Genomic DNA, 57,671 nt, shown 5'->3' with positions numbered 1-57,671 from the left:
GCTTTCGGACTCTTCCTTGGCGGCTTCACCGACGTCACTACCGGCTATGGATTTGCAGCCATTTGGATTGTAAGTTTAGGCATTGGCTTCGGTTCGGTTTCGCACTTCCGGCAGCGATGGACGCGGCGCTTGGGGTCCTTTCAGCTGAGCGAAGCGGTGTTGGTTCTGCCTTAATTATGACTTTACGGCAAGTAGGCGGGACCATCGGTGTAGCCTTTCTTGGTTCATTATTGAATTCCGAGTACCATAAGCATTTGAATGTGAGCGGTTTGACTGACCAAGCAGCGGCTGCGGTTCAAGATAATGTTTCTTCTGGAGTAGCTGTAGCTCATCAAATGAACTCCACATCGCTGCTAGCCTCTGTTCAACATGCTTTCGTCGGCGGTTTGGACGTGATGCTATGGGTATGCTGCGGCATCGCTGTGCTTGGCATCCTCCTTTCTCTTATTTTCCTACCTAAACGAGGATCAATTAGCGTGACGACTCCATTAGAACAATAAAAGAAACGTCTATTGAAGTCTGTCGAGGATGGGCGATCGAAAGGCATACGAGTAAGGTTCGGGGTTCGGGGTTTGGGGTTTGGGGTTTGGGGTTCGGGGTTTGGGGTTCGGGGTTCGGGGTTCGGGGTTCGGGGTTTGGGGTTCGGGGTTCGGGGTTCGGGGTTCGGGGTTCGGGGTTCGGGGTTCGGGGTTCGGGGTTCGGGGTTCGGGGTTCGGGGTTCGCACTACTCGCTACTCGCACGGTGATGGTGGATTTAGATGGGATACGTGCTCGCACTAATTTCAATTTAATGGAAAATATACAGCTATTCATGCGAAATTCCCTCTAATACTCGATATAACTGTAAAATATGCAGGTAAAACAGCCTCTATTTCTCAGAATCGTTAATATCGGTAGATTTAACTACAGGTTTTCCATCTATTCTATGTTTGGTCAACAAAACCCCAAATATAACTGTAGAAATTCCATTTATTCACTTTGAACACAGGTGATTTCACAAGTCCGCCCCTAAATTCCACTAGAACCCTGCAGCAACCTGACTTAAGCTGGACTTGCAAGTAGGAGATTAATAGTCAAATCATATAAAAAAACGGATGCGCGCCCCTTCGGCGCCATCCGTTTTTTCACTACTTCTAGTAGTTGTTTCTTCTCTTGGACAACTCTCTCATATTCAAGCCCGACACGACGATTCCGCCAAAGCGGAATACATAACCAAGCAAAGGAATGAGACTTAAGAAGGCCAATGCGATGTTGATGATCGTTTTCAGCGTAGTGCCATTGCCCGTGAGGATGGCAAACACCAAATTCACGACCACCAATGGAATGACCCAAGCGCATGACCATGCATACACGAATGGGATTAACCCAAGTAAATACCCTACAGCAATAGCTATTTCGGATAACAGCTGCAGCAGGTTAAGCAAACGAATTGTATCTGAGCGCATAAATTCTCCTCCACTTCCCATAAGCATCAATTTGTTTTATTGTAGCATATTGGAAAGTCAGCGTCGTTAGCCTTTTGTCGAGATTCGTCTACGACTCGCGACCTAGATCTTATGCCCAATCGATTCGCCGCTCTCCGCAGAGGCGGCAATCTCAGGATGTCCAGCCTGCAACTGGTACATCTGGTAGTACCGCCCGAGGAGCCCCATGAGCTCCTCATGCGTGCCGCGCTCGACGATCTCGCCGTGGTCGAGCACAAGAATCAAGTCGGCGCTGCGAATCGTCGACAGCCTATGGGCAATGATGAAGGTGGTCCGCCCCTTCGCAAGTACTTCGAGCGCGGCCTGAATGATGGCCTCGGTCTCCGTGTCGATGGATGCCGTCGCCTCATCGAGGATCAAGATCGCCGGGTCGAACGCCAGCGCCCGGGCGAATGAAATCAGCTGCCGCTGCCCAGCAGACAGCGTGCTGCCCTTCTCGATGACAGGCTCATCGAGGCCGTGCGGCAGCGCACCAAGCATATCCGCTGCGCCAACCTCGCGCAGCGCCGCTTCCACCCGTTCCCGGGTGATGGACGGATCGTCCAAGGAAACATTGGACGCAATGGTCCCCGTGAACAGGAACGGATCCTGCAGCACGATGCCCATGTGCTGACGAAGCTGCTGCTTAGACAGCTCGCGAATATCGCGGCCATCCACCGTGATGCGGCCTTCATTGACCTCATAGAAGCGGAAGAGGAGGTTGAGGATTGAGCTTTTGCCTGAACCGGTATGCCCAACTAAGGCAACCGTCTGCCCTTGTTTAGCCTCGAAAGAGATGTCTTTCAGCACATCCTCCCCTTCTTTGTAGGCGAAGCGAACGTGCTCGAAGCTCACGTGCCCTTTGTAGCGGTCAGCTTTTTCAGCGACAACATCGATGCCTTGTTCATCCAAAAGCTCAAACACGCGATCCGCCGATACCAAAGCACGCTCCAAATTAGGCAGCTGATTCACGATACCTACCATCGGATGGAACATCCGGTTGAGGTAATCGACGAAGGCGTAGAGCACGCCAACGGTAATCACCGCATTGAGCGAACTGCCGCCCACATACCAGATCAATCCGAAGAAGAACAAGTTCCGCACCACGTTCATCAAGTTATGAGAGGTTAAGGAGTTCAAACTGAGCAGCTTATTTTGATAGTGCGTATACTCTTCATTCAAAGCCTCAAATTCATCGGTCGTTTCCTTTTGCCTGCGAAAAGCTCGAATGATCGTCATCCCTTGGATGGCCTCATTAATCATCCCGTTGATGCTGCTAATCCGCTCACGTATTTCATGATTAATCGTCGACGCATACTTGCGGTAAACTATAATCCAAGCAATCAGCAGCGGGATAACCGGCAGTGTGAAGAGTGCCAGACGAACATCCAGAATAAAGATGGCCGCGATAATGCCGAGAATATAGATGGTACCTGTAAAAAAGTTCGCCAACACCTGCACATACAGATCTCGGACAGACTCTGTGTCGTTCGTGATGCGTGAAACGATTTTGCCTGCGGGCTGATTATCAAAATAGTTGATAGGCAATCGCTGGATTTGCGCGAACACATCCCTGCGCATACGCTGAATGATGCGATTCGCTGCCGCTTGCAGCAAGTATCTCTGCCCGTAGGTGAAGCCTGCTCCCACGAAAATCAAGATCACATAGAATCCCGCCAGCTTCATTAACTCTGCAAATTGCGGTTGATAAAAATTATACAGCTCCTGCACACTCAGCTTCTGCACAGCATACTCCGCCTGCTCTGTGCCCTGTGTAACCTGCAGCTTTCCATCATCCGTCAGCTTGCGCACGCCATCCCAAGGGAGGGCTTGATCCAGCCATACGAACTTACTCCCTACTTGTAGGATACGAACCTCTTTGCCCTTCGGCTCGCCCTCTGCGAAGTTATCACTCCGCTTATAAAACGTCTGCTCAAAAGCAACAGCTTTCTCGCCCTTTGTCGCCGACTGCGTCTCAAACCATGGCTTCTCGATGCCGAGAATGTGGGTGTCGATCATGTGCTTCGCTATGAAAGGACCCGCCAGCTCGGTCGCGACAGCCAAGGATAGAAATACTAAGGCGATGAGCAAGGTTTGCTTGAATTTAGCCGCGTATTGGAACAACCGTTTTCCGGTTTGTTTCGTTGATTTTGTTTGTTGCGTTTGTTGCATTTGTGTCATCAGGAGTCTCACCTACTTTTCTGTTTTCTCGTATTGTTGGGGGCTCGCTTTGCCCCCATCATCTATTCCATCCCAACCGTCTGCTCCTCGAGCTGTTGTCGGTCATATTGTTCTTTATACCAGCCACCGAGCGCCAGAAGCTGCTCGTGTGTGCCTTCTTCGATGATATAGCCCTCATCGAGCACGACAATCCAATCGGCATGCTGCACGGCGGAGAGTCGGTGTGTGGTAATTAGGGTTGTTTTGCCTGCGCGTTCGGTGCGAATGCCGCTAATGATCTCGGCCTCTGTCTTCGCATCGACCGCTGAGAGTGCGTCGTCGAGCAGGAGAATCTCCGGATCGACGTACAACGCCCGCGCAATGGATACGCGCTGTTTCTGACCACCCGATAAGGCGACGCCTTTCTCCCCGACGAGTGTCTGCAGACCTTCCGGAAGGAACTCGACGTCCTTGCGGAAAGCGGCCAGATCAAGCGCACGCATTAACTCTGCTTCGGTGCCTTGCCCCTTGCCGAACATGATATTTTCGCGGACGCTTTTGGAGAAGAGAATCGGCTCCTGCGGGACATATCCGATCCAACCATGCAGCGTGTCGATCGCGATCTGCTCAATTGGCGTATCCGTGATCGTGATCGCGCCTTGACCGATAGGATACTCGCGAAGCAGCTGCTTCAACAGCGTTGTTTTGCCGCTGCCTGTTCGGCCGACGATTCCGAGCGTCTGTCCGCGCTCCAAGCGGAACGTCATGCCAACCAAATTATCAATGGATGAGGACGGGTAACGGAAGGTTACTTTGTCAAAATGGATAAAATCAGGCTTCAGCTGAGTCACAGCGTTCGGCACTTCTTTGACATCTGGCTTGTAGCCAAGTGTCTCGTTCACACGATCTAAGGATGCATTCCCGCGCTGCATAATGTTCATCAGCTCACCAATCGCAAACATCGGCCAGATCAGCATACCTAGGAAGGTATTGAAGGACACTAGCTCTCCGAGCGTCAGCTCACTATGGAACACGAGATATCCTCCGTAACAAAGTCCGATCAGGTAGGAAATACCGACCAGGATTTTGACCGTTGGTTCAAATAGAGCGTCAATAACGGCTACGGCGATATTTTTACGATAAACATCATCTGTCATCGTCGCGAAATTGTGTTCACTCGCCTTCTCCTGCACGAATGCCCGGATGACCCGAACGCCTGCGATGGTTTCCAGGACACGGTCATTCATTTGACCGAAAGCATCCTGTGCGAGGATGAATCTTTCATGGATACGGCCGCCAAAAATCGTAATCGCAACGGCCATAATCGGCAGCGGTAAAATCGAGGCAAGCGTCAGCTTCCAGCTAATGAAGAAGCCCATCATGCTCAGAATCGTTAACATAAACAGTGTCGAATCGACGAAGGTTAGAATCCCAAACCCTGCGGTTGTCGATACCGACTGCAGATCGTTCGTCGCTCTAGCCATCAGATCGCCCGTACGATTGCGCTCATAAAAGGTAGGCGTCATCCGCAGCAGCTGCCGCATGAATCGGGAGCGCAACACACGTTCAAGTACGAATGCACCGCCGAACAGCTGATACAGCCAAACGTAAGACAGCCCATAGCTGACGACGATGAGCGCGCCCCAAAAGGCGAGTAATTGCGCCAATTTGGCTCCCGATAAAGTACCCATGTGTATACCATCAATCGCGTAACCAATCAGCTTCGGCGGTAAAACATCAATGATGCCCACAATGATCAACAGCCCAATCGCGAGGCTGTAGCGTTTCCAGTTCATTTTGAAAAACCATGCTAATTTCTTTAATACCGTAAACATACGATCTTGTCACTCCTCTCAAATGGCGCATAGACACCTAAAGACGCAAAAAGACATACCGCGCAGCGATATGCCTTCTATAGAAACAGAAAAGCGCTCGTTACGAACTTCGTAACCCGCGCTTCACAACTTAACGTATGGGAAGGGGTGCTAACAGCCGAACATGCGTATGCAGTCGCTCGGGCTAACCAGCGGGTTACCATCTATGAAATTAGGTTGGACGTGTGTCCGTTTATGATGTGCGTTAAATACAATAACCTTGTTATCCATAGTGAACCCCCCTATTTCGTTTGATGAGCCTAGCACGTTAGGTGCCTGTTAACTTTTCCAAAAGCTGTCTATTCGATCCTTACAGGGTGATCTTACCATCCCTCTTCTGAGCGTGTCAATCGGAGAAAAAGATTAAAATGCAACTCTCCCAGCCCGACATTTCCGATGTCTATACTCGTGATGAGAAGGCTTTCAAATGTCACACATGTTTCAAATTCACCCGGCATATGGATAGAGTAGGAGTTCATCGCGCCTCAAAGGAGTGAATGCACATGGTCGATCAAGTGTTTGCATTAATGGGATGGATTGTGGGATTCGGAACGATCATAGGCGGCGTCATTGCGGCTACAGCTAGGTTTGTCTCGAAGGACTCAACCGCGTATGACATGATCTTTTTGTGGGACAACCGGTATACCTTGGAGGAGCTGGAGCTGGAGCTGAAATAAAAAAACGAACGCCGTCCATAAGAGACGGCGTTCTTATTTAGCTATAGCAATTCTTGCGACGCTCTCAGCACATCCCGCTTCTCAAATTCGGCAATCACCTTGAATTGGTCACCGTCAATGTCAATCGTGAGCCTGCCGCCTTGCAGTTCAACAATGCTCTTGGCGATGGCGAGGCCGAGGCCAGAGCCTTCCGTTCCGCGAGACTGATCACCGCGTTTGAATCGTTCGAACAACTCCTCTACGCCATAATTAAGCTCGTGGAGCGAGATATTCTGAATGATGAGGATGACTTGCTCTATATTTTCCGTCAACGTGACGTATACCCGTGTTCCCGGCAAGGCATATTTCAAGGCGTTGCCGATGAGATTCTCGAAGACGCGCCACGTTTTTTTGCCGTCCAGCAGCGCATACATATGCGGGCTTTGCACGTTTACGCGGAATGTCAGCGTGGAGGCCTCGATTTTGTCGCTGAACTCCGCCAAGGCCTGTGTCAGTAAGGCAGAGACGTCGACTTTTTCCCAATTCAGCTCTGTTGCTCCGCTTGCCATCTTCGACGCCTCGAAGAGATCTTCGATGAGCACTTTGAGTCGCTGCGTTTTCCGATCGAGCACCTCGAGATAGTGGGTGGATTGTTCAGCGGACAAGCCCTCCTTTTTAAGCAAATCCACATAATTGATAATGGAGGTTAACGGTGTTTTCAAATCATGGGAAACATTCGTAATCAGCTCTGTTTTGAGACGATCACTGACGCGTTGTTTCTCAAGCGAAAGCTGCAAGCCGTACTTCAAATTGTTAATGTTCATCGCCATGCGGGAGAGCTGTCCTCTGCCTTTGGCAGGGAGGGTCACATCAAAGTTGCCTTGCGACATTTGTTCCACGCCTTTGATAATGGCGCGAAGCTGCTTGATCTTTCGCATCATATAAGGCAGTACCACGAGTAGGAACATGATGTACCAGATGAAGGTAAAGACGATAACAGCCTCTTCTCCGCTAGAAGCAACTATGCACACGGGCAAGAAGCCCATGATCCCGATAATGGCCATAAAAACTAACAACTTGAAGCGTAAGCCTCGCTGTTCCAGCGTATCTTTCAGGGTTTGCCAGAATGATGCGGTTAAGCTGCTTCTCCATTCCATGGCGAGATGTTCAGGATATCTAAGAAGTGCGACTGCACCACGAAGGCCATTATATACAATAACAAGTAATGCGGAAGCAATGAGGACAATGCTTATCTGATATAAGCTTACATAGGTCGGAGACCAGTAATACAGCTCAGCCTCGAAGAGGATACCGACCAGTGCAGCAGCTGCAATAAAAATTGTCCATGCCCGCACATCGATCGGCAAGCGTTCCCTTACCACTGTTTGCATATCGATCAGAGAAGGGTTATCTCCCTGATGTTTTCTTGCCAAGTAGGTTAGCCCGATTGTGAGAACCGCAAGTGCTACTAGCCAGTAAACCGTTGCTGTTGCTTGCTGCTTTTGAGACTCGTAAGAGAGATAATCCGCTTGAATAATGCCAGAGCCTTGAGTTGGGTTTAAAATGTAGTACGTAGCTTTGACTTGATCAACATTCATTTGGTACGCAAATCGATTCGGTTCATCTATTTTCGGTAACGATAATGTATACATGAATGCTTGCTGATCGATCTTTTTTTGGAGAGCTTCAGACGATATATTGCTATAAGTTTCGCCTGTTTTTAAGTTTTTCACGACGTAGTAAAGCGATTTGACACGGTTATCCAGATTTGTCTTGGCTGTCATGAACTGCTTTTGCTTAGCCGTAATTGCTGCCTTCAGATTTTGTTGAAAAGTTGCCTCTTTCTCTTTATTCAACTCCGCAATCTTCGTATCTCTTTCTGCTTCCAGTCGATCTACTTCTGTATTGTCTTGACGGTTGCGTGCCGTATCGATGCGTGGGCTATACTTCTGTTCGAGATTGTTAATACGATCTTGAACAGTTCGTTCCGCGTCACGCTTCACATTATAGTAATCATTATTTCCGATCTGTTCTTCCGGCGTTTTCTCACTAAAATGCGGAGCCTCCAGATGATATAATTGAATATTCTCATAGACGGAATTTATTTCCCTCTCGAATGCCCCGCTTTTGAAATAAGCGTCCTCACCGAAATACACGCTGTTCTTATAGGCATTTGTTGCCGCAAATAAGGTCAATGTCCACATGATATAAACACCAACCAGCAGCACCAGCGAGAGTGATCTACTTCTCCATTTTATAGCCAACACCCCACACCACCTTCAAATATTTAGGATCCTTCGGATTAATTTCGATTTTCTCGCGAATTCTTCGTACATGCACAGCCACGGTATTCTCCGCGTTAAAGGCGGGATCTTTCCACACCTTTTCATAAATATCATCAATGGAAAAAACGCGTCCCTTATTCATCATCAACAGTTCCAAAATTTTGAATTCTGTCGGGGTCATACGCACGTCCTCACCATCGACTGTGACTTCCTTAGTGACTGGATTGAGTACGAGGCCGCGGACGCTTAATTCCTCATTTGCCGTCTTTTCCGTTCCAAATGGCCCAAGTGTTGTGTAGCGCCTTAGCTGAGACTTCACTCTTGCGATCAACTCCAGCGGATTGAAAGGCTTCGTTAAATAATCGTCAGCTCCCACATTCAGGCCCATGATTTTGTCCATATCCTCTGTTTTGGCGGAAAGCATCAGGATCGGGACATTACAGTTCTCTCTAATCTTGAATGTCGCCTGAATACCGTCCATCTTCGGCATCATGATATCGAGGATGATCAGATGGAATTCCTTTTCTTCCAGCAAAAGCAGTGCTTCCAGACCGTTGTTCGCCTTGCTGACTTCCATGCCTTCGCCCCTCAAATAAATCTCAATCGCTTCCTGAATGTCGATATCGTCATCGACGACCAGCACTTGGTATTTCGTCACGTCCACGCATCCTTTTTTCTTCATCTCACTTCAACCCACCGTACTAGCCTAATAATAATAGATACTATTTACAAAATAGTTACCATAATTCTTACGAAATTATGAAGACAAGTCTGACAAGTTGTTCGTCTCTTTAGTGTAGCACGGAAGTGTCCCTTTCATCATGAGGTCTGTTTACAAGCTGAAAGCGATGGAAAACGCAAAAAAGCCGTTTCCACTGTAGTTATGAACTACGGGATACGGTCTTTTCGATCTCCACTGGGACTCAGGTGTTACTGGGTTTATTCCAAACTCGTCAGCCGCGCCTTATCCTCTTCCAAGGATTCAATAGCTTGCTGTACCGCGGGGCTATCCGATTGGTCAAATGCCTGATCTACCGCATTTTTCGCCTTAGAAAGGGCATTTTGAGCTTCTTCCGTCGTTTGAGCTGTCGGGTGAGACAGGGCATGATTTACGGCTTGGTGAACATTGTCGACGGAATTTTGTGCAGATGAGATCGGATTTTGTGATTGTAAACTTGAATCAACTTTAGTCATATTGTGCTCAATACCTCCTCATTAGGATATGTATTACCTTTGCTAGGATGAGGTATATGAAGCCATTTTATTCGCGAACTTAACCGCTATCAACTGTTAATGCTCTAGAAATATGCATGTGAAACATGCCTTGGGCCACCATCAAATAAAAAGGGATATCCAGCAGCTGAACACCGCGGACATCCCTTTTTATTATTATTTCGCTGGTGCAGATGACGTCTGAGCACCCTGACCGCTTGGTTGCTGCTGACCTTGACCTTGTCCTTGTCCCTGTCCTTGGCCGCCTTGACGCTGGCCTCCTTGCTGCTGACCTTGTCCGCCTTGGCCATTCTGGCCTGGACCTCCTTGCATACCAGGCGCACCGCCGCCAGGTCCACCCTGCATCATGCCAGGGCCTCCTTGCATGTCGCGGTGTACCATTTTACCGCCAAGATGACCCGTGTAACTAACGAGCAGCACCGCGACAAGGGAAGCAACGAGAAAGATCGGGTTGCGTCCTAGTTCGAGCTTTTTCCAAATAAGCAAACCTACGCGCACGACTGCTAGTACAATGGCAACGATCATCGTTAGTCTTGCATAAAATTCATGGGAGCTGAGCGTCGTATTCCGCATCATCATCTCAGGCCCGGTTAAAACGCTGGCAATCGCACCAAGCGCACCAACGACAAGACAAAGCATACCTGCTGAGTGCCATTCCTTCTTTTTAAAAATAAGGGCCACAACATCAAAAACAAAGCTAAAAATTAATAACGCAATCGGAACGTGAGTGAATATAAAATGTAGATTTTTCATTATGTAGTCCATGCTATTCGCTCCTTTATATATCGGAAAATAGATTACACTACAAAGCGTAGTGTAAAAGGTTGGAATTGTCAATTCTTTTTCTGACAAGCCCTCTTCCGAACAAATCCAGAGGCTAAAAATTGAAAAAAAGAAGGACTTATTGGTTAGATAAGCCCCATCACAAGTATAAAAATTAGTGCAGAAATCGCTATCCGAATCAACGGCCAGCGCAAGGAAACTTCCCTCTCGGGATCCAAAATATGCTGAATACGCACATTCATCGAAGTCTCAGCAAAGGAAGCATGTGAGAGTGGAAACCGCGGTTTCGCGGTTTGTTTAAGCATCTTCAGCAGCGCACTACCTAGGTCTGTCGCTTGCTCCATCCGTTCGATGGCGTACTTATCCGCGCGGAGCTCGATCATCATCGGATATTTGTGCGCAATCCATGCAAAAATAGGGATATACCGCATCGACTTCGAGATTAGCGCCAGCAAGAATATCGCCGCAGGATCCCTGTGCTGCACATGGCATTTCTCATGCTCAATCACGGCACGAAGCTCACCCAGATCCAGCATGTCCATCAATCCTGTTGAAACGAGTATACGCGGCTTCCATAACCCAATGGTCATGGCTAGTGGTGCTTTGTAGCGGACGATTTGGAGCTGTTGCACCGATAACCCGAAAGTCTCCGCATGGGCTGCGGAAAGAGCCTCATCATGATATTTCTTCACGAGCTTATTCGCCTTGACTACATCATGGCTGTGCTTCACAGTAAACCAAACCATCGTCCCCATCGTATAGAGAATCAATAGATTAACTATGGTCATAGGCACGTGCCCTGGCAGATGCAGATAGTGAAGGAGAATCATGCACAAATCAAATAGATTGCGAGAGGGTCGTATGTGAAACATATGCCCTAGGAGGAAGGCAATCATTTGCCATAGAATCGAGCCTCCAGCCACTAGCGCAGCCGCGTACAGCCATTTGAATCGCGATTCCTTCATCGTTATCGATCCCTTTTCAGAAGTAGAATATGCTGCTCCAACTGGTCAAGTAGCTCCGGGTCCACTTTATCGAGCGCATCAACCATATGGGTTACTGCCAACGAGCCGAATTGTTCAATGAGGTCGTACGTCAACTCTTTGGATTGTGTGTCCATGAACTCTTCAATCGTGACAACGGGCTTATAGTGAAACGACCTGACAACAGAACGCTTTTCTAAAATCTTTTTGTCCACGAGGCGGTTCATTACCGTCATCACTGTATTAAAATTAATCGCTTTGTCTTCGTCCAGCTTCTGTTGGACATCTTTGATGGTCATTTCCGAGGAGCTGGTCCAGAGAATTTCCATAATTTTGGATTCTAATGGACCAAAAAAGCGGTTAAGTCCGCTTTCCTTCAATTTAAAGTTTTGCATTTTCACGTTTGGCCACACTCCTTACACTATAGATTGTAGTGTGATCATAGTGTTGAAGTCAAGATGCACCGTGTTGGATGAGGAAACCTTTTGACATCTGGGAAAAAAGACGATATAATACTTACATAAAGTTAGTTGTTAACTATAAGTTAGTTAAGGAGTGATTCAGATGAGCTTTCACATCTATTCGGCAAATGAACAAGGCGTAGGCGCATTCGATGGAGGCAAATTCGTTGAACAACGGGCCATCAGCTTCCCTGGCGAAAAGACAGCGGTAGATCGCGTCGGACCTTTATTCTACTGGGCGTGGGGCAAAGCATCCGATGTATCGGAAATCGGCATGCACCCGCACAAAGCGTTCGAAATCGTCACGTACGTGATCGACGGACTTGTCGAGCACCGCGATTCTCTCGGTTCCTTGGAAACCGTGACGAACGGCGGCGCGCAAGTGATTCAAGCGGGTTCCGGTGTCTATCACTCTGAGGCCTTCCGCAGAGCGGGCAGCGAGGCGATGCAGATTTGGTTCGAGCCGCATTTGAGCGAGACTGTGAAAAAGCCGGCTGCCTACCATCAATACGAGCATGAACTTTTTCCCGTTAGCCAAACTGCTGGTGTAACCGTGAAAAAAGTGATCGGCGGAGGTGCTCCCATCCAATTGGATACAGATGTGCGGATGTATGATTGGGAGATTGAGCCTGGCGCGGCGTTCAGCTATGATTTGGAGCTTGGACGCAGGACGGCGTTCCTCGTGATTCGCGGGGAAGGCGTGGGGAACGTTGGGGGACGAGGGCAAGGGCAGGTGCAAGGACAAGGACAAGAGCTAGACCAAGAGCAAGAGCGGAAGACCCTTTCCCACAAGGATTTTGTGGTAGCGCAGGCGGTCGGTGAAGGCGAAGCTCTCCACCTAGTGGCGGATAGTGAGCAAGGTCTGCGAATCATTGCCATTGACGTACCGGAAGACCCAGGCTATGCCCTGTATCGGAAGTAAGTAGTTCTCAATACACCTCTCCATCTCTAGAGATGGAGAGGTTTTGTATTTTTGGGGGGGAGTTTCACTTCGCAACAAACATCCACTCTCCTTCTCCTCGTATTCGCTTCATTCCTATAACTCCATCATATCCGCTAGTAAGTGCTTTATTTCACTAGTTCATCACGACCGCCAACATGCTTCAAACCATCTACACTGGCACACCTCCAACACTTACTTCATACCATTAACACCCGCACATTCTAGCCACATCCCCACGTCCTTCAACATTACTTTCTTCCACCAACATCCAACGTCCTCCAAAATAGCTTCATTCAACCAACAGCCCACGTCCTCCAACATAACTTCATTCAACCTTGACCAACACAACCGCCAACTAGTTAGCACTCTCAACCCGAATAACTGGATTTCCTCCAGCTATTTTGTGCCTTTTCTCCTCTTTTTCAGAAATAACTGGAAAACATGCAGCTAATCTCACTCCTATCCGCCCGAAATGCCCAGATCCGCGAAATTAGCTGTACTTTCTCCATCTAACCTCGCGAACCAGTGAAATGTGGCTAAATTACATGGATTTTTTCCAGCTATTTGTAGGATCTGCCTTCCTTTTTTGGAAGAAACCAAATTGACACTTTCATCGCGCATCTTGTATGATCAAAGGAATTATTATGATAACGATAATCATTCTTATATTTGGAGCGTGCTAACGATGCCCATCGAAACAAACGTCGATTTTTCGCTAGTTGAGATGTACTTTCATATTTCACCAAAAGGAATGGAAGACCCCCTCCTGCACATTCCCGCACGGCAGCTCTTAGAAGGACCCGTGATGCTTGACATCCTGCAGCAAGGTCAAACGTTGCTCCGCGGCAAAGGGTTGGACATCTCTGCTTCGTACTTGGGACTCACGCTGTTCAATCTGGTGGCTACGATCCACCTGTTTCTTGCTCAGTACAATCAATGGTTGGATTTGGATTTGGATCATCTCGCGCTTGAAGTCGAGAATCATGGCGACCATGCACATGTCGGATACAAAATTGTAAACGTACAATGGAAGGAAGTTCCGACAGAAGATCGTGACCTATTCATTGAGTTGGAGATGCGCAAGCTGTTCTCAACCCTCATCACGCCAATGATTACGGTCATCGCGGAGCAAGCGAAAGTAAATCAGGCCATGATCTGGAATCAATTCGCTGCACGCATGACATTCGTACGTGACTATGTGTTGGAAAATGACCCACGCCCCCACGTCCGCGAACAATTCTCTGCTGATTATGAGGTGTTGACGAAACAGTTGACGGCGGATGTTTTTGGCCGCAAAGTAAATCCGTTCGTTCATGAGCCGAAGTACATAGATAGCCCTTACCAAGAAGGCAAAAAAATTCTGATGCGCTCCTCCTGCTGCATGTACTATCGCCGCGAGGAAGGAACAAAGTGCTTCAATTGCCCGATCCTCAAGGATTCACAGCGCGAGGAAATGTTCATTGAGATCAAGAGCAAACAGGCCAGTACGGCTACCGCTGGATAAGACGAATGCTTAAAGCCCTTGAGGATTTCCCTCAGGGGCTTTGGTTTGTTTAGCTAGTTGGTTGGAAGAGGTTCGGGGGTTGGGGTTGGGGTTGGGGTTGGGGTTGGGGTTGGGGTTGGGGTTGGGGTTGGGGTTGGGGTTGGGGTTGGGGTTGGGGTTGGGGTTGGGGTTGGGGTTGGGGTTGGGGTTGGGGTTGAAGCCGGAGTCGCATTCAAGGTCGGGGTCGGGGTCGGGGTCTCGGTCTCGGTCGGGGCTCTGGTTGGGGAGGCTGTCAAAAATGCAAATAGGCAGTTTTGACATAGGTTTCCCTTCATTTTTTGGGAATTGATGCAAATAGGCATCTTTTTAGTGTGATTTGAGGAGATTTCCTTCAAATTCATTAGAAAGGTTGCCTATTTGCACGCATTTGCTATTTTGGAGGATAAATGAAGAGAAAAGGTTGCCTATTTGCATTTTTCAAAGAATAATCCCCCTATAAATCCGGTATTAAACTGTTGGTCTTGGGGTTGATGTTGATGTTGGTTTTGGTGCTAGGGTTGGTGTTGGTGTTGGTGTTGGTGTTGGTGTTGGTGTTGGTGTTGGTGTTGGTGTTGGTGTTGGTGTTGGTCTTAGGCCGTTAGGGTTACCATCGCATTGAGTTATTACTGATGATATACAAGCTAATAAGAGTGGTATTCGCGTAAAGTAGCATAGAGTAATCAACAGAAAAAGCAGCGGATTTCCGCTGCTTTTTCCCTATTTCCCACCCGCACCGTTCACAAAGGTAAACGAAGCGAACGCCTTGTTCAGCCGCGCGACATTCGCATCCGTGCTCACCGCAGCATCTATCCGAAGTGTCACCGTATAGGTAACTTGCTTGCGATTAAACACATACACCGTTTCCCCATACGGAATGTGCGCTTTTGAATAGCTCACCGTGTACTTCTTCGCCTTCACATCACCAAAAAGCGTTACATCCTCTGACGAGTACGTATAATCACTATCATTGGTGTGACTTACCTTGTGCTCCTCTTCGGCTTCCTTTAAGATCTCAGTGTATGCCTTCTTGCTGTCTGCCTCTACACGTAAGTAACCTCCTGTGAAAGTAAAGGACTTCGTCGCCTGATCGTTACCATCGTAGGAACGGTTCGTTGTCCAATTTTCCGGGATACGTAAGGTATAATTGAACTTTTCGTTCTTGTACAGCGATGTACGATTCGGATCAGCAAGTTCATCTAAATCCTGAATGAAACCAAGCTCCCCATCCATCGCTTCTTTATCCACGGAGATCGACGCCACCACGTTATCCCAGATCTCCTTCAGCTCATCACCTTGATCTTCTCGCGGATAAGTCATTTGTACTTCATATTTGTACTTGTCTTTGATGAAAAAGAGCGAACTTCCCGCAACCCACTCGTCTCCTAAAGAGCTCGCAAAACTTACTTTCCATGCTGGCACACCGTCTACGGTAACCTCTACTGGCTTGTCTACACGGCGATAATCTGCCTTGTATTGCGCTTCAAACTCTTTAATTTCCCGATCAACCCAATCCGAGAGTGTATCACCTGAAGACGCCGAGGTCACTTGAACATGAATCGATTGCGAATAATCCTCATTGTAAAAGGAGTTGCTTCCACGATGATCCTGCTCCCAATCCGCAGGCAAATCAATCGACAGCCCATACTCACTCGTGTATGTCACATCATCGGAATTAAATACAGAAATATCCTTCAGAGAGTTATCTGCCGTATTAAAAGCAAGCTTAAAGCTGTCTAACAGGTCATTATAGCTGTTTTGTTTGGAACGATTCGTGTATTGTTCTTTGGTTACGTAGAGCTTCACCGTATACAAACGACCACCGTGCAGGTAGCCACGCGTCTGGATATAGCCATCTTCACCGGAACGGCTCACGATTTTGGCATAGGGATTTTCTGCTCGCTTCACGTATTGACGCTCCAGAATCGTCGCACTATCTCCATAACCGGAATATTCACTGCTATCCTCACCTGCGATTTTGTTCAAAAGGGCTGCCGGTGACAGCTCATCACTTTGGTCGCTATCTACGTGAATAGTAAGCGCGAATTCGCCCTTCGCATCTACGAAACTTGCCGAATCACCGTCGTCTGATTGTTGCCTTTTGACAAGCCCCGCTGGGTACTTCATGGACCAGCCGAAGTGGCTGTCGCCAATCTTTGTTTTACCGCTATCCGCGTCCAAGGAGCTCCCACCATCGGTATCCTCCGTTAACGTCGCTTCTGCGCTATGGAGCTCGCCTAACTTCACCGTTTTGGTCAAGGTCGCGCTTCCCGACTGAAGCTTAATATCCACCGATTGGCCTGGCAAATATTTTTTAATCGCCTCGTTGTAATCCACAAGTGTTTTGACGGAATTAGGGCCAACAGAAACTAAAATTTCATCTTGTTCAATTCCCGCTTCTGCCGCCGGTGAGTCCGCGTCCACGTAGCTCACTCGGAGCCCCGTCGAGCTCGGCAAGCCAACAACGGCTTCCCAGCTTTCTTCCAATTCCAGCCCTGTGTAAGCACGTTTCACTTTGCCATACTGTTCAAAATGCTTCAAAACATATTTCACCGTATCTACAGGAATGGCGAATCCGAGATTTTCAACGCCAATATCAGCGTATTTCATCGTATTAATCCCAATGACTTCGCCCTTCATATTGATCAAAGCGCCCCCACTGTTGCCTGGGTTAATGGCTGCATCTGTTTGAATTAGCTGATACTGCGAGCTCACCGAGCGATCTAGACCACTGACAATCCCCACTGTCACAGAGTTACGTAAAGCGAAGGAAATCGGCGTACCAATCGCCGCTACCGTCTCACCAACTTTGATGTCCGATGAGGACGCGAAAGTGGCTGGCTTGAGGCCAGAAGCGTCAATTTTGACAAGTGCCAAATCGCTCTCCTCATCAATATTCGAGGCATGCCCGCGATAGGTTGTCCCCTCGGAGGTCACGACGACGATGTTTTTCATATTTTTCACCACATGAGCATTCGTAACAATCACACCGTTCGAGGCCACAATAACACCCGTCCCGTGTGCAAGGTTAAAACGGTTTTTCTCTAATGATTTATCCATCTCCGAGGATGGCTTTCCTATAATGGCGACTACGGAAGGCGAAGCTTTCTCGATAACCTGCGGAATCCCTGCGTTAATTTCTGCTGCATAAGCAGGCGAAGACATCGGCTGTACAAACGTCACAAGTACGAAAGCTGCGACCAGCGAAATGCTCCCTTTTTTCATCCAAACTTTCCAATTCCCCATTATGTCGTTCCTCTCTTAACAAAAGTTGGCAATAGCTAGAATCTAGCACAATTCTGGTAGAGAGACAATACAAATATTTCCACAAAAAGGTAACTTTATCGACATTCTACAATGCGCTCTGGATGCGTATACACGGTTAGATGGTCCTTCCGAATGAAGCCAACCACCGTAATGCCAAGATCGTGAGCGAGTCGGAGAGCTAGATCGGTTGGTGCTGATTTCGACAAAAGAAGGCCGACGCCGATTTTCGACGTCTTCAAAACAACCTCGGAAGAGACTCTTCCGCTGAAAGCGAGTACCTTATCCCGAACCGAAATCCGCTCCCGAAGGATGTGTCCGTATATTTTATCAAGCGCGTTATGTCTGCCTATATCTGCTCGGGTAACTCGAAGCTCACTCACCGTGCACAAAGCTGCGTTATGCAGCCCTCCTGTCGCCCGAAATTCCGCCGATTGCTCCTGAAGTTCACTCATTAGATGAAAGCATTGTGGAATCGTCAGACTGAGTTTCGTAGTCACCGTTTTGGCCGTGCGCATATCATTGTGAAAATAAAACTGACGGCTTTTCCCGCAGCACGATCCGATGAATCGCTTGGACACCATCTGACGGCTCAGCTGATGAAGATGGCGCAGCTTCACATGGGCGAAGCCGCGGTCCTCCTCCAGGGTTAGGGATTCAATCTGATCTACAAAACGGATCATCCCCTCAGAAGCAAGAAAACCCGTAACCAAATCCATCGTGTCGCTAGGGGTGTAGACGAGTGTGGCAAACTCCTCTCCATCGAGCAGGATCGTCAGAGGGGCCTCGACAGCAATCGTATCCTCCGCAGGAAGCACCTCCGAACCGTTATAACGGTGAATCGACCATGTTGTGGTCGCAGGCGATGGAAGCTCTACATCATCCACGGCTCATCCCTCCATTTCGGTTTCCAGCTCTAAAATGCGTTTCTCTACATAACGAGTGTCTTTGTGTGCGTGGTACGTTTCTGCCTTTTCAACGATGACGGCCGTGTTATACTCCGGAATGCCCGCGAACGGCTCATATACCCCCTTGGGTATTAGGCTATTACCCTCTGGCCAGTGTACTTCGATGTTTCCCTGCTTAACATCAGCCTGCTTCACTCTGCCATGCATGCTGCCGAAACCATTGTAGACCACGATCGCTTCCCCTTCGTTTAAGGCGAGTCCCTTCGCGTCTTCTTTATGAATGAGCACGTCATAGCGCTCCGCTTCATTGAACGGATCTACGTCGCTGTAGATCATCGAATTGAACTGCTTGCCGCGGCGCGTCGTCACCGCGAAATGCCCCTCCGGCTTACGCAGCTCCGGAAGCTCGATCGGCAGCAGACGACCGCGACCGTCCGGCGTCGGACAGACGCCGTCTTCGCACAGCCACGCGCCGCCGTACTGAAACACATCCCCGCGCTCCCGCAGGTGCTGGATGCCGTCATAGCTCGGCGCGGCCTGCGCGATCTCCGCGCGGATTGCTTCCGCAGTGCCGCAGCCAAGCAACGCTGCGGCTTCGGGCTTCACCCGGCGGGCGAGATCGACGTAGATGTCCCACTCCGCACGAGCTTCGCCGATGCGGGGACCTGCGATCTCGGGCGAGAAGTACACCATCCGCTCCGTCGAGGTGGATGTGCCTCCCCCAGGCTGCTCGTAGCGCGTCATCGCGGGCAGCACCACTACGGCCTCCTGCGCGTCAAGCAGCGTGGAGGTGTTAAGAATGATGTCCTGGTGGACACGGATGTCCATGTTAGTAATGGCTTGTCGGACGAACTCCGGGTCCGGCATCGTCTCGAGGAAGTTGCCTCCGGATGTGTAGAACAACCGGAGCTTGCGCTCCTGCTCCTCCGGCAGGAGCGCGTTCTCGAGGGTGACGCCGACGATGTCACCTTGCCAGCTCGGCAGCTCGAAGCCCCAGAGCTGCTCGATGCGTTTGCGGTCGGCTGCGCTGCTGATCTCGCCGCCCGGCAAGGAGAAGGGATCGGCGCCCATTTCGCCGGATCCCTGCACGCCGCTGTGGCCGCGGATGGGCATCAGCCCGCAGTGCTCGCGGCCCAGAAAGCCCCGCAGGAGGGCGAGATTCGCCACCTGCGAGATGTTGTCCGTGCCGAAGCGGTGCTGTGTGAGCCCCATGCTCCACACGAAAACCGCGCTAGCGGCACGCGCTAGGATCTGCGCGAGCTCGCTGATGCGCTCGCGTGTGAGTCCGGACGACTGCGTGAGCGTCGTCCAGTCCTGCTGCGCCACGTGGGCGCGCAGCTCCTCAATGCCGTTCGTGTGCGCAGCCACGAACGCATGATCAATCGCGGAGCCAGGCTCGCGCGCCTCCATCTCGAACCACACCTTCATGATGCCGTTCATGAAGGCAATATCTCCGCCGATGTTCACTTGGTACACATCGTCGGCCAGCTTGGTGCCAAATAGCGCAGATTCGGCAATCGAAGGGATCCAGTACTGCTCCATCGACGGCTCGTAGTACGGGTTAATGACAATGATCTTCGTCCCTTTGCGTTTGGCCGCATACATATACTTCGTCGAGACCGGCTGATTGTTCGCGGCGACGCTGCCCCAAAACACAAGGACGTCCGTGCCGATCCAGTCCTTGTAATTGCACGTCGACGCGCCCACGCCTACAGAGCGCTTGAGTGCCGTCTTCGACGGTGAATGGCAGATACGCGAGGCGTTGTCGATATTGTTCGTGCCGAGCAATCTCGCCACCTTCGCTGCCACGTAATACGACTCGTTCGTAATCCCTCTCGCCGTTAGGTAGAACGCCATCTGCTTCGGGTTCAACCCGCGCATCTTAGAGGCAATCATCTCTAGCGCTTCATCCCAGCTGGCGCGGCGGAAACGTCGCTCACCTTTCTTGCGGATGAGCGGATACGGAATGCGCCCGAGCTGGCGAAGCTCGGTGGAACTCATGCGGCTGAGCTCGTCAATATCCGCATGGAGCAGGTCCTCGCGGATGGCTGGCATCGTATTCAGCCGCAGGACGTTCAGCCGCGTCGTGCAGATATGCGGACCCGCTAGCGTCTGATCGTAAAGTCCCGACACACCTAGCGCGCAGCCGTCGCACACCCCCTGTGTCAGAATCCTCACCGCATACGGCAGATTATCTCGATTTTGCCACGCAATTTTAGCCGTCTCTCGAATATGCTTCGGCTTGACCTTTCCGAGACCGAACGGTATCTTACTGACCCAGAGTTTAGGATCTGGTTTCGCAGGCAGCTTGATCGGCCCTGTGTGCTTCGTTTTCCCCAAATTGAACGCCTCCCATTGCGTGTATGTATGCCATCACTATATATTCCCATTTAGTTTGCATGTCCTCTTGCCCAGACCATTCCCCACTGCCTCCATAATCAACCGATGCCTCAAATAAATACAAAAGTGCAACCTTTCTCCAACAAATTCAGCTACTTTAGAGAAATAAGTGCAAATCTGCAACTATTTCTGGCATTTCTGACGTTTGTGTCGTATTTCTCGCAAAAAGGTTGCCTATTTGCATCTTTGAACGCCTAGAAAGGCTGGCTGAGCACTTAAAGTTTGAACCGCTTGTAACGACCGCTCCTTGGCTCTTTAGAAGCAAAAAACCACCGCAAAACAACCCAAGCCCCTCTTTACGAGAAGAGTCTCGGATTGTATCACAGTGGTTAGTCTCCGGCAGGTTCGCTACCAAGTGCCAAGCACCTTACTTATGTATATGTAGATGTACGAGCGGTTATTTATCCGTTTCTTGTACCAAACTTCTTTTCCAAATCTTCATCAAAAACGAATACTGACATCCCTATATCCTGCGCAATATCGATATCAACGAATAACTGGATGAACTTCGCGCCAAGCAGCGCTTCCATTTCTACAGGTGGATGATCCTTGTAGATCTCTTTGACCATTTCTGTGCGTGCCGTGCGGAGCATTTGCCTGCCATCGCCCGTCTTCGCCATAAATTTCTCCACCGGGGAGAGGTTTCCCGCCATTTCGCAGATTGCCCAGCTTTTGCAGAAGGTCGTTGTTACGCGCTCCGGCCCCTTGCCCATATGCCTCTTGCGATACGCTTTTACCAAGTTACTGAATTCGGCCTCCATGCGATTCATTGGTCAGCCACCTTTATGTTTACTAGCTTCATCATAGCAAGAAAGCCCTTACCTGACAACATTATAAAGGCCTATCCGTGTGGCTTACCAAAAAAGAGCGATCAAGACATTCGTCTTGTCGCTCCACCGCTCTATTCAGCCGTTCAGCCCGGTGAACTGCTAACATCTCATTCCTTAATTCGAAACTGATGTGCCATCTCCTTAAGTGCTGTCGCCATGTGGTTAAGAGAACTGGAGGATTGCGCAATCTCGTCAATCGTGGCAATTTGTTCTTCGGTTGCAGCGGTAATCGACTCCGAACTTTTGGCCGACTGCCCGGCAATGCGGTCCAGTTCCTGCAAAGAGGCAGTAATTTCTTCGGAACTTGCCGACATTTGCTCCGCCGCCGCCGAAGCCTCTTGAATTTGGCTCACGACCCCTTGAGCTGTTTCCACAATTTTAGCAAAAGCTGTTCCCGTTTGCTCAATCGCCAACATGCCTTGCTGGAATTCGTCGATGCCTTGGACAGTCGAACTGGAAGCGGACGCAATGTCCACCTGCACTTGACTGACAAGCTCGTTGATCTGCTCGGAAGAGTTCTTCGACATTTCCGCCAGCTTTTTCACCTCGGACGCAACAACCGCAAAACCTCGCCCTTGCTCCCCAGCCCGTGCCGCCTCAATAGATGCATTTAGTGACAACAGGCTCGTTTGCGAGGCGATATCCGACATCATGGTGACAATGCCGCTAATTTCCTGGGAGCGAACATTCAGCGTCTCCATCACCTTGGAGATATTATTGACCGCTTCCTCCACGGACTGCATTTTGGAAATGGACTGCTCAATAAGCCCGAAGCCGTATTCCGCTTCCGTCTTTGATTGAATGGATGTTTCATAGGCCTGCGAAGACGTATCGGCAATTCGCAGAATTCCCTGCGTCATTTCTTCCATCGCTCTCGAGCTTTGCTCCGTGCTCATCGCTTGTGTTTCGATGCCTGCCGCAATAAGCTGTGTGGACTCTGCAATATTCCTTGAAGCTTGTGTCGTTTCATCAATGGAGGATTGCAGCGTCTCCGAAGCTGCGGAAACTTGATCCGAGCTGTGCATCACTTGCTTCACCAGCGTTTTTAAATTCGTGCTCATCGTCGAAAAATCACTGGCCAACTCGCCGATTTCATCCCTGTTCCTAATGTACAGCGCATCAGAAGTCAGGTCGCCAGTCGCAACCTTTCGGGCTTCGGCGGCAATTTTTTTAATCGGTTTGGAGATATGATTGGAGAAAAGGATAACGCCCAGCGTCCCCAAGACCAGACAAATGAGCAGCGTCGTGATCGTGGCATGCAGCATGCGCTTCTGACCTTCATTGTAGTCCTGGTAATAGGAACCGGCTACGACAATCCAATTCCAATCCGGCACTTTGAGGGCATAGGCTATCTTCAGCGCCTCTTGCTCACTGTTTGGCAGCGGCCAGTCATAGAAGGTAAACCCGCCGCCATTTTGAGCCTGGTGAATCATGTCTTGAATGTAATAAACTCCGTCCGACGACTTTTTATCCCAGATGTTCTGACCTTCCAGACTCGGATGCGCTTGCAAATCCCCTTTATCGTTTAGGACAAAATAATAGCCGTTGGCGCCCATGTTAATATTACGATTAATCGGTCTTGTCCCATCTGCCTGCTTGCTGCCCAGCATGATGAGCTTCGCGTCTTCTTCCGCCTGCTCCATCGTTAATTGACCGTTCTTGACTAGCTCATTTAGCTGATTAATATTTTGAACCATCAGTTTGACGCTGTTCTCCAGGTTTTTCTCAATGAGCTTATCCGTCTCGTCCTTGGCATTAAAGTAACTGTCAATAGATAAAAACAGCGTAGGGATCAACAACAACATTAGGCAAAAGACCAAAAGCTTCTTTCGAATTGTAAAGCCCCATTTCAAAGAGATACTGCCAACTTTCTGCATGTGTTCTTCGCCTCCTGAGCAGCTCGCAAGCATAGGATAATAAAACTAGGTATAAATAACTAGATTTTTAAATATCTAGTTCTTCATACCCTCATTATACTTGGGATTCTTTTTAGCTGAGCAGGCATGTGTTACGAAAACAGTAATTTTCGTAACACGTTGGCTGTGCGGGTGTGCGGCTCATATGCACAAAAGGCCGCCAGCATCCGCTGACAGCCCTACCGCACTAACGCGATTTGATGATAACATCCTCCCTGTGCAAATCCCCAGCAAAAGACAAACCTTCGATTGCCCTCGGCTTTGGCAGCAGCGACGCGCTCACGATATTTCCCGTGTGATCAAGATACGATTGAACGTCCACATTGCCGTGGTAGAGACAAATATCATCCGACCAGCCTTCCCCTTCGATCCGCAAAGCTGTTGCCTCCCATGGCGCTAACTCTCTTCCCTGCTGATGTGCCGATGCACGATGAACCAATACATGAGGCCGCGTGCCGCCATCCACATTTGGGACAATGACGGTCTCCATCGTTGCTTTCCCCAGAACTGACAGCGATCGCTTAACGACTGGATTGGTATAGTACTCTCCTTGATGGAACAACAAGCCCGATTCTACGGTCAGCACATCCTCCTGTCCCGCTTGAGGCGGATAGAGTAGTTGCACATTGGCCCCTTCTAGATGCGTACTAACCTTTCTCGCTTCCCAGTCACAAATGACTTCACCACATGGCAGGTGATAATACTGCTCATAGCGATGCAGTTCATTGGCCTCGAACAAATCCACGATGAGCCAGTATCGGTTTTTGACAAACAGTACTTTGCGCGAGTGAATAACGGGATCATCGTACCGGGTGTAGCCATAATGACTGGCAAACCAATAGTCATACTGTGCTTTACTGCGCACATCCCAGATTTTGCAGGCAGCCGTCGGCGGCGCATTCCAATGCAAACCTCGGACATGCTGATCTTGCCCGTCCACGACAACGGTATTATGCGCCCGTGTGGACACCGTATATTTACGCTCTTTGTTCCACTCGAAGAGACCCATCCCTGAATCTGGCAGCAGCTCTTTGCCGCCAGCGTACATGATCACACTCAGGGCATCGGAATGCGCATGTCCGTTAATCCCAACGCCAGCGCGCATCCCCATATACAGCGCATCGTGCTTCCAATCGTGCCGTGAGAGGATATAACCGCCAACCGGGAAACTAGCTAGTGTTTCCTTCGGCTTCTCTGCGGTTAATCGTTCATACCTTTCCACTGCCTGAGGTCCCAACCTCCACAGTAAAGAGAACGGCAGTTTGGCGTGTCCACAATATTTGAAATCAGCCCGATGATATAAATACGCCCCTAAGCTCATTGTCGTACGCAGCTCATTGGGCACATGAGCATCTGTATCACCGAAGCGCGGTAGTTGGCCATCTGGCGTCAGCATATGCAGAAGCACAATATACATTTGCTCGAGCACTTCTTCATACGAGGATTCGACTGTCAAACCGAGAGTCTGAAACAGCGGAACCAATTCAAACAGGTCCCGCATGACGACCAAATGATAGTTGGGACTCGCTTCGAACTGGACGCCATCTTCGTACACATTTTGCTGGATGTAGCTCGGTAACTCCTTCAGTCCGTAGCTTAGCCACGTGGACGACACCTTCAATTCCGGCAGCAGCAGCGCGACCTGGATGAGACCACGAAGCTGCATCGTCGCATGGTTGCCGTGATGGGCATGGTAGCTGCGTACATAGCGGCCATGCTCGTGGAACGATTTGATCACTTTCATTTTCACTTCAGGTGTGAACGAAGCCGAGCCCCAGAACGTCATGAACGCTTCTGGCAACATGAACAACCGTACCCCGACGGACAGTGGATCCCACGTACAGTGTTGTGCTCGGAACGTATCATTCACGGGTACAGGATTATCATCGATGAAGTGATGCATCATCTCATTCCAGCATGCTGCGTACTTCTCGTCACCCGTCACACAGTAAGCCCGCGCCAAATGCTTCACATATACGAATCTCGTCAAATGCAGCTGATACTGCGAGCTGTCATACAGCCAGCTGTTCCAATCGTATTTGCCATCTTGAAACTGAACGCGTTTTCCTTTAATGAGCGGAAGATCCCCCGTCACAATTCGGTTAGCTTCCGCGATGGACAGCTTTGCATCCTCGTCATCCCCATACCGCTCCCTAGCATAAGCCATCAAGCTCGGCACATCGCTCACATTGAAATAGTAGCGCTTGGTAACACTGGCATCGATCAACGCTAAATATGCATCCCGCGCTCCAATTACATCGCCGAGAGCCATGTGCTCGCGCACCATCACCATGTCTGGTCGCTCCAAATCCAGTTCTTGCCGAATAAATGTCTCATCTGTCATTTGCAGTTGGGTAAAATTTGGATTATGCCGTAAATTCTTATAACCCATCTCGATCATAGTTTCACCTTCTTATTCCTTAATGGAGCCTAGCATCGCGCCTTTGGCAAAGTACTTTTGTAGAAATGGATACACAGCCACAATTGGCAGCATCGCCAGCAAAATTGCCGCATTCTGTACGTTAGGCCCAAGATTAACGGCCAACTGTGCATCGATGGCGGCATCAGCTGAAATGTTGGAGGCGCTGATCGCTACCATTTGCCGCAGCAGCGGCTGAATCGGCCAGCGGTTCGTATCATTGATATAAATAACAGCTGAGAAAAACTCATTCCAATACTGCACCATGAAAAACAAAGTGAATGTCGCGATAATCGGCTTCGACAGCGGAATCACGATGGAGAACAGAATACGGAATTCCCCCGCCCCGTCAATGCGCGCAGCTTCGTCCAGACTTTCCGGCAAGCTTTGAAAAAAGGAGCGGATTACGAGCACATTAAACGCACTTGTTGCCGCAGGCAATACAATCGCCCAATAGGAGTCGAGCAAGCCTAAGCTTTTCACGACTAGATAGCTCGGAATCATGCCGCCATGAAAAATCATGGTAAAGAAAATAAACAGCATCATGACACGACGGCCCGGCACAATCCGTTTGGAGAGTGCATAGGACAGCGTAATGGAAACGAATAGATTGACGCATGTGCCCAACAAGGTAATGAAGACTGAATTTTTAATAGAATTCAGGAAGGTTTGAGCATTGAACAAGTAGCTGTAAGCATCCAGCGTCCAGTGCTTCGGCCAAATAAAGAAATTTCCGGCCATAGAATCCCCTGGCGGGCTGAATGAAACCGCAATGATATATAGAAAAGGCAGAATCACCGTCAAGGAGATCAGGATAATAATGACGGCAAGGAGACTGTCGAACCAAGTTACGCGCGCTTTCATGATGTCTTCACTCCTCTCTAGAAAATCCCCTCTTCGCCAAGCCATTTCGCTGCATAATTCGCGGTGAGCACCAGAATGAGACTGGCTACCGATTTAAACAGACCGACGGTGATGGCGAAGCTGTAATTAAATTGCTCCAACCCGATGTGATACACGAAGAGGTCAAACACATTGGACACTTCCAAATTCAAGCTGTTGGTCATCAAGAAGATTTGCATAAAGTTCGAATCCAGCGACGAACCCAACTTGAGCAGCATCAGAATGACAATTGTGCTTTTGATCCCAGGCAGTGTAATGTTCAGGATATTTTGGAAACGGTTTGCCCCGTCCACCTTGGCAGCTTCGTATAGTTCTGGATTAATGCCCGCGAGCGCAGCAAGGAAGATAATCGTCCCCCATCCTGCATCCTTCCAAATGGACTGCAGAATAATGAGCGGACGAAACCATTCATTGCTGACTAGGAATAACGTGTTTGAGCTGAACCATTGCTCCATGTAATGATTAATGACCCCTGACGGGCCAAAGAACGAAATCGTAATGCCGTATATGACAACCCAAGACAAAAAGTGTGGGAGATAGACGATAGTTTGGGAGATTCGTTTAAACAGTTGAAGCCGCAATTCATGCAGCATAATGGAGAGCATAATCGTAAACGGAAAATAGACGAACAAATTGAGAAAGGAGAGCAGAAGTGTATTTTTGAAAAGAATATAAAAGTCCGACGTACTAAAAAAATCCTTGAAATTTGTAAGTCCGACCCACGGGCTATCCCATACGCCGACAAAAGGGCTGTAATCCTTAAAAGCTAACACCAACCCCCACATAGGAGCGTAATGGAACACGATAAAATAAAGGAGACCCGGTGCTGCCAGCACATAAAAAGGCCACAGTTGTCTGAATCTTTTTGGTTTCTGAAGTCGTATTGTTCTCTCCAAGCCGTACCCCTCCTTACTAAAAATAGAGGGGGCTATCCGCGCCCCCTACTCATTCTTACTTATGATCTTCGTTATATTGATCGAGCAGATCGTTCGTGATTTGACCACCCAATCCGTTCGTCCAAGCATCCACTTCCTTCTGAACATCGTCCCATTTGGACTCGCCCAGGACGTACTTCGTCATGGATGCACTCATTTTTTTATAGCTGTCTGGATTTTTGCTGGCAACCTGCGAATTATAACTGAGGAATGGATTGGCAATACCCGCTTTGCTGATGACATCCAGTGACGCCTTTTGAACCTTCAAGATCGCTTGATCCTTCGCTGTTGCATATGTGTAAGGATCCGCTTTATTTTCGAGAACAAATTGCGATGGTTTATCCAGATCGAATTGCTTCTTCTGCTCATCCGTTTGGACGGCAACGCCATCCTTCAGCTCACTGGCATGCAACCCGAGCACGCCGGTTTTCGCGAATGCCGCGTTCTCTTCGGAAGCACTGAAATCCAAGAAGTCGACGATTTTTTGAACTTTGTCTTTTGGCACTGAGCTCGGAATTACCCAAAGCCCGTAATAGCCGCCGCCCACGTTAACACCTTTTTTACCACCTGGGCCCTCTAACAGATCAATGATGGCAATCTCTGCATTCGGGTCAACTTGTTTTAGTTTAGTTACATTGGTTTCGGTTAAGTCACTCGCGTTGCCAGCAAAAACACCAGCTACACCCGCCAGGAATTTGCTTCGCACCTGCTGTTGGTTTTTCAACACCGGCGCATCCTTGTCAATCAAGCCCTTACTCCAAGCACCCTGCAACCAGTCTAGGTATGCTTTGTACTCTGGGGTTTGGAAATCCCGAACTGCTTTACCGTTATCCAGCTTCCATACGTTAGGCAGACCGAAAGCAAACTGCATCGGATTCGTACCTGCAAATGGACCTGGTGATCCGATCGCATCTACACCATTGACCGAAAGTGGGATCGTTTTGCCACCGCCAGCTGGATCTTTTTCCTTAAACACTTGAAGCACATTCGTCAGCTCGTCCACTGTTTTTGGCACTGGCAAGTTGTATTTATCCAGCCAGTCTTTCCGAATAATCAGGTTGCCGTCTCCGCCGCCATAGATACCGCGTGGTCTTGGAATCCCGTAAGCCTTCCCTTTGACTTCTGAGTTGTTCCACACGGCCTGATCAATCTGCTTTAAATTTTTGGTATTGTTCAAATAAGGAGTGAGGTCATGGAAGGCACCCATTTTGACCAAGTTTGTAAATTTATCGTCCTTACCGCCATCCAGCAAGAGCAAGTCATAGGAATCGCCCGCTGAGACTGCAACAGAAAGCTTATCTTTGTAGGCTTCGGACGGAACAAACGTAACGTCGAGCTTCACGTTTCCTCTTTTCTCCAGATCCTCTTTCGCCTTATTGTTGTCTGTTGCAGGTGGGTTACCGAACAAGATCGTCATTGCCTTAATCGTCGTAGGTGCTGCTGAGGCAGCGGGTGACTGCGAACCTGGCGTCGTGCTGGCTGGTGTCTTCGAATTACTAGAGCAGCCTGCAGCCACAGAAGCTAGGAGCAGTGTAGCCGCGAGAACGGGTACAAGCGTTTTTTTACTAGTCATGTATATTCCCCTTTTCGTTTTTACTGACGTGTCGTATGTGGTACAGTTTGAATTATAAGAGATCCTAATGAAGCAAGAACATGTCGAAAACAAGTGAAAGTGTCACCGTTTTTAAGATAACGGCCCGAAGCGCTATCCCCCTTACTCCCCTTGTACTATAATTCAAATACAAAGACCCCCCGACCCGGCGGAGGGAGATCAACTAAGCCAAAACGGATGTGATGAGCACCATGATGTTGCCCTTTTTCGGTTTTCTTACCCGTAGCTTTTATATCAAAATGATTCTAGTCATGCTGGCTGTCTCCATCATCCCGCTGATTGTATTGTCCTATATCTCCATATCCGTATCCAGTTCGACAGTAGAGAAACAGGTTAATCGGCTGAACGCCCAGCTCGTTAATCAGGTCGTGGACCGAATTGAGCTGACGATGTCCAGGTTCCGTGAGCTTAGTGAGCAGTATTCCCGCATTTCATCGATCCAAAGCGCGCTGGTGTCACCCTCCTCCCAATATTTCGAAGAGGTTGTCCGCAAAAAGGATCTCATCTCGGTTCTCAGCACCGCCTCCGCAGTGATCGGCAATGTCGAGGGCTTGCAGGTGTACTCCAACATTACCGGCGAAGTCTTATCATCGGATGAGGTTCCATCGACGCTGGGAAGTTCGCCCTTCAAACCCTTGATCCAAGAGTTCCTAGCCAAAGGCCAGTCCAGCATGTTTCTAGATAAGAGCTCACACCCTGAGTTAAAAATACTGCAAAACTCAACCTACTATATCGGTCGGATCCCCTTCGAAACCTACGAGGATATGCGCGGGGTACTTTTGATTTCAATGAATAACGCGCAGTTCCAACAGCAAATTGAGAATATTCAGCTTGGCTCGCTCGGCTCTGTATCGCTTCTAACACAAAGTGGTGTTACCGTAGCCACAACCAGCAAGCTAGAGCGCAGCCAAGATGACGTCCGCACCCGCAGCATTTTAGCGCATTGGATCTCATTAGGGAAACCGACGCAATTCGAGATGGACACGTCCATCATTTCAGTGAAACAAACGAAAACCTTTGATAAGTGGATTGTCATCTCGGAAATTCCATCACGTGAGCTGACGCAAAACGCTGACATTATTCGCAAGACCGTCACCTATTTTCTCCTTGCGCTCGTTACGGTGGGCGGGCTTTCCGTCATCGGCTTCGGCTACCAATTGTATCGCCCTCTACAGGCGGTCAAGCGGCAGGTGGATGCGATAAAAAAAGGGAACTTCGATGCCCGTGTCACCTATTTTGCCAATAATGAAATCGGCGATTTAGGACGCATGCTTAATGCCATGGCCATCCGAATTCAAGAATTGCTTTCGGAACAGCAGGAATCCGAGGATATGAAGCGCAAGCTGGAGATTCGGGCGCTGCAATCGCAGATTAATCCGCATTTTATGTACAATACTCTCAATACAATTCGCATGTTTGCCATGCTGAAAGATTACGACAATATTAATACACTGATGGGGAAATTCGTCTCCTTGCTGCGTTACAGCATGGAAAATTACGATCAGAATGTGCCGCTGCAGCAGGAGCTGGACTATCTACAGGATTATATCGGTCTGCTGAATATGCGGTACAAATACCAAACCAAGCTGCACGTTGACATTGCTTCGCCGTTGGAGACCATGTACATCCCTAAGCTAAGCTTGCAGCCGCTCATTGAAAATGCCGTGTTTCATGGGATTTTACCGAAAAAAAGGGCTGAAGGCCACATTCATATTCGCGTGTTTATGCGGTCTGAAGACGCCTATACCATTATAGAGATTGAAGACGACGGGGTTGGTCTGGATGAGACTCAGCTGGAGAAGCTGCGTGTGCATATGCAGCAAGAACAACTTGGCGAAAATATCGGTCTCAAAAATGTCTGGTTACGGATGAGGCTGATGTTTAGTAAAGAAGCGCAGATGGAGTTATTCTCTACCGGCGATACGGGTTTGCTGATCCGTTTCCTGCTTCCCTCAGATACCGTTCGTTTAAAGGAGGTGCAACATGAGCAGCTATAAGGTGCTTTTGGTTGAGGACGAAATACCGGCAAGAACCGTTTTTCGGCAAATGATCGAGGAACACAGCGACATGTTCGCACTCGTTGGTGAAGCGGAGGATGGGCTCGAGGGCTTTGAACTCTTTGTACAACATAAGCCACAGATGATCGTCACAGATATTACGATGCCTGGAATGAACGGGCTGGAAATGCTCCACGAAATCGAACAGAGCGGTGAAGCGATGCCGCAAATGATCATTTTAACGTGTCACAAGGACTTTCACTACGCACAGCAAGCGATTCAGTTAAAAGCTGCCGCCTATTTAATTAAAGATGACTGCCTTTCTGATCCCAAGCTGCTGGCCCGCACAATGGAGGGTCTTGCTCAGCAGGCAGTTTCATTAGATGAAACTCGTGAGAAGCAGCTGCTTCTGGAGCAAAAGGTCCGCTCGAACGAAATGGAGATTGAACAGAGTACTTTCCTCAATATGCTTAGGTCGTCGGACGCTGAGGCTGATTGGCTCCAAAGCTTGGAAGCAGCCCATATCCCCGTAGCGAAAGGGAACTTTCATGTACTGCTCCTAGAGCTCGACCGAAGCTCGCTGCGATTCTCGATTGATCAACAGGAGGAGCTGAAACTGTGGCAATTCGCCGGGGTTAACGTCTTAAAGGAGCTGCTCACGGCTCACGGGGCGAATAAAGTTATTGCCTTGGATAAAGGGCGGTTCTTTGCGATCTATGCACCAGAGAGGAACGCACCCCAAGGAGATGCGCTTCTTGAACAGATCATTCAATCTTTTACGGCATATCTTAAAATGAGTCCGCTCACACTGGAATTCCGCATCAAGCAGGGCATGGGAGAACGGCTGGTAGAGCTGAAGAGGCTGGTGGCGGCTGCCTATCCGTTCTTTTATCAGTGCAATACGACCGTCTCGCGCTCCGCTTGGGCCGAGATGGTCACTTTCCAACACATCCCAGAGAATTATAGTCGGCTCTGGGTGAAGATTTTGAAGCAGGCACTGCTAGAGCCGCTTCGCAGCGCAGCCGCCTTGGAGCAGGAGCGCAACTCCTTCTTCCGGCAGGCGATGGAAGAGCGCTGGGATCCGGAGCAGATTAAATCGTTGTATCTGCGCGTATTTTTGGATATCAGCCATTTCACGGCTGATTCCGAAGAAGCCGCGGAGCTGGAGGCCGCTTTCCGTAAGAAGCTTGAGCAATGCCAAACGTTCCATGCTGTGCATGAAACGACGTTTCTTTTCTTCCGTAACCTGCAGCGTCTGCAAGGCGACGGCAAGACAATCGACGCTTCAATCTCGCGTATGATTCAGAAGATGTACGAGGATCTCAGCTATCCGTACAAGCTGGAAGAGTTGGCAGAATCGATCAATTACAGCGTCCCTTATTTCAGCAGTATGTTTAAGAAAACAACAGGCGAAAGCTTCGTGCAGTATTTGACACACCTGCGAGTGGAAAAGGCCAAGCTGTTACTTCTGACAACGGATCAGAAAACATTTGAAATCGCCGAATCCATCGGCTTCGAGAATTACCGTTCGTTTAATCGGATTTTCAAAAGAGAAACTGGTGTAACGCCGTCGGATTACCGACGGGTGCAGCATGAGTAACCGCGGCACAACGAGGGTTCGTCAGCAACTTGCATTCTCCTCAATTAAAAATGCCCCTGCAAAATCGAGCACATCACATGAAGTGAAGGTGCATCCTACAGGGGTATTTACGCATCTATGAAACTGCTATTCATCATCTTCCCATTTACGCGAATAAGCCTTCTTCGTTATCCAAATCGTTAGCCCAATCACGATAATAATCGCGATCACACTTCCAATAACTGCACCAACCACCTATTACACGCCCCTTTTATCTACTCCTACATCCCATTGTATCAAAAGTTACCAAATCAGACAGCCTCGACTTCGACAATTCAGCGACAGCACGCTGTCCGCCTTCTCACAACTCAAAACAAATCCAACTGCCTCGGCGCCAGCCCCTCGTAATCCAAACCTAACATGCTCATCAACGTTTTCGCATTGCCTGCTGCATGTCCACCTGAGTTGTTGTTGAAAATGATGCAAATCTCCCGTGTCTGCTCCTGCAAGCGGAGCAACCTCACCTTCCACTCCAACAATTCCTGCGCATTGTAGTCGTACAAATACCGCACATCGCGCCAGTTGGCTTCGTTCGTCTGCACCCATCCCCCCACGTTGCGTCCGTGGAAGCGAACTATCGTCATGTCAGGATGCGTCGCCTCCATGACGATCGGAACAGATCCAATGCCTGCCTGCGGCTCGTCGCAGATGCTATGCATCCAGCCCTCGCGCTTCATGAAGGCCAGCGTCTTGTCCCGCATGTCCTCCGTGAACCAGCTCTGGTGCCGAAACTCCAGCGCCAAGGGTACATCGCCCATTCTCGCCTTCGCCTCGCGAATCACATCCACACTCCCTTTGTTGCAAGCAAACCAGGGTGGATATTGAAACAGCACAGCCTTCAGCTTCCCCGCTTCCTGAACGGGTCGAATCGACTGTAAGAACGCCTCATACATCTGTTCAACCCCACCGGCAAAAGGATTTTCGCCCCGCAGATGGCCCGTCATCCCTTGGTAAGCCTTAATAATAAACCCGAAGTTCTCAGGTGTCTCTTGAACCCACTTCGCATAATTGCGTTCAGGCTGTACGGCGTAGAAGGAGGTGTCTACCTCCACGATCGGAAAATGGGACCCATATGTTACGAGCTTCCCCTTGCCCCCGCCTAAGTCATGGTCACCCCAACCCGCTAATCCGATGTTGATCACTATTATCACCCCGTGCTTTGTGCTCATTCGCTTTCTCTTAAGTATTCGTCCATCTATCATACCATCTTCGTGCGCGATACCATAAAATTCCTACTCACTAACGTGCAAAAACTGCGATCTTTCGTATAATTCATCAGATATTTATCTTGTAGCTCCGTAAGCTTTGGGGGATTAAGTGGATTTCCTACATCTAATTCCGGATAAAACTTGCCTTTAGGGAGTTTAACTGTATTTTCTACATCTAGTCTTGTCCGAAATGTCATATTTGACCATGTTGACCTAAAATAACGGGAGGAATTCCATTGGTTTTGCAAAAAGACGTGATTTCATTGGAATTAGCTGCAGGAAATCCAGTTATTCACTAGGCCTGTCCCCAAGCACCTTCATTCTGGCATGTCAAAAAAGCGCGTCCCCTCCATGAAGGGGCGCGCTTTACATCTATCATTCATTTACAGCCAGCCAATGGCCAGGCGTCACTTCGACGAATCGCGACCGCTCCAGCCCATACGGATCCTGTATCGACGAGTCAATGAGTGGCACAAACGCCTTGCGCGACTCCACTGCCGGATCAGGAACTGGAATCGCCGCGAGCAGAGACTTGGTATACGCGTGCATCGGGTTCGCATACAACTCTTCGCTCTCTGCGAGTTCAACGATCTTGCCCTTGTACATGACAGCCACACGGTCGCTGATATGCTTAACCATGGAGAGGTCATGGGCGATAAACAGGTACGTCAGCCCTAACCTCTGTTGCAGCTCCTCTAGCAACTTGACGATCTGTGCTTGGATGGAAACATCCAAAGCCGATAAAGGCTCGTCGCAAACGATAAACTCAGGCTCAACTGCGAGCGTTCGGGCAATACCGATCCGCTGCCGCTGCCCGCCTGAGAACTCATGCGGGTAGCGCATAGCGTGAGATGGGCTGAGACCGACCATCTCAAGCAGTTCCTCAATCCGATGCTGCCGCTCCCCCTTGCTGTTCGTCATGCGGTGGAGATCTAACGCCTCGCCGATGATATCTGCTACGCGCATGCGCGGGTTCAGAGAAGCATATGGATCCTGGAAGATCATCTGCATGTAACGTCGCATCGTCTTCATCTCCCTGCGAGATAGTCGGTTAAGGGAGATCCCCTTATACAACACCTCTCCGCCCGTCGCCTCGTTTAACCGCAAGATAGTCCGGCCCGTGGTGGATTTACCGCAACCAGATTCCCCTACTACACCTAGCGTCTCCCCAGCACGGATATCAAAGCTGATATCGTTAACCGCTTTGATGATCTGGCCTTTGCCTAAATTGAAATGCTGTCTGAGCGACCGGACCTCCAACAAAGGGCGATCATCAGCCGAACGAGCGACAGAGGAAACAAGCTTAGGTTTCTTCTTCTCATCAAGTCTAGGCAGTGCATTCAGGAGCCGCACCGTGTAGGGATGCTTCGGAGCAGAGAAAATCTCCTCCGTCGTGCCCGTCTCAACGACTTCGCCATCCTTCATAACTACAACCCGATCGCACATCCCGGCTACGACACCTAGATCATGCGTAATTAAGATGATGGATGTGCCCAGCTTGCGCTGAATCTCCTTCATCTGGTGCAAAATCTGCGCCTGAATGGTGACGTCAAGCGAAGTCGTCGGCTCGTCCGCAATAAGCAGCGATGGACGACAAGCAAGCGCGATAGCAATCATTACACGTTGACGCATACCACCGGAAAATTCGTGGGGATACTGTAAGTAGCGTGCTTCTGCATGGGGGATCCCGACCAGCTTCAGCATCTCAATCGCTTCCCGCTGTGCTTCTTCCTTGCCAAGCTTCCTATGCTTAATCAAACTCTCCTCAATCTGCCTACCTATGCGCATCGTAGGATTCAAGGAGGACATGGGATCTTGGAAGATCATACCGATATCACGGCCGCGAATCTGCTCCATCTCGAGATCTGACTTATCCGCGAGGTTCTGTCCTTGGAAAAGAACCTCCCCACCTTTCACCATCGAAGGAGGCGATGGCAGTAACCTCATGATCGTACGTGCTGTAACACTCTTTCCGCTGCCGGATTCGCCAACGATCCCCAGCGTCTCTCCTTCGCGTAACGAGAAGCTGACATTACGAACCGCTTCAACTTCCTTATCTCGTGTGTAGAAAGAGACAGACAATTGCTTCACTTCTAAAATTGATGTCATATAATCACCTTTGAGTTGGGATAAACTTGAAAAGAAAGTTTCTATCATTCGTAAATACATGTTAAAATATAAGTTAATTATATCGCAACTATAAAAAAATTATATATTTCAAATAAATGAAACTATTATTGACCATTGACATTTTCAATCACCACTCTTAAAATCTACTATATCGATCGGAATAATGCAATATAAACTGACCGACAAAGGAGCTTACGAACTTGACCGGGCACACTTCAGCTATGGAATCACCTCTAGTCGACCGACTCGGGAACATTTTTACCAAAATGCTATTGCATCCTACTTATCGCTTTCTGCTACTACTGGCGGGGGCCCCCTTACATCTAATCGTCTATGTGGTCCACCTGTCCAACAAGAAGAAGAGTATGCACAGGGCAAATTTGGACAAGTTAGAACAGCAATGGACTTCCTCAGGATATCGAGATCAGCTGCTCAAAGAGGCGAAAGAACAACTTGAGCGCAAGCATCGATTCTTCGGACAGACCATCACCTCAGAGAAACTGGATCGCGAAGCTAACCAAATTGCGGCGATCAAGTTCAAGGAAGCGTTATTGCGTCACCTTGATGCCCAACAAGATGGGAACGGCAAGTCGCAGACCACCTATGCCGATACATTTACCCAATTGATCCGACACCCGGCTTTTCTGGCTATATCCATTATTCCCGGTGTTCTCATGTACATTCTTATGTTGATCTATAACAACGCCTATTTCAAATATATCGGTGAACGGCTCGTGATGACCGTTTTCGTCATTTTTGGCGTCGCTTTTCTAGTCTTTACCATTCTTTACCTATCGCCTTTGAATCCCGCTGCTAACATCATCGGGGAAACGGCTACAGCAGAGCAGATTGCCAAGTTTAATCAGCTCTACGGTCTTGATCAACCTTATCTGACTCAACTTTGGCATACATTCCGCGGTATCCTGACATTCGATTTAGGTAAATCCTTCGCAGGCAACGAAGTGGTCACCACCTCCATTGCTGCGAAGTTTCCCGTGACGCTGACGCTAACCATCATCTCCACAATCGTAGCCGTACTGATCGCCCTGCCGATCGGTTTGGTATCTGCCACTCGGCCGAATTCTTTCTTTGACTATACGTTCATGCTGATTGCATTGATTGGGTTATCGATCCCTAACTTCTGGCAAGGGCTCGTCCTTATCTTGAATTTCTCGATCAAGCTGCATTGGCTTCCGGCAACATATAATCCACAGAATGCACTGACGATGATCATGCCGATTGTTGTATTAGGAACAGGTCTTACCGCAGCAGTCGCTCGGATGACGCGTTCTTCTACATTAGAGGTCATCCATGAGGATTATATTACGACTGCCCGGGCCAAAGGGTTATCTCGCAGGCAGGTGCTTTGGAAGCACGCCGTGGGTAATGCGTTAATCCCGATTATTACGGTCATCGGACTTCAATTCGGTGCGATGCTCGGCGGAGCGGCTGTCACGGAGAAAGTATTCAATATCAACGGAATTGGCAGCTATATCGTGGACAAGCAGTTCATTCCCGATATTCCTGCAATTATGGGTGGCGTCGTCTATACAGCCATCACAATCTCTATCGTCAATGTCATCATTGACATTTTATACGCCTTTTTTGATCCAAGAATCCGTTCCAAAATGAAACAATACTAGCAGGTGACAACGTGACCAAACCGATACTTACTAAACAGGACACTCATTTCAGATTACGTACCTGCTCCGAATACGGACAGGCCAGCTTTGCGGGGATCGCCTCCTTAAGCTTGGCACTGGTATTGTTGATCAACAGCTTCGAAGGAGCTCACTTGGTTGTGCATTCAGCCGTGTTCGCTGCCTTTGTCTCTTATTTGGTCTTTGCGCTTCTTCAATTGGGAACGATGGCTTTGATCCGCAGAGATCTGCTCCAGCATGGCGAGATCCGCCGCACCACTCGTTGGTTAGGCTACCTGCTATTACTCAGTTTGCTGACTGCTAATATTTTCATCGTTACAGCGGCCTTTCAACTCATCAAACGCAAAAAGAACGCAGCATATATACTCTCGTTCTACGCGTTGTTAACGACCTTGTTCGTTTTCGCTGTCTCAGCTTTAAACGTCTTCAAACCGTATGTATCTAACTTATTCGTACCGGGTATGGGTCTCATTTTAGTCGCGGGAGCCATTCAACTACTTGCTCTGCTTCTGATCTCCCGATATGCAGATGACCAGATTCTGCCCAAGTGGTTGTGGGTCGTCGCGGTACTATTGCTTGTAACTGCTCTAACGGGCAATGTGTTTGCTCTGGCACTTGGCATCCTGTTAATGTCCAAACTTAAGAACAGAGATGATTCATCGGGCACAAAATTGAATGAGGTTGTTGACCGGCTGTCACGCAGCTCTACTTCTATGCTGGGTCTGTGGTTCATCGGCTTTCTAATTTCAATCTCGCTGTGCAGTTACTTAACTTTCGACTACGGGATGGCGATCGACAATAATTACGGAGCTATCCTGCAATCGCCAAGCCTTACCTATCCACTGGGTACGGACAACTTCGGTCGATGTCTGTTCTCCCGAATTGTATTCGGTGCACGTATCTCGCTCTTTGTCGGTATCCTCTCCACCTTGATCCCTGTCATTATTGGAGGCTCACTAGGGGCAATATCCGGCTACTACGGGCGCAGTACGGACAACCTTATTATGCGAGCACTTGATATCTTATACGCCATTCCAGGCATTCTGCTTGCCATCGCTATTATTGCGGCTTTCGGTGCCAGCACGGTCAATCTCATTCTCGCACTGAGTGTCGGGGCCATCCCTACATATGCTCGGACCATGCGAGCCAATGTAATGCTCGTCTCTACACTTGAATATGTGCAAGCGGCGCGTGCTTTCGGCGCTGGCGATTTCATCATTTTGCTCAGACATATCATACCGAACTCCATTGCACCGATGATTGTTAAATCTACGTTAACCGTCGGCGGAGCCATCATCTCAACGAGCAGCTTAAGCTACCTCGGACTTGGCGTCGAGCCGCATATTCCTGAGTGGGGGAATATTCTGAAGGTCGGAAGTTCGTATCTCGAGACTCATGCCTACACGGCCATCTATCCTGGTTTGGCGATCATCGCACTCGTGCTGTCCTTCAACTTCCTTGGAGACGGACTACGCGACGCGCTTGATCCGAAGCTAGACTAAACAAGCTAGTCATTTTGGAATCTTCATTCTTACTCCATGAATTCTCACGTTACACAACACAGAAGGATATGGAATGAATGTGCGTTCATACACTTAACTCTATTAGGAGGGTCATTCAATGATTAAGAAAAGCAAGGTCGTCATTCCCGTCATCCTCGGTGTCTCTATGATGCTAAGCGGATGCAATTTCACAACGAAGAATGACGCAGCCGCGTCACCTACACCATCAGCAGGCGCAACAGCTGCAGCAAACACTACCCCTGTCGATATTGAACTATTGGGTATGAGCTCAAATGAAACAGACCTTAATATCGTTCGCGACCAGCTTACGAAGAATGGTTTTAACGTCAAGTTGAACATCCAGCCGGATTACGGTACGTTCAAGGCTCAACAAGATGCAGGCAACTTCGATGCTGCCTTGTCCAGTTGGTCCACTGTTACAGGTAACCCGGACTATGCGGTACGATCCGTTTTCAAAACAGGTGGTGACTACAGCATTATGTCCGATCCAGAGATCGACAAGCTGATTGATCAGGCCGCAGGTCAAACACCAGAGCAGTTCACAGAAACATACAAGACATTCGAGCAGCAATTAGTCCTTGATAAAGCCTACATTGCACCGCTCTATAGCTCACTCAAAGCACAAGCATTTAATCAAGATGTTCTGAAGAAAGAATCTGTACGTCTCTCGAAATCACGTTCCTTGCCTTGGGAAGAACTAGACTTCAAGGATACGGCCAAACGTGCGAAAGACCCGATTATTCTGCAATCAACGCTTCCTTCCCTAACATCACTTGATCCGATCAAAGGGAATGACGGTTCGATCAATATTATCAACACGAACATGTACGTACGTCTACTCAACTTGACAGATGACGATAAGTTAACGGCTGAAGGGTCACTTTCGCACAACTTTGCGATCGCTAATGGCAATTCAGACTACTACTTCTTGCTCCGTGACGATATCGACTTTGCACAAGTTAAGAACAAGCTAGCGGTTGATTCTGGCGAACGCGTTGGTGCTGAAGATGTTATTTTCTCGCTAAATCGCGCTAAAGACAAAAATTCCGTACCAAATCACCGTACGTTCACTTTGCATGAGCATATTAAAAATGTAGAACTCGTGACTGACCCTGCCGTACTTGAATCGGTTAAAGTATCAGGCGGCTCTGACACAATCAAATCGAGTTTGGAAAAAGGCATTGGCACCAAGATTTCTTCCCTCGTAACTGATAAAAAGCAAGCAAGCAATAAAGAAGGCAAATATCAAGTTGTTAAGCTGACAACGACGGAACCATTCCCGCAAGTATTGAACTATTTAGCGCATCAATCCGCGGGTATCGTCTCCAAGAAGCAAGTTGAAAGCATCAATACGTACGATGTAGCCAAATATGACGTAAATAAAGACATCGCCTACGGTGACCAAGCGACGATTACAGAAGGTGCGAAATACAACAATACGTTGGCAACTAGCGGACCTTACATTCTTTCCTACAAAACGGACTATGAAGCTGTCTTCTACAAAAACCCTGGGTATATGAAGGGTACGAAGTACGAGCCGAAAGTCGACTCCATCAAAATCCGTTTCATCAAAGATGCTGAAGCCTCCTTATCCGCACTAAGAAGCGGTGAGATTCACTTGTACTACGGTGTGTCCGAAGTTAAGTTCGATGTTGTCAAAGCAGATACCAAGCTTTCGCTTCAAACGATCCCTAGTAACGCTGTATCCTACCTGTTGTTCAACACGAAGAACCGCGAGATTGCCAAGAGCGCTGACTTGAGAAAAGCTGTGCTGTATTCCATCAATCAAGACGAATTCCTTGCTTACTACAAGAACAACAAGTTCAAAGCGATCTCGACACTAAGCCCACTTGTCAAAACGGGATTAGAGCTCAAAGCAGATTCTGCTAAAGTGAAGGATTTCTTGAGCAAATACAACGCTAGCAAATCCGGTAAGTAATTCAACTGCTAAACATGCTAAGAAGACTGCCTCATCGTCCATAATGACGGTTGGGCAGTCTCTTTCATACAAGCCACATCGCACAGATAGGAGCGAATACAAATGCCAACTCCCGAAGCAAACCCAGTTAAACTATCGCAATGGGATGCACTCATCCTAGAATCACTCAAGACCCAAGTAGCTTCCGCGGACGAGCTGCTTCAACGGGTTCAAGCTGGTCAGCTGCCCGTAGATGAAAGCAAGTTCCAATTCGACTATAAGCGCTTAACCGAGCTGGCGAGTGAGGATCTCGCTTCGTTCGAGCAAGCCGTTCGTCACGGCTACCAGATCAAATACAATACGCTGCGCGGCATCGCCAGCTGGATTCTCGTCGTTTTCGGCCAGGAGCCAGAGTTGCAGCTCGAGCCCGGTAACGAAGCGGTCGTTGCGAGCCTTACCGCGCAGCAGCATCAACGCCTGACTGCCGTGCTCTCCCACGGATGGGTTGTCCGCGGCGAGCAGGCAGCTACACCTGAAGCGAGTTCGACATACGTCATCGAGCCTCTTGTACGAGGTTGATATTTCTATGTGTTCCACGATGCTACTCACGACTTTATCTTTACAACTCCCATGGGAGAAGGTATAGTTACGCTATATAGGATTGACCCGGAGGAGCCTGCCAACAGCGGGCTCTTTTTGTCTTTTTCAGGGGACTGCGGGTCGTTTCTTACACATAACTCAGGTCAATTATGGAAAGCCTGAAGTAAAGTTATTGGGGGCGAATGGATTGGAAGTACAAGCTTACTGGGCTATCGGCATCTTCTTACTTATTTATGCAATTATCATTTCCGAGAAAATTCACCGTACCATTATCGCCATGATTGGCGCCGTACTTATGATTGTTTTTGGTATCGTGAGTCAAGAAACAGCTCTGCATCACATCGACTTCAACACGTTGGGCTTACTCATCGGGATGATGATTATTGTCGGCATTACGGCGGAGACGGGGCTTTTCAAATATATCGCGGTAAAGGCAGCGAAGCTCGCCAAGGGACAACCGCGAAGGATACTGATTGCGCTCGTGATTATCACAGCGGTGTGTTCTGCCTTTTTGGACAATGTGACGACTGTCCTTCTCATGGTCCCTGTCACCCTGAGCATTACGAGACAGCTTCGCGTAAATCCATTTCCGTTTCTTTTTACACAAATTATTGCCTCCAATGTTGGGGGTACCGCGACGCTGATCGGCGATCCACCGAACATTATGATTGGCAGCGCAGTGAAAGAGCTGACGTTCATGGCGTTCATCAACAACCTAGCACCCATCGCAATTATTATCATGGTAGCTTATATACCTCTGTTCCTTATACTCTTCGGGAAGCAAATCAAATCTACACCAGAGCTGCAACAGAGCATCATGGAGATGGATGAAAAGGCTATGCTGAAGGACCGGAAACTTCTATGGAAATGCCTCATCGTGCTAGGGATCACCATTCTCGGCTTCTTCCTGCATCAGAGCTTGCATTTGGAATCGGCTACGGTTGCACTGAGCGGCGCGTTTCTGCTGCTTCTCCTGACTGGCGAGCACATGCTGGAGCCGGCTTTTGCTAGTATCGAGTGGCCTACGATCTTCTTCTTTGTCGGTCTGTTCGTGCTCGTATCTGGACTCGTAGAAACAGGTGTGATTACGCAGTTAGCTGTCCATGCGATTGAATTGACAGGCGGCAATGAACTTGCAACCTCTATGTTGATCCTGTGGCTGAGCGCGATTGCGTCGGCTTTCCTCGACAACATTCCGTTCGTAGCCACGATGATTCCATTGATTCAGGAAATGGGTACGCTGGGCGTGAGCAATCTAGAACCACTATGGTGGAGTCTAGCTTTGGGCGCTTGTTTGGGCGGCAATGGCACCCTGATTGGGGCGAGCGCGAACTTGATCGTTGCTGGTCTAGCGGGGAAAGAAGGATATCCGATCACCTTCGTGAAGTTTTTTAAATATGGCTTTCCGCTTATGCTTATCTCAATTGTTCTGTCGAGCATATACATTTACTTTAGGTATTTGATCTAGAAAAAGGTTGGGGTCTGAGTTGTTCCCTGGCTTGGGTAACTTTTCGGGATTAACTGGATTTCCTACATCTATTTCCGGGTAAAACTAGCCCATAGTGAGTTTAACTGGATTTCCTACAACTAATTTTGCTCGAAATGTCCCGTTTGGCGAAATTGGCCTGAAATAACGGGAGGAAATCCAGTTAGTTTACAAAGTGCCGAGATTTCGCTTGAATTAGCTGCATAATATCCAGTTATTCACTTGTCCAGGGTGACTTGTGGCCAGCGTCGACGCTTGTGCCTGCACCAACATCAGGAGCAACGCCTCACGGCATAACCCACGCGGATAACAATGAGATAAGGGTGAGCTCACTTATAAATTCTGGCGTGTTAAAAAAGAGGGATAGTCGGCCCCGCTCTTAGGGGTTATTTCACCCTCTGCTGAGTTCACAGGCTGCGTGTACAGGTCGAATGTTGTACGTTGTACATCATTTTTGCGTCTTTTAGGAGCATTTGTAGATAATCTTGTACATTGTGCAACATGATAGCCCTGAAATAGCTAAATCGACGCAAACGCACTTATTTTGTTGTATGAAATACAACATCCAGCCGCCAATTCCGCTATTCGGCACCATAATGTTGTACTTTCTACAACCTCCAGCTCCGCCACGACCTCCTCCACAAACACAACAAAAAAAGCCAAGAGGTTTAAAATCCACCTCCTGGCTCTTCTTCTACCTCTGCTTCAACCGCTCATACGTCTCCTTGTCACAAATCACGAAAAGCCTAGCTCCCTGCGGAATCTCTTCATAAAGCCTTTTATTAATATTCAGATGCTCGCCATCTGAGATTAGTGTAGCACCCTTTTGCAACAAATCCTGAAAGGCATCATGAAACGTCACCCACTTCGTCTGTGCAGGGATCTCGTAGAGGTCCTCACCCTGGGGCGTACGGGTTAGCAACTGTGTAAGAATCTTCGAGGTGCCTGGGTTGAACGCCGAGCGTACCGCGAGTTGGGAAATCGTCTCACTGCCAAAGATGAACTCATCGATGCGAATATGCTGAAAGTTAGGCAGATTTGCCTTATCGCGAATCTCCACGATTGTGTAGACATGGTTATAGTTGCGCTCGACGGTCGTGGCGACCAGTAAGGTTTTGCCATCGACAAAGGCTGGATCTCGAATCGTACTCTGAAACTGTGTCACCTCATCAGCGAAGATGAAGACTGCTCTTGCCTTCGTTGTATTGGCCATGTCGAGTGTTGCCACGAGCTGCGGGTTGCCGAGCACATAATGCACGCGATCATGCCCAATTGGCGATTTGTCCAGCGTATCAATAAGCACAATCTCTACGAGGGGATCTGAGTTCAGAATCTCGTTAATGGCATTCTCTGCATGCTGACTCCAATCAATGATGACAAAATGATTCTCCCCGGCAAACTTCAATTTCCCTTCCTCCTTCATCCGCTGATACACAAATAAAGCATCCACGACTTTACTAATCGTTATGGAAATAAGCCCAATACCGAAAATGTACACGACGATCCCTAAGCATTTGCCTGCAACCGTATGTGGGTAAAAGTCACCATAGCCCACTGTTGTAACTGTCGTCATCACCCACCACAAGCCGTTAAATCGGGTCTCAAACGTGCTCGGCTCTAGCTCATAGGCTAACAGCGAACTTCCTCCAATAAACACGACAGCCACGCCAAAAACAAACAGATTATTCCAACGAATTAGACGCAAAAGGAATTTCGAGAAGAACAGCATGATGACCTCCTGACAGGCATCCGCCTAACAATTTCCAGGCTATTCATTAAGTATAGCAAGAAAAATGCTTTTAGATGAATGAATCCGAAAGAGTCTCGCTCTTTCTATTCACGATTTTTTTCTTTTTGTCGGGAATCCGACATTCTAGCGTGAAATCATGTGATAATATACATATAACAGATTGGAATACTCGGTATTAAGAGATGCAAATTATTCGAGATAAATAGGGAGGATGATCCTATGGAACAATTACATGAGCTTGCCGACCTTGGGGACAAAGACCCTACAAAGGAAGTCATGATTGAAGCTTTTCGAAAACATGGTATTAGTCATACTTATCGCAAAAATGAGTTTGTTTTTCAGGAAAATGACTTGCCAAGCGGTGCCTATTATGTGGCTTCTGGATTAATTAAGATTTCTCAATCTTCCGAAGAGGGGCAAGGGATCACCTTATTTCTTCGTTATGAGGGGGAAGTTTTCGGCAATGCGGAAGTGTTGACGAATATCGCTCGGAAGCGCTACGCCAAGTGTCTAGTGGACAGCCAGATCCTAACATTAGATAGTCGCAAATTTCTCGAATTGGCCAAGGAAAATGCGGAGTTTTCCTATTCTGTCGCCGTTCTAGGTGCTCGAAGACTCCTGCAAACACAGCGAATGGTCGAAACCTTAATCTCCCGCCCCGTCGCTTGGAGGCTCGCTTGGTTCCTTCTGCAATTAGGCAAACCGACGGAAGAGAAGCTCGAAGTTCAAGTGCCTCTCAGTCATGAAGAGATCTCTTATGTGATTGGCTGCAGCAGACAAACCGTCACGGAAACCTTGAACAAATGGCGAGATAAAGGACTTATCGATTATGCCAAGAAGAAGATCGTTGTTTATCATCCGAACCGTTTCTTCACAGATATATAGACGAGCATCCCCCTGGAGGTTGAGCACATGATAACGATAACGAATGTGAATAAATCCTTTTCACAGCAAAAAGGCCATTCCTATACGGCTTTAGAAGACGTTTCTCTCACCATCGGAAAGGGAGAATTCGTCTCCATCGTAGGACCTTCAGGCTGCGGGAAGTCCACGCTTCTCAACCTGATTGCCGGATTCGAACAAGTGAGCAGCGGAACGATTACGGTGGGTGGACACAAGGTTACTGCGCCAGGAGCCGATCGCATTGTGGTTTTCCAAGAACACGGCTTGTTCCCTTGGCTTACGGTGCTCGATAATGTGGCCTTCGGTCTGAAGCAAAAAGGGCTCTCCAAGAAAGATCGCTATGCACTAGCTGCTGAACAGATTAAAGCTGTGCACTTGAGCAAGTTCATCGATCGTTATCCGCATGAGTTGTCCGGCGGGATGAAACAACGAGTAGCGATTGCCAGAGCGCTCGTTATGGATCCTGAGATCCTATTAATGGATGAACCCTTTGCGGCATTGGATGAGCAAACGCGCTTTATTTTACTGAAAGACTTGGAAGAGATTTGGCTTAAAACAGGTAAAACTATCTTGTTCATTACGCACAACATTCGTGAAGCCGTCATTTTATCAGATCGTGTTGTCGTGATGGCGACGCAGCCAGGCAGAGTCAAAAAGGAATTTGCCGTGCAAGCGGCAAGACCTCATCAAAACAGTGATCCGCTTATTCATGCTTTGGAAAATAAAATTATGGAAGCTCTGACGGATGAGCTCGAGAAGGTAGTCAGAGAGGAGCTTGGCCATGCATACAGCCTTAAGAAGAACGCTATTTCTAATTCTGCTGCTGATCATATGGGAGTTGGGATTTAGAATTTTCCAGTGGGGGTGGAAGTTTCCTTCACCGCTGCAAACCTTCCAGGCTTTCTATGATGGGTTTGTTCACGGTCATCTCTTAAGTGCGATTGGGGCTAGTCTCCGTCGCTTACTCATCTCATTTGCCATTTCCATTGGGATCGGGACGCTATTAGGTTATTTATTTGCTCGCTATCGGTATTTTGACGACACCTTCGGCTTTGTCGTGGTTGCCCTCCAGACCGTCCCGAGTATCGCATGGCTTCCATTCGCGATTATCTGGTTTGGACTGAATGACACTTCGGTCATTTTCATTACGACCATTGGCGCCACATGGACGATGTCGATGGCCAGCCGTACAGGAATCATGAACATTTCGCCGATTCATCTGCGAGCTGCGCAAATGCTGGGAACAGGCAGCGGCTACCGCTTGTTCTTTCAAGTGCAGCTGCCGGCGGCATTTCCCCATTGGATCACAGGAATACGCGTGGCCTGGGCCTTCGCTTGGCGGGCACTTGTAGCTGGCGAGCTTATCGCTAAGGGCGTGGGGCTGGGGCAGATGTTACAGGATGGACGCGGACTTGGCGATACGGCAACCATTCTGTGCGTGGTCATCATCATCGCTGTGATCGGTACTATATCGGATCATTTCTGTTTCAAACAGCTAGAGGATCGCATCGTGCTACGCTTTCAGCTTAAGAAATAAATGGCGCTATTTAGAATCATATAGGGGGAATTCGTGTGAAAAAAGTAGGTTGGATGATGAGTTTGGTTTTAGTCGTACCTTTGGTTTTGTCCGCTTGCGGCAAGAGTAAAGAAGTTGCTTCAAGCGCTGTCAGTACGACTGTGAAAATTGGTATTTTGAAAAATGTCACTCACGCACCGGGATTTGTTGCCCTGCAAAACAACTATTTTCAGGACGCTTTTGGTAAAAATGCCAAGATTGACGTCACGGCTTTTGACAATGGCGCGGACTTCGCAACAGCAATTGCCACGGATCAAATCGATATTGGCTACGTGGGGCCAGGTCCAGTCATCAATCAATATTTGAAAAGTAAAAATATCCGAGTCATTGCTGGCGCGAATAACGGCGGAGCGGTGTTGGTTGCACGTAAGGACGCGGGCATCAATTCCGTGAAGGATCTTGTCGGCAAAACAGTAGCTGTCGCTGCCAAAGGCGGCACACCAGATTTGTCCCTTCGTTTGCTGCTCAAACAGGAAGGATTGAAAGTATCGACGGATACTTCGGGTGTACAAATCGTTACTCGCGCCCCAGCAGATACGTTAGTTGCGATACGCCAGAAGGAAGTAGATGCGACACTGATTGCAGAACCTTGGGGTACACAGATCATCCAAGAGGGTTCCGGTACGATTCTAGTGGATTGGAATAAAATTCCGCCTAAAGATGGGAATTATCCGTTAACCATTCTCGTAGCCAGCGACACATTTCTGAAGGATCACCGTGATTTGGCCAAAAAAGCTGTGAAAGCCAACAAACAAGCGATTGACTTCATTCAGCAAAATCCGAACAAAGCCTATGATCTAATTAGCGATGAATTGAGGCAATTAACGGGTAAAGGAATGGAACCCGCACTTATTAAAGCAGCTATCGACCATTTGAAATTAACCGAAGACATTACGTTGGATGATATCAATGAGCAAGCTAAAGCATCTTTTGATGCAGGCTACTTAAAAGTAAAAGCGGAAGAGCTGGATTTTAGCAAATTCTTGGATGTATCGCTTTTGAATGAAGTTAAAAAAGAAAAATAAAATAATCTTACGTAACTCAGGAGGCCATTCCTATGTATATACAACCACAAGAAAACCTATTGCCAGATGTTCATGAGCACATCAAAGTCGTTATTCTTGGCACTGGCACACCGAGGGCCTTTTATGGCAGGGCGAAGGCAGGCGTCGCGGTTCTAGCTGGGGAAAAAGTGTTTCTATTTGATTGCGGAGGCGCAACCGTGGATCAACTGATTAAGGCAGGGATCATGCCGCAGCGGATTTCGGATGTCTTTTTCACGCATCATCATAGCGATCATAATTCAGGGTTTTTCGATGTCTTCATCACGAGCTGGCGGACACATGTGATTGCCGATCGGGTATTTGAGGGGCGAAAAGGGCCAATGAACGTCTACGGTCCCCTCACAACGAAAGAGATTATCGGCAAAATGAGAGCGTCTTTCGACTTCGACGTCAATCTTCGAGTCAACTATAACTTCTCCGCGGGAGAAGGAGCAGACATTCGTTATTTCGAAAGCAACGAGGGTGTTGTTTACGATCAGGGGGGCGTTAAAATCACCGCTTTCGAAGTCGATCATAAACCTGTTGATCCTGCTATTGCCTACAAATTCGAGTTCAACGGGAAGTCGGTTGTCATTTCCGGTGATACCATCCCCGTCGACAATATGATCACACACAGTCGCGGCGTGGATCTGCTTGTGCATGAATCTTACAACAAAGCGTGGCTCGACGCGCTGATTGCCAAATTTCCTGAGCAGACCATTGGCCTGTCCAATCCTGCCAAATATCATTCAACAACGCACCAAGTGGCCGAAATTGCCCGTGAAGCAGGTGTAGCGCATCTAGTGCTCACCCACCACATTCCTGCTCCTGCTGCCACTGAGGAGGCGGAGGCTGCCTATACAGAAGGCATGGAGGAGATATATGATGGCCGAATCACGATGGCGCGAGATTTAATGGCATTTGACCTCTCATAATGAAAAGCAGCCCTGAGTTATTCGCTCAGAGCTGCTTCTTTGTCTGCCACGCTTATTTAGCTGCTTGTTTCGCCCACTTCGCTTGCAGCGCACTTTCGATCTCTGCGTACACCTGCTCCGTTGTTTTACCATCCGTGGAGATACCTAATTTGGCTGCTCTCTTGTTCACAGCCTCTGACTTCTTCGCTTGTTTAGCTGCTTTCTTAGCTTCTTTGGCCGCTTTCAAAGCTGTGCGGATTTCCTTGCCTGTTTTGCCATCCGTCGCGATGCCCGCTTCCGTTGCTTTCGCTTGCAGCTTCGTTATAGCAGCCGCTTTCAGCTCTGTCTTGATCTCCTTATTCGTCTTTCCATCCGTTGATATGCCAAAAGCTTGCGCTTTCTCTACTAAAAGCTGCTTCATTGGGTGAAATTTCGTTGCTGATGCTGCTGTTGTATCTCCTTGTACATTTTCGGCGAAAGCCGCCATCGGAACGGAACATACGATCGCACCTACCAACAATATTCCTGCTAACTTCTTCTTCAACATGGGGAATCACTCCTCGTTTCGTTTAGTGGCTTTATACCTAACGAAACCCATCTTATCCCATAGTTATGTCATAAGTTTGTCATGCATAGATGTATTATACGATTGGCAAAAAGATTTTGAAAACCGTCCCAGCCCCTAGCTGCGACTCGACACGAATGGAACCACCATGCGCCTCGATAATGTGCTTGCAAATCGTTAACCCTAGCCCTGCGCCAGAGCGATTGCGGCTTTCATCCGCTTTATAGAACCGATCAAACAGATGCGGCAGCTTCTCCGGAGAGATGCCTTGCCCATGATCCCACACCTCAATCCAGCGCTCCTGCCTGACCGCCTTCACGTGGATCCCAGCTTGCGAGCCTTCTGGTATGTGATTGATCGCATTATCCAGTAAGTTGATGAAAACCTGCCGCAGCCTATCGGCGTCGGCCTGTACCGTATATGGCCCCTCACTATCTGCGCTGAGCTCAATTCCTTTGCCCTTCGCCTTCATCTTCAGCTGTGTCACGACAAGTCCAATTAACTCTGGCAAATCAACGGATTGCATCGTCAGCTTCACCTGCTTCTCCTCAAACGAAGACAACTCCAGCAGATCATCCACCAAATGGCTTAATCGGAGTGTCTCCTGGAGGGAGATATCGATGAATTCCTTCGCGACTTGGGGTTCTATCACACCATCGGTGATTCCCTGCAGTGAGGCACGAATCGTCGTCAACGGGGTCCTTAGCTCATGAGAAATTTCCGAGAGGAACCGCTTGCGGCCTTCTTCGACCTTTTGCAGCTTGCCCGCCATTCGGTTGAGCGATCCTGACAACGAGGCGATTTCGTCTTTACCTCGTACAGGTACCCTGCCGCTAAAATCCCCAAGTGCCAACGCCTCCGCCGTCTTGCTCATCTGCTGTAAAGGCTTCACAAAATGGCGCGACACAAAGTAAAGAAGTGCAATTGCCAGCAGCGCAACCACGAGAGCCGATACATAAATCGCACGATTAATCTCATTAATCGTACCTTGAATGTTTTCGATAGGCGTGTACAGAAAAATCGCCCCAACCACTCGGCTGTCCTGTAGGACAGGACGTCCGACAATCAGCATTTTGACATCGCTATTTTGTGTAAATGTACTCCTTACCGTCACCGGGTTACCGGAAAGTACCTTCTCCACCCAGCCTAACCGGGCAGGAACTTCACCTACAGCTTGGATTTTATCCAAGGTCGCTCTAGGATGTCGAATGACCGAAACGCGGACATTTGAAGTTTTCTCCATCGCATTGATTTGCTTGCGGAAATCCTTCTGAGCGGTCGAATTATCGAACAAATCCTTCGCTAACTCCTCCACTTGCTCCACTTTTTCCAGCAAAAGCTTCTCGCTGCGGTCATACGTCTTCTGCTTCATCGTGTAACCAATCGCGCCCGAAATCGCTAGAATCGACACCACCGTAATTGCTATATACATAAATAATAGCTTGCGATAAAAGGAATTCAGCATACGCTAGGTCCCTCAAATTTGTATCCCACACCCCAAACTGTGCGGATACTCCAGTCTTCTTTCCCAGCTGTGAGCTTCTGCCTTAATCGTTTGATATATAAATCGACCACGCGGTCCTCACCTTCAAAGTCCCACCCCCAGATCTTAGCGATCAGATCCTCGCGCGTGAACACTTGGTTCGGATTCCGTACGAAAAACAGCAACAGCTCATACTCTTTCTTCGGTAAGGGTACCACCTGCCCCTCAACTGTTACCTCGTGACCTAGGCTGTCAATGCGCAAGCTGCCGACCTCATATACGTGTGCCTCAGGCGCCACTTGGGTGCGAAGCCCCGTCCGACGAAGGATCGACGTTACCCGTGCAACCAGTTCATTCGGGTCAAAAGGTTTCACCAGATAGTCGTCGGCTCCCATCCGCAAGCCTTCCACACGCTCATCCACATGGCCTCGCGCCGTCAGCATCAGAATCGGCACATCGCTTTGTGCGCGGACCATCTGACAGACCGACCACCCGTCGCGTTTCGGCAGCATAATATCCAGCACGATGAAATCGGGCTGCAGCTCCTTGAACCGCGCCAGTGCCTGCTCCCCGTCGTTCGCGGTCGCTACCTCGAAGCCGTTCTTCTCCAGATACAGCTTCGTGATTTTACATATATTCAGATCATCATCTACGACTAATACCGTTGTCACGCGTGGTCACGCTCCCTAAATGAAACCATTATCCTTTTATTTTACTGGATAAATGTGATGAAAAAATTTCTTTTTCTGATACACATGCACATGCACAAACAAATAGAACAATCCTTCAGCTTCCTTCGGCTGGGAGATTGCTCTGTTTTATCGTTATATGTCGTTGTTTTTATTCATGGTGTTTCCAGAGCCTTGTCACTTCCTCTAATAGGAGGTCATTAAATTGCATTTTATAAATGTCAGGCTTCTTGGTTTGATTCAAGAATTCGAATCCGTATGTCGCATCAAAATGATTCATCATCAATGTCATAACGTTACCATGTGTGCCAATGGCGATTTTCTTCCCTTTATTTTCTTTCAGGATATCTCTCAATACGACTACCGCTCTTTGCTGGCAGGCTCTGTTAGACTCTCCACCTGAATAGGCATAATCAAAGTCATCAAACATCCGCTTCATCTCAGACATGAATTTTTCTGTAGGAATCGGATCATCTTCTCCAGAAAAATGTCTTTCCCGAAGGTCTTCCACGATCTTAATCTCTTGTTCTAGTTCTTTAGCCAACCCCTCCAGGGTTAGAACGGCTCGCGCATAAGGGCTGGATATCAGCATGTCAATTCCTTCATCTTTTAAAATCCTTGTGATGTCTTCAGCATGTAACTTCCCCTTGGGGGTAAGGCCCCTCGTTCTTTCATTACCTTCTGTATAGGGAGATTCCGCGTGCCTAACCATATAAATTGTCGTCTTCATGTAACCCACCCTCTTGAATTTGATTACAAATATTTCCTTACACTCATTCGAGAAATACTTTGGATCTCCTGCACCAAACCGTTGCGCTTATATCAGACGAAAATTGCGAATAGGCATCCTTCTCTGCCAATCTTTTGGCTATACATAAATAGATGCATAAACTCCGAGGGATACCTTTTTGCACGCATTTTCCAGCTTTGAGCATAATGCTTGGGGAAAAGATGCCTAATTGCATTTTCAGAAAGTAATTGGGTTTCATACTAGCCTACTCCTGATCCCCATCTCAATCATAGTCACTCTAACAAGCTATGAACATGTGTGGCAGAGCGAGATCGGAGTAGATACTACCTTCAAAATTGCAATAGAGCAGTTTTGAAAGGGGATTTCACTTTTTTAATGGGAATTAATGCAAATTGGTATCCATTCGGAGCACTTTTTAAGATTTATCCTAAAAACAGATAAAAAGGTTGCCTTTTTGCACGCATTTTTCAGTTTTGAGCATAATGCTGGTGAAAAAGATGCCTTTTTGCATTTTCAAAGGGTAATTGGGTTTCATACTAGCCTACTCCTGACCCCCACCTCAATCATAGTCACTCTAACAAGCTATGAACAAGTGTGGCGGGGAGTAGAGTGAGGTCGGAGTAGATACTACCCTCAAAATTGCAATAGAGCAGTTTTGAAAGGGGATTTCACTTTTTTAATGGGAATTAATGCAAATAGGCATCCATTTGGGGCACTTTTTAAGATTTATCCTAAAAACAGATAAAAAGGTTGCCTTTTTGCACGCATTTTCCAGTTTTGAGCATAATGCTGGTGAAAAAGATGCCTTTTTGCATTTTCAAAGGGTAATTGGGTTTCATACTAGCCTACTCCTAATCCCCATCTCAATCATAGTCACTCTAACAAGCTATGAACAAGTATGGCGAGGAGTAGAGCGAGGTCGGAGTAGTAAGTTGGCGTAGATACTACCTTCAAAATTGCAATAGAGCAGTTTTGAAAGGGGATTTCACTTTTTTAATGGGAATTAATGCAAATTGGCATCCATTCGGGGCACTTTTGCTGGTTAGCTAGCACCCAAAGCATAGGGCCTCTTATTGAGGGGCCAAATTACCAAAACCCCCTAGCATCCGCTAGGGGGTTCGGTTCTACCTATAGATCCGTTCGTTACACCACGAACGAGCTTTTCAACGAAACGATCAAGTTGAACACCAGATGATCCTGTGTTGTGTACTTCGGATCCACGTTGAAGTAGCCGTGGCGGAAGAACTGGAATTTATCCTGCGGGCTCACACTCTTCATGTTGTCTTCCACGAAACCTTGCACGATTTGCAAGGAGTTCGGGTTCACTTTATCCATGAAAGATTTCTCTTCTTCGTCTTCCTCATCATCCAAGATCAGTGGTTCGTACAAGCGGAATTCCGCTGGTACAGCGCTTTTTGCATCCACCCAGTGGATCGTGCCTTTGACTTTACGGCCCGTAAAGCCGCTGCCGCTCTTGGTCTCGACATCATAGGTGCAATGCAGCTCAACCACGTTGCCATCGGCATCCTTGATGAAGTCGTTGCATTTGATGAAGTAGGCGTTTTTCAAACGCACTTCGTTGCCGGGAAATAACCGGAAATATTTGGCCGGTGGATTTTCCATGAAATCATCTTGCTCGATGTAGATCTCGCGGGAAAATGGAATCATGCGATTACCCATTTCCGGGTTCTCGGAGTTATTCTCCGCTTCCAGCATTTCCACGCCATCCTCGGGATAGTTGGTGATGACGACTTTGAGCGGATTCAGCACGCCCATCGTGCGCAGCGCCTTCAGCTTCAAATCCTCGCGGATGAAGTGATCCAGCATGCGAGTGTCAACAACACTGCCACCGCCGCCTTTCGATACGCCAAGCTCACGAACAAAATTACGGATCGACTCTGGCGTCAAACCTCTACGGCGCAGACCCGATATGGTCGGCATACGAGGGTCATCCCAACCGTCAACGGCTTTCTCGTCAACGAGTTGTTTCAGCTTTCTTTTGCTCGTAACAGTATTCATGAGGGAGATCCGTGCGAATTCGTATTGTCTCGGCACATTCGGCATCTCGCACTCACGAATAACCCAGTCGTAGAACGGACGTTGGTCCTCGAACTCACTCGAACAGAGCGAGTGCGTTACACCTTCAATCGCATCTTCCAGCGGGTGCGCGTACGTGTACATCGGATAGATGCACCACGCATCTCCTGTGTTATGGTGATGGGCATGAAGAATACGGTAGATAACCGGATCTCTCAGATTAATATTCGGCGAAGACATATCAATTTTGGCACGCAGCACACGCTCGCCGTCTTTGAATTCACCCGCACGCATACGCTCAAATAGGGACATATTTTCCTCAATCGTGCGTTCACGATATGGACTGTTTGTTCCTCCTTGCGTCAGTGTTCCACGCGTTTCACGGATTTCATCCGCAGATTGGTCGTCTACATAGGCCAATCCTTTGCGAATCAAGACTAATGCTCGGCTATACATTTCTTCAAAATAATCAGAAGCAAAGAAAAGCCCGTCCCATTTAAATCCTAGCCAAGCTACGTCTTCTTTAATGGATTCCACATATTCAACGTCTTCTTTGACCGGATTCGTATCATCAAATCGAAGGTTCGTTAATCCATTGAAATCATCCGCTATTTCAAAGTTTGTGCATATCGCCTTAGCATGTCCTATATGAAGGTAACCGTTCGGCTCCGGGGGGAATCGGGTCACAACCTGACTGACTTTGCCTGATTTCAAATCTTCGTTTACAATGTTCTTAATGAAATTTGATATTGCGCTTACGTTAGCTTCAGCGTTTTTCGTTTCCATATGTGCCCAGCCTTTCTCCCACGGGTTAAAGTTTTATTAACTATCATACACTAAATGGTACTCAAATATAAAGGAGACAAAGAGATGGAATCATTCGAGCATTACTTAGATCAATATGCAGAGCTTGCGATCCGCGTCGGATTAAATGTACAAAAGGATCAAACCGTCGTCATTACGACGCCGATTGCTTGTGCGGATTTCGTCCGCAAGCTGACGAAGAAGGCTTATGAAGCAGGTGCTAAAGACGTTGTGGTCGATTGGGATGACGATGAAGTGAAAGCGCTCCGCCTCAAGAACGCTTCCGATGACACCTTACAGACGTACCCCATGTGGCGGGCAACGGGCATGGAAGAAATGGCGAAGGATGGCGCTGCTTTCTTGTCCATTTATGCGCCTAACTCGGACTTGTTCAAGGAAGTCGCTCCTGAGCGCGTTGCGATGTCCAGTAAAGCAGCAGCAACTGCACGTGCAGGCTTTCTTTCTTATATGCGCAACAACAAGGTCAACTGGTTGATGGTCTCTTATCCAACGGCCGAATGGTCAGCCAAGGTATTCCCTAATTTGAGTGAATCCGAGCGGATTACACAGCTTTGGGAGCAAATTTTCAAGCTGACACGTGTAGATAAAGCAGATCCTGTTGCGGCATGGAAAGAGCATATTGCTACATTGACTGCCAAGCAGAATATGCTGAACAACCAAAAGTATAAGCAGCTTCATTTCCAATCCCCAGGAACCGACTTATACATAGAACTAGCACCTAAGCATCAATGGGTTGCCGCGGGCAGCGAGACCGAGAGTGGCATTTTCTTCGTACCGAACATTCCGACGGAAGAAGTGTTTACAATGCCAGCTCGTAACGGCACGAACGGGACGGTTCGCAGTACATTGCCGCTAAGCTACCAGGGCTCTTTGATTGATGGTTTCTCCCTAACGTTCAAGGATGGCCGCGTCGTCGAGGCAACTGCTGAAATCGGTCAAGAAGTGTTGAACAATATGCTCAATATGGATGAAGGCGCTCGTTATTTGGGTGAAGTGGCACTCGTGCCCTATGACTCGCCTATCTCACAATCAGGCCTCATCTACTACAACACACTCTTTGATGAGAATGCTTCTTGTCACGTCGCGCTCGGCAATTCCTACCCGTTCACGATTGAGGGTGGAACAACAATGAGTGCCGAGGAGCTTGAGGCAAATGGTTATAACAAAAGCTTAATCCACGTGGATTTCATGATTGGCTCCAAGGATATGGCGATTGATGGGATCTTGGCAGACGGTACCCGTGAGCCCATATTCCGTAATGGAAACTGGACATAAGCCCCCGCTTACAATAAAAGACCGCCCCTACTGAACTGCACCCCAATTGTTAGACACAATCTAACAATTGGAGGTGCAGTTTTTCTATATGTCCAAATTAACACCACAAGAAAAAATACAAGCTGCAAGAAGGTACCTTGAGGGAAAGGAA

At 48.4% G+C, this 57,671-nt stretch carries 45 protein-coding genes (1 of these 45 running past the window's edge); 19 read left to right on the top strand and 26 right to left on the bottom strand.

What is annotated here, in order from left to right:
- Both HQN88_RS29905 and HQN88_RS37915 read left to right on the top strand, forming a co-directional pair.
- Nucleotides 1-174: the final stretch of an MFS transporter gene (locus HQN88_RS29905; RefSeq protein WP_246320532.1), read on the top strand. It extends 1,020 nt beyond the left edge of the window; 174 of the gene's 1,194 nt are visible here — the last part of the coding sequence; its start codon lies off the left edge, out of view; the stop codon is at nt 172-174.
- A gap of 2 nt (nt 175-176) precedes the next feature.
- On the top strand, nt 177-500 hold the full coding sequence (locus HQN88_RS37915) for a hypothetical protein (protein WP_246320531.1): 324 nt from the start codon (nt 177-179) through the stop codon (nt 498-500).
- Nucleotides 501-1,133: 633 nt separating this feature from the next.
- Here the strand turns inward: HQN88_RS37915 and HQN88_RS29900 are convergent.
- The 3 genes from HQN88_RS29900 to HQN88_RS29890 all read right to left on the bottom strand — a co-directional run bounded on the left by HQN88_RS29900 (nt 1,134) and on the right by HQN88_RS29890 (nt 5,458).
- Complete coding sequence (locus tag HQN88_RS29900; RefSeq protein ID WP_173119243.1) at nt 1,134-1,445, bottom strand: hypothetical protein; 312 nt, start codon at nt 1,443-1,445, stop codon at nt 1,134-1,136.
- A gap of 102 nt (nt 1,446-1,547) precedes the next feature.
- Complete coding sequence (locus HQN88_RS29895; RefSeq protein WP_274319082.1) at nt 1,548-3,644, bottom strand: ABC transporter ATP-binding protein; 2,097 nt, start codon at nt 3,642-3,644, stop codon at nt 1,548-1,550.
- Nucleotides 3,645-3,706: 62 nt separating this feature from the next.
- Entirely contained in the window at nt 3,707-5,458 is a 1,752-nt protein-coding gene (locus HQN88_RS29890; protein WP_173119242.1) for an ABC transporter ATP-binding protein, read from the bottom strand.
- A gap of 542 nt (nt 5,459-6,000) precedes the next feature.
- On the opposite strand from HQN88_RS29890, the gene HQN88_RS29885 reads away from it, so the two are divergent.
- On the top strand, nt 6,001-6,174 hold the full coding sequence (locus HQN88_RS29885; protein WP_173119241.1) for a hypothetical protein: 174 nt from the start codon (nt 6,001-6,003) through the stop codon (nt 6,172-6,174).
- Between the two features lie 41 nt (nt 6,175-6,215).
- Here the strand turns inward: HQN88_RS29885 and HQN88_RS29880 are convergent, their stop codons facing one another.
- From HQN88_RS29880 to HQN88_RS29855, 6 genes are all read right to left on the bottom strand, one after another.
- Nucleotides 6,216-8,417 (bottom strand): sensor histidine kinase, encoded by a 2,202-nt coding sequence (locus HQN88_RS29880; RefSeq protein WP_173119240.1) that lies wholly within the window; start codon nt 8,415-8,417, stop codon nt 6,216-6,218.
- Complete coding sequence (locus tag HQN88_RS29875; RefSeq protein WP_173119239.1) at nt 8,395-9,096, bottom strand: response regulator transcription factor; 702 nt, start codon at nt 9,094-9,096, stop codon at nt 8,395-8,397. Before HQN88_RS29875 ends, HQN88_RS29880 begins: the two co-directional genes overlap by 23 nt.
- Before the next feature lie 281 nt (nt 9,097-9,377).
- The gene (locus HQN88_RS29870) at nt 9,378-9,632 is read right to left on the bottom strand and encodes a DUF3813 family protein (RefSeq protein WP_173119238.1); all 255 of its coding nucleotides are present in this window, start codon (nt 9,630-9,632) and stop codon (nt 9,378-9,380) included.
- Between the two features lie 195 nt (nt 9,633-9,827).
- Nucleotides 9,828-10,436, bottom strand: coding sequence for a DUF2231 domain-containing protein (locus tag HQN88_RS29865; protein ID WP_173119237.1), 609 nt, complete (start codon nt 10,434-10,436; stop codon nt 9,828-9,830).
- A 143-nt stretch (nt 10,437-10,579) separates the two neighbouring features.
- Nucleotides 10,580-11,419, bottom strand: a complete 840-nt coding sequence (locus tag HQN88_RS29860) for a M56 family metallopeptidase (RefSeq protein ID WP_173119236.1) — start codon at nt 11,417-11,419, stop codon at nt 10,580-10,582.
- A 2-nt stretch (nt 11,420-11,421) separates the two neighbouring features.
- Nucleotides 11,422-11,838: a BlaI/MecI/CopY family transcriptional regulator gene (locus tag HQN88_RS29855; protein WP_173119235.1), complete on the bottom strand. Its 417-nt coding sequence runs from the start codon at nt 11,836-11,838 to the stop codon at nt 11,422-11,424.
- 163 nt (nt 11,839-12,001) lie between these two features.
- Here HQN88_RS29855 and HQN88_RS29850 point away from each other — a divergent pair, with 163 nt between their 5' ends.
- The 3 genes from HQN88_RS29850 (at nt 12,002) to HQN88_RS29840 (ending at nt 14,642) form a co-directional block, all read left to right on the top strand.
- Nucleotides 12,002-12,820, top strand: coding sequence for a pirin family protein (locus HQN88_RS29850; RefSeq protein ID WP_173119234.1), 819 nt, complete (start codon nt 12,002-12,004; stop codon nt 12,818-12,820).
- Nucleotides 12,821-13,526: 706 nt separating this feature from the next.
- Complete coding sequence (locus HQN88_RS29845; protein WP_173119233.1) at nt 13,527-14,345, top strand: (2Fe-2S)-binding protein; 819 nt, start codon at nt 13,527-13,529, stop codon at nt 14,343-14,345.
- Nucleotides 14,346-14,402: 57 nt separating this feature from the next.
- Entirely contained in the window at nt 14,403-14,642 is a 240-nt protein-coding gene (locus HQN88_RS29840) for a hypothetical protein (protein WP_173119208.1), read from the top strand.
- A gap of 438 nt (nt 14,643-15,080) precedes the next feature.
- On the opposite strand, the gene HQN88_RS29835 is transcribed toward HQN88_RS29840, so the two are convergent.
- From HQN88_RS29835 to HQN88_RS29795, 9 genes are all read right to left on the bottom strand, one after another.
- Nucleotides 15,081-17,606: a trypsin-like peptidase domain-containing protein gene (locus HQN88_RS29835; protein ID WP_246320530.1), complete on the bottom strand. Its 2,526-nt coding sequence runs from the start codon at nt 17,604-17,606 to the stop codon at nt 15,081-15,083.
- A gap of 95 nt (nt 17,607-17,701) precedes the next feature.
- Nucleotides 17,702-18,511, bottom strand: coding sequence for a formate dehydrogenase accessory sulfurtransferase FdhD (fdhD, locus tag HQN88_RS29830; protein ID WP_173119232.1), 810 nt, complete (start codon nt 18,509-18,511; stop codon nt 17,702-17,704).
- 3 nt (nt 18,512-18,514) lie between these two features.
- Complete coding sequence (locus HQN88_RS29825; protein WP_173119231.1) at nt 18,515-20,872, bottom strand: FdhF/YdeP family oxidoreductase; 2,358 nt, start codon at nt 20,870-20,872, stop codon at nt 18,515-18,517.
- Between the two features lie 461 nt (nt 20,873-21,333).
- Complete coding sequence (locus tag HQN88_RS29820; RefSeq protein WP_173119230.1) at nt 21,334-21,702, bottom strand: Na-translocating system protein MpsC family protein; 369 nt, start codon at nt 21,700-21,702, stop codon at nt 21,334-21,336.
- A 167-nt stretch (nt 21,703-21,869) separates the two neighbouring features.
- Nucleotides 21,870-23,639, bottom strand: a complete 1,770-nt coding sequence (locus HQN88_RS29815) for a methyl-accepting chemotaxis protein (RefSeq protein WP_173119229.1) — start codon at nt 23,637-23,639, stop codon at nt 21,870-21,872.
- A 226-nt stretch (nt 23,640-23,865) separates the two neighbouring features.
- Nucleotides 23,866-26,079, bottom strand: a complete 2,214-nt coding sequence (locus HQN88_RS29810) for an alginate lyase family protein (protein ID WP_173119228.1) — start codon at nt 26,077-26,079, stop codon at nt 23,866-23,868.
- A 12-nt stretch (nt 26,080-26,091) separates the two neighbouring features.
- Complete coding sequence (locus HQN88_RS29805; protein WP_173119227.1) at nt 26,092-26,961, bottom strand: carbohydrate ABC transporter permease; 870 nt, start codon at nt 26,959-26,961, stop codon at nt 26,092-26,094.
- 17 nt (nt 26,962-26,978) lie between these two features.
- Nucleotides 26,979-27,896: an ABC transporter permease gene (locus HQN88_RS29800; protein ID WP_246320529.1), complete on the bottom strand. Its 918-nt coding sequence runs from the start codon at nt 27,894-27,896 to the stop codon at nt 26,979-26,981.
- A gap of 55 nt (nt 27,897-27,951) precedes the next feature.
- A complete protein-coding gene (locus HQN88_RS29795; protein ID WP_173119226.1) occupies nt 27,952-29,508 on the bottom strand; it encodes an extracellular solute-binding protein in 1,557 nt (518 codons plus the stop codon).
- A gap of 230 nt (nt 29,509-29,738) precedes the next feature.
- Between HQN88_RS29795 and HQN88_RS29790 the strand changes: the two genes are divergently transcribed.
- A complete protein-coding gene (locus HQN88_RS29790) occupies nt 29,739-31,544 on the top strand; it encodes a cache domain-containing sensor histidine kinase (RefSeq protein WP_173119225.1) in 1,806 nt (601 codons plus the stop codon).
- Nucleotides 31,531-33,144: a response regulator transcription factor gene (locus tag HQN88_RS29785; protein ID WP_173119224.1), complete on the top strand. Its 1,614-nt coding sequence runs from the start codon at nt 31,531-31,533 to the stop codon at nt 33,142-33,144. Before HQN88_RS29790 ends, HQN88_RS29785 begins: the two co-directional genes overlap by 14 nt.
- Nucleotides 33,145-33,491: 347 nt before the next feature.
- Here the strand turns inward: HQN88_RS29785 and HQN88_RS29780 are convergent, their stop codons facing one another.
- Both HQN88_RS29780 and HQN88_RS29775 read right to left on the bottom strand, forming a co-directional pair.
- Nucleotides 33,492-34,325, bottom strand: coding sequence for a DUF72 domain-containing protein (locus HQN88_RS29780; RefSeq protein WP_173119299.1), 834 nt, complete (start codon nt 34,323-34,325; stop codon nt 33,492-33,494).
- A gap of 441 nt (nt 34,326-34,766) precedes the next feature.
- Nucleotides 34,767-36,500, bottom strand: a complete 1,734-nt coding sequence (locus tag HQN88_RS29775) for an ABC transporter ATP-binding protein (protein WP_173119223.1) — start codon at nt 36,498-36,500, stop codon at nt 34,767-34,769.
- Between the two features lie 221 nt (nt 36,501-36,721).
- Here HQN88_RS29775 and HQN88_RS29770 point away from each other — a divergent pair, with 221 nt between their 5' ends.
- The 5 genes from HQN88_RS29770 to HQN88_RS29750 all read left to right on the top strand — a co-directional run bounded on the left by HQN88_RS29770 (nt 36,722) and on the right by HQN88_RS29750 (nt 43,691).
- Complete coding sequence (locus HQN88_RS29770; protein WP_246320528.1) at nt 36,722-38,164, top strand: ABC transporter permease; 1,443 nt, start codon at nt 36,722-36,724, stop codon at nt 38,162-38,164.
- An 11-nt stretch (nt 38,165-38,175) separates the two neighbouring features.
- Nucleotides 38,176-39,684: an ABC transporter permease gene (locus HQN88_RS29765; RefSeq protein ID WP_173119222.1), complete on the top strand. Its 1,509-nt coding sequence runs from the start codon at nt 38,176-38,178 to the stop codon at nt 39,682-39,684.
- A gap of 118 nt (nt 39,685-39,802) precedes the next feature.
- Nucleotides 39,803-41,644 carry an ABC transporter substrate-binding protein gene (locus HQN88_RS29760; RefSeq protein ID WP_216855877.1) on the top strand — a complete coding sequence of 614 codons (1,842 nt, stop codon included), beginning with the start codon at nt 39,803-39,805 and terminating at the stop codon, nt 41,642-41,644.
- A gap of 102 nt (nt 41,645-41,746) precedes the next feature.
- Nucleotides 41,747-42,202 (top strand): hypothetical protein, encoded by a 456-nt coding sequence (locus HQN88_RS29755; RefSeq protein WP_173119221.1) that lies wholly within the window; start codon nt 41,747-41,749, stop codon nt 42,200-42,202.
- Nucleotides 42,203-42,410: 208 nt separating this feature from the next.
- A complete protein-coding gene (locus HQN88_RS29750; protein ID WP_173119220.1) occupies nt 42,411-43,691 on the top strand; it encodes an ArsB/NhaD family transporter in 1,281 nt (426 codons plus the stop codon).
- A 712-nt stretch (nt 43,692-44,403) separates the two neighbouring features.
- Here the strand turns inward: HQN88_RS29750 and HQN88_RS29745 are convergent.
- On the bottom strand, nt 44,404-45,438 hold the full coding sequence (locus tag HQN88_RS29745) for a potassium channel family protein (protein WP_173119219.1): 1,035 nt from the start codon (nt 45,436-45,438) through the stop codon (nt 44,404-44,406).
- 240 nt (nt 45,439-45,678) lie between these two features.
- Between HQN88_RS29745 and HQN88_RS29740 the strand changes: the two genes are divergently transcribed.
- The 5 genes from HQN88_RS29740 to HQN88_RS29720 are packed head-to-tail and all read left to right on the top strand — an operon-like array spanning nt 45,679 to nt 49,916.
- On the top strand, nt 45,679-46,344 hold the full coding sequence (locus HQN88_RS29740; protein ID WP_173119218.1) for a Crp/Fnr family transcriptional regulator: 666 nt from the start codon (nt 45,679-45,681) through the stop codon (nt 46,342-46,344).
- Between the two features lie 27 nt (nt 46,345-46,371).
- Nucleotides 46,372-47,211 carry an ABC transporter ATP-binding protein gene (locus tag HQN88_RS29735; RefSeq protein ID WP_173119217.1) on the top strand — a complete coding sequence of 280 codons (840 nt, stop codon included), beginning with the start codon at nt 46,372-46,374 and terminating at the stop codon, nt 47,209-47,211.
- Nucleotides 47,144-47,899, top strand: coding sequence for an ABC transporter permease (locus HQN88_RS29730; RefSeq protein WP_216855876.1), 756 nt, complete (start codon nt 47,144-47,146; stop codon nt 47,897-47,899). The genes HQN88_RS29735 and HQN88_RS29730 overlap by 68 nt, the downstream gene beginning before the upstream one ends.
- Nucleotides 47,900-47,934: 35 nt before the next feature.
- Nucleotides 47,935-48,963, top strand: coding sequence for an ABC transporter substrate-binding protein (locus HQN88_RS29725; protein ID WP_173119216.1), 1,029 nt, complete (start codon nt 47,935-47,937; stop codon nt 48,961-48,963).
- A 32-nt stretch (nt 48,964-48,995) separates the two neighbouring features.
- Nucleotides 48,996-49,916 (top strand): MBL fold metallo-hydrolase, encoded by a 921-nt coding sequence (locus HQN88_RS29720; RefSeq protein ID WP_173119215.1) that lies wholly within the window; start codon nt 48,996-48,998, stop codon nt 49,914-49,916.
- A gap of 52 nt (nt 49,917-49,968) precedes the next feature.
- Here HQN88_RS29720 and HQN88_RS29715 read toward each other — a convergent pair whose 3' ends face one another.
- From HQN88_RS29715 to HQN88_RS29695, 5 genes are all read right to left on the bottom strand, one after another.
- Nucleotides 49,969-50,442 (bottom strand): hypothetical protein, encoded by a 474-nt coding sequence (locus HQN88_RS29715; RefSeq protein WP_173119214.1) that lies wholly within the window; start codon nt 50,440-50,442, stop codon nt 49,969-49,971.
- Nucleotides 50,443-50,536: 94 nt separating this feature from the next.
- Nucleotides 50,537-51,925, bottom strand: a complete 1,389-nt coding sequence (locus tag HQN88_RS29710; RefSeq protein WP_173119213.1) for a sensor histidine kinase — start codon at nt 51,923-51,925, stop codon at nt 50,537-50,539.
- Complete coding sequence (locus tag HQN88_RS38500) at nt 51,919-52,614, bottom strand: response regulator transcription factor (protein WP_173119212.1); 696 nt, start codon at nt 52,612-52,614, stop codon at nt 51,919-51,921. The genes HQN88_RS29710 and HQN88_RS38500 overlap by 7 nt, the downstream gene beginning before the upstream one ends.
- A gap of 169 nt (nt 52,615-52,783) precedes the next feature.
- Complete coding sequence (locus HQN88_RS29700) at nt 52,784-53,362, bottom strand: histidine phosphatase family protein (protein ID WP_173119211.1); 579 nt, start codon at nt 53,360-53,362, stop codon at nt 52,784-52,786.
- 1,164 nt (nt 53,363-54,526) lie between these two features.
- Nucleotides 54,527-56,206, bottom strand: a complete 1,680-nt coding sequence (locus HQN88_RS29695; protein ID WP_173119210.1) for a glutamine--tRNA ligase/YqeY domain fusion protein — start codon at nt 56,204-56,206, stop codon at nt 54,527-54,529.
- An 84-nt stretch (nt 56,207-56,290) separates the two neighbouring features.
- Here HQN88_RS29695 and HQN88_RS29690 point away from each other — a divergent pair, with 84 nt between their 5' ends.
- Nucleotides 56,291-57,520, top strand: coding sequence for an aminopeptidase (locus HQN88_RS29690; RefSeq protein ID WP_173119209.1), 1,230 nt, complete (start codon nt 56,291-56,293; stop codon nt 57,518-57,520).
- The last annotated feature ends 151 nt before the right edge of the window (nt 57,521-57,671 follow it).

The sequence above is a fragment of the Paenibacillus qinlingensis genome (assembly GCF_013204845.1).
GTDB classification, from domain to species: domain Bacteria; phylum Bacillota; class Bacilli; order Paenibacillales; family NBRC-103111; genus Paenibacillus_E; species Paenibacillus_E qinlingensis.
Note: the sequence above shows the minus strand (reverse complement) of the source record. Positions and strands in the feature narration are given on the sequence as shown.

What these genes read in the sequence shown, in the direction of transcription:
- HQN88_RS29890 (WP_173119242.1), bottom strand. Translation starts at nt 5,458, where the DNA reads ATGTTTACGGTATTAAAGAAATTAGCATGGTTTTTCAAAATGAACTGG.
- HQN88_RS29715 (WP_173119214.1), bottom strand. Translation starts at nt 50,442, where the DNA reads ATGTTGAAGAAGAAGTTAGCAGGAATATTGTTGGTAGGTGCGATCGTA.
- HQN88_RS29805 (WP_173119227.1), bottom strand. Translation starts at nt 26,961, where the DNA reads ATGAAAGCGCGCGTAACTTGGTTCGACAGTCTCCTTGCCGTCATTATT.
- HQN88_RS29810 (WP_173119228.1), bottom strand. Translation starts at nt 26,079, where the DNA reads ATGATCGAGATGGGTTATAAGAATTTACGGCATAATCCAAATTTTACC.
- HQN88_RS29695 (WP_173119210.1), bottom strand. Translation starts at nt 56,206, where the DNA reads ATGGAAACGAAAAACGCTGAAGCTAACGTAAGCGCAATATCAAATTTC.
- HQN88_RS29790 (WP_173119225.1), top strand. Translation starts at nt 29,739, where the DNA reads ATGATGTTGCCCTTTTTCGGTTTTCTTACCCGTAGCTTTTATATCAAA.
- HQN88_RS29710 (WP_173119213.1), bottom strand. Translation starts at nt 51,925, where the DNA reads ATGCTGAATTCCTTTTATCGCAAGCTATTATTTATGTATATAGCAATT.
- HQN88_RS37915 (WP_246320531.1), top strand. Translation starts at nt 177, where the DNA reads ATGACTTTACGGCAAGTAGGCGGGACCATCGGTGTAGCCTTTCTTGGT.
- HQN88_RS29900 (WP_173119243.1), bottom strand. Translation starts at nt 1,445, where the DNA reads ATGCGCTCAGATACAATTCGTTTGCTTAACCTGCTGCAGCTGTTATCC.
- HQN88_RS29865 (WP_173119237.1), bottom strand. Translation starts at nt 10,436, where the DNA reads ATGGACTACATAATGAAAAATCTACATTTTATATTCACTCACGTTCCG.
- HQN88_RS29755 (WP_173119221.1), top strand. Translation starts at nt 41,747, where the DNA reads ATGCCAACTCCCGAAGCAAACCCAGTTAAACTATCGCAATGGGATGCA.
- HQN88_RS29760 (WP_216855877.1), top strand. Translation starts at nt 39,803, where the DNA reads ATGATTAAGAAAAGCAAGGTCGTCATTCCCGTCATCCTCGGTGTCTCT.
- HQN88_RS29775 (WP_173119223.1), bottom strand. Translation starts at nt 36,500, where the DNA reads ATGACATCAATTTTAGAAGTGAAGCAATTGTCTGTCTCTTTCTACACA.
- HQN88_RS29795 (WP_173119226.1), bottom strand. Translation starts at nt 29,508, where the DNA reads ATGACTAGTAAAAAAACGCTTGTACCCGTTCTCGCGGCTACACTGCTC.
- HQN88_RS29745 (WP_173119219.1), bottom strand. Translation starts at nt 45,438, where the DNA reads ATGCTGTTCTTCTCGAAATTCCTTTTGCGTCTAATTCGTTGGAATAAT.
- HQN88_RS29850 (WP_173119234.1), top strand. Translation starts at nt 12,002, where the DNA reads ATGAGCTTTCACATCTATTCGGCAAATGAACAAGGCGTAGGCGCATTC.
- HQN88_RS29895 (WP_274319082.1), bottom strand. Translation starts at nt 3,644, where the DNA reads ATGACACAAATGCAACAAACGCAACAAACAAAATCAACGAAACAAACC.
- HQN88_RS29845 (WP_173119233.1), top strand. Translation starts at nt 13,527, where the DNA reads ATGCCCATCGAAACAAACGTCGATTTTTCGCTAGTTGAGATGTACTTT.
- HQN88_RS29740 (WP_173119218.1), top strand. Translation starts at nt 45,679, where the DNA reads ATGGAACAATTACATGAGCTTGCCGACCTTGGGGACAAAGACCCTACA.
- HQN88_RS29860 (WP_173119236.1), bottom strand. Translation starts at nt 11,419, where the DNA reads ATGAAGGAATCGCGATTCAAATGGCTGTACGCGGCTGCGCTAGTGGCT.
- HQN88_RS29785 (WP_173119224.1), top strand. Translation starts at nt 31,531, where the DNA reads ATGAGCAGCTATAAGGTGCTTTTGGTTGAGGACGAAATACCGGCAAGA.
- HQN88_RS29835 (WP_246320530.1), bottom strand. Translation starts at nt 17,606, where the DNA reads ATGGGGAATTGGAAAGTTTGGATGAAAAAAGGGAGCATTTCGCTGGTC.
- HQN88_RS29815 (WP_173119229.1), bottom strand. Translation starts at nt 23,639, where the DNA reads ATGCAGAAAGTTGGCAGTATCTCTTTGAAATGGGGCTTTACAATTCGA.
- HQN88_RS29720 (WP_173119215.1), top strand. Translation starts at nt 48,996, where the DNA reads ATGTATATACAACCACAAGAAAACCTATTGCCAGATGTTCATGAGCAC.
- HQN88_RS29870 (WP_173119238.1), bottom strand. Translation starts at nt 9,632, where the DNA reads ATGACTAAAGTTGATTCAAGTTTACAATCACAAAATCCGATCTCATCT.
- HQN88_RS29820 (WP_173119230.1), bottom strand. Translation starts at nt 21,702, where the DNA reads ATGAATCGCATGGAGGCCGAATTCAGTAACTTGGTAAAAGCGTATCGC.
- HQN88_RS29700 (WP_173119211.1), bottom strand. Translation starts at nt 53,362, where the DNA reads ATGAAGACGACAATTTATATGGTTAGGCACGCGGAATCTCCCTATACA.
- HQN88_RS29730 (WP_216855876.1), top strand. Translation starts at nt 47,144, where the DNA reads ATGCATACAGCCTTAAGAAGAACGCTATTTCTAATTCTGCTGCTGATC.
- HQN88_RS29690 (WP_173119209.1), top strand. Translation starts at nt 56,291, where the DNA reads ATGGAATCATTCGAGCATTACTTAGATCAATATGCAGAGCTTGCGATC.
- HQN88_RS29885 (WP_173119241.1), top strand. Translation starts at nt 6,001, where the DNA reads ATGGTCGATCAAGTGTTTGCATTAATGGGATGGATTGTGGGATTCGGA.
- HQN88_RS29735 (WP_173119217.1), top strand. Translation starts at nt 46,372, where the DNA reads ATGATAACGATAACGAATGTGAATAAATCCTTTTCACAGCAAAAAGGC.